This is a genomic window from Siphonobacter sp. BAB-5405 (genome assembly GCF_002872335.1).
Classification (GTDB): Bacteria; Bacteroidota; Bacteroidia; order Cytophagales; family Spirosomataceae; genus Siphonobacter.
This window is the reverse complement of sequence record NZ_NJAG01000045.1, coordinates 115,343-173,013: the sequence shown is the minus strand read 5'-3', so window position 1 is coordinate 173,013 and position 57,671 is coordinate 115,343. Positions and strand designations below refer to the sequence as shown.

The 57,671-nt window shown below is 50.9% G+C and carries 43 protein-coding genes, 5 pseudogenes and 1 riboswitch (1 of these 49 cut by a window edge); of the genes and pseudogenes, 36 read left to right on the top strand and 12 right to left on the bottom strand.

Going from position 1 to position 57,671, the window contains the following annotated elements; all coding sequences use genetic code 11:
- A protein-coding gene (locus BWI97_RS23495) for a peptide MFS transporter (protein ID WP_102203048.1) crosses the window boundary here: on the top strand, window positions 1–338 show its 3' end. The gene continues 1,009 nt to the left of window position 1, outside the view; 338 of the gene's 1,347 nt are visible here — the last part of the coding sequence; its start codon lies beyond the left edge, outside the window; its stop codon occupies window positions 336–338.
- Between the two features lie 80 nt (window positions 339–418).
- Here BWI97_RS23495 and BWI97_RS23490 read toward each other — a convergent pair whose 3' ends face one another.
- From BWI97_RS23490 to BWI97_RS29010, 4 genes and pseudogenes are all read right to left on the bottom strand, one after another.
- The gene (locus BWI97_RS23490; RefSeq protein ID WP_102203047.1) at window positions 419–715 is read right to left on the bottom strand and encodes a transcriptional repressor; all 297 of its coding nucleotides are present in this window, start codon (window positions 713–715) and stop codon (window positions 419–421) included.
- Window positions 684–3,131, bottom strand: coding sequence for an outer membrane beta-barrel family protein (locus BWI97_RS23485; RefSeq protein ID WP_102203046.1), 2,448 nt, complete (start codon window positions 3,129–3,131; stop codon window positions 684–686). The genes BWI97_RS23490 and BWI97_RS23485 overlap by 32 nt, the downstream gene beginning before the upstream one ends.
- 86 nt (window positions 3,132–3,217) lie before the next feature.
- Entirely contained in the window at window positions 3,218–3,961 is a 744-nt protein-coding gene (locus BWI97_RS29015; RefSeq protein ID WP_255403193.1) for a PepSY domain-containing protein, read from the bottom strand.
- Window positions 3,962–4,052: 91 nt separating this feature from the next.
- A pseudogene (locus BWI97_RS29010) lies at window positions 4,053–4,472 on the bottom strand (PepSY-associated TM helix domain-containing protein); the annotation flags it as partial.
- A gap of 582 nt (window positions 4,473–5,054) precedes the next feature.
- On the opposite strand from BWI97_RS29010, the gene BWI97_RS23475 reads away from it, so the two are divergent.
- The 7 genes from BWI97_RS23475 to cbiB all read left to right on the top strand — a co-directional run bounded on the left by BWI97_RS23475 (window position 5,055) and on the right by cbiB (window position 12,363).
- A complete protein-coding gene (locus BWI97_RS23475) occupies window positions 5,055–5,630 on the top strand; it encodes a hypothetical protein (RefSeq protein ID WP_102203045.1) in 576 nt (191 codons plus the stop codon).
- Between the two features lie 360 nt (window positions 5,631–5,990).
- Window positions 5,991–6,467 (top strand): acetyltransferase, encoded by a 477-nt coding sequence (locus BWI97_RS23465; RefSeq protein ID WP_102203043.1) that lies wholly within the window; start codon window positions 5,991–5,993, stop codon window positions 6,465–6,467.
- Window positions 6,445–7,098: a class I SAM-dependent methyltransferase gene (locus BWI97_RS23460; RefSeq protein ID WP_102203042.1), complete on the top strand. Its 654-nt coding sequence runs from the start codon at window positions 6,445–6,447 to the stop codon at window positions 7,096–7,098. The genes BWI97_RS23465 and BWI97_RS23460 overlap by 23 nt, the downstream gene beginning before the upstream one ends.
- A gap of 9 nt (window positions 7,099–7,107) precedes the next feature.
- Window positions 7,108–8,946, top strand: a complete 1,839-nt coding sequence (locus BWI97_RS23455) for a magnesium chelatase subunit D family protein (RefSeq protein ID WP_102203041.1) — start codon at window positions 7,108–7,110, stop codon at window positions 8,944–8,946.
- A gap of 7 nt (window positions 8,947–8,953) precedes the next feature.
- Entirely contained in the window at window positions 8,954–10,423 is a 1,470-nt protein-coding gene (locus BWI97_RS23450) for a cobyric acid synthase (protein WP_102203040.1), read from the top strand.
- A gap of 3 nt (window positions 10,424–10,426) precedes the next feature.
- Window positions 10,427–11,434 (top strand): threonine-phosphate decarboxylase, encoded by a 1,008-nt coding sequence (locus BWI97_RS23445; RefSeq protein WP_102203039.1) that lies wholly within the window; start codon window positions 10,427–10,429, stop codon window positions 11,432–11,434.
- On the top strand, window positions 11,422–12,363 hold the full coding sequence (gene cbiB / locus BWI97_RS23440; RefSeq protein WP_102203038.1) for an adenosylcobinamide-phosphate synthase CbiB: 942 nt from the start codon (window positions 11,422–11,424) through the stop codon (window positions 12,361–12,363). The genes BWI97_RS23445 and cbiB overlap by 13 nt, the downstream gene beginning before the upstream one ends.
- A gap of 176 nt (window positions 12,364–12,539) precedes the next feature.
- On the opposite strand, the gene BWI97_RS23435 is transcribed toward cbiB, so the two are convergent.
- Complete coding sequence (locus tag BWI97_RS23435; RefSeq protein ID WP_102203037.1) at window positions 12,540–13,853, bottom strand: DUF3472 domain-containing protein; 1,314 nt, start codon at window positions 13,851–13,853, stop codon at window positions 12,540–12,542.
- 346 nt (window positions 13,854–14,199) lie between these two features.
- The gene (locus BWI97_RS23430) at window positions 14,200–15,264 is read right to left on the bottom strand and encodes an RICIN domain-containing protein (protein WP_158242830.1); all 1,065 of its coding nucleotides are present in this window, start codon (window positions 15,262–15,264) and stop codon (window positions 14,200–14,202) included.
- 613 nt (window positions 15,265–15,877) lie between these two features.
- Between BWI97_RS23430 and BWI97_RS23425 the strand changes: the two genes are divergently transcribed.
- The 6 genes from BWI97_RS23425 (at window position 15,878) to BWI97_RS23400 (ending at window position 21,103) form a co-directional block, all read left to right on the top strand.
- Window positions 15,878–16,498, top strand: coding sequence for an AAA family ATPase (locus BWI97_RS23425; protein WP_146011006.1), 621 nt, complete (start codon window positions 15,878–15,880; stop codon window positions 16,496–16,498).
- Window positions 16,498–16,760: riboswitch (cobalamin riboswitch) on the top strand. (Overlaps the previous gene by 1 nt.)
- A gap of 30 nt (window positions 16,761–16,790) precedes the next feature.
- A complete protein-coding gene (locus BWI97_RS23420; RefSeq protein ID WP_233207981.1) occupies window positions 16,791–18,002 on the top strand; it encodes an ABC transporter substrate-binding protein in 1,212 nt (403 codons plus the stop codon).
- Window positions 17,999–19,036, top strand: a complete 1,038-nt coding sequence (locus BWI97_RS23415; RefSeq protein ID WP_102203034.1) for an iron ABC transporter permease — start codon at window positions 17,999–18,001, stop codon at window positions 19,034–19,036. The genes BWI97_RS23420 and BWI97_RS23415 overlap by 4 nt, the downstream gene beginning before the upstream one ends.
- Window positions 19,033–20,016, top strand: coding sequence for an ABC transporter ATP-binding protein (locus BWI97_RS23410; protein WP_102203033.1), 984 nt, complete (start codon window positions 19,033–19,035; stop codon window positions 20,014–20,016). Before BWI97_RS23415 ends, BWI97_RS23410 begins: the two co-directional genes overlap by 4 nt.
- An 8-nt stretch (window positions 20,017–20,024) precedes the next feature.
- Complete coding sequence (locus BWI97_RS23405; RefSeq protein ID WP_094815784.1) at window positions 20,025–20,603, top strand: cob(I)yrinic acid a,c-diamide adenosyltransferase; 579 nt, start codon at window positions 20,025–20,027, stop codon at window positions 20,601–20,603.
- Window positions 20,600–21,103 (top strand): bifunctional adenosylcobinamide kinase/adenosylcobinamide-phosphate guanylyltransferase, encoded by a 504-nt coding sequence (locus tag BWI97_RS23400; RefSeq protein ID WP_102203032.1) that lies wholly within the window; start codon window positions 20,600–20,602, stop codon window positions 21,101–21,103. Before BWI97_RS23405 ends, BWI97_RS23400 begins: the two co-directional genes overlap by 4 nt.
- Before the next feature lie 40 nt (window positions 21,104–21,143).
- Here BWI97_RS23400 and BWI97_RS23395 read toward each other — a convergent pair whose 3' ends face one another.
- Window positions 21,144–22,253 (bottom strand): TlpA disulfide reductase family protein, encoded by a 1,110-nt coding sequence (locus BWI97_RS23395; protein ID WP_158242829.1) that lies wholly within the window; start codon window positions 22,251–22,253, stop codon window positions 21,144–21,146.
- 81 nt (window positions 22,254–22,334) lie between these two features.
- Window positions 22,335–22,913 (bottom strand): nitroreductase, encoded by a 579-nt coding sequence (locus BWI97_RS23390; RefSeq protein ID WP_102203141.1) that lies wholly within the window; start codon window positions 22,911–22,913, stop codon window positions 22,335–22,337.
- A 268-nt stretch (window positions 22,914–23,181) separates the two neighbouring features.
- Between BWI97_RS23390 and BWI97_RS23385 the strand changes: the two genes are divergently transcribed.
- On the top strand, window positions 23,182–25,530 hold the full coding sequence (locus BWI97_RS23385; RefSeq protein WP_102203030.1) for a response regulator: 2,349 nt from the start codon (window positions 23,182–23,184) through the stop codon (window positions 25,528–25,530).
- Here BWI97_RS23385 and BWI97_RS23380 read toward each other — a convergent pair.
- Window positions 25,496–26,743, bottom strand: a complete 1,248-nt coding sequence (locus tag BWI97_RS23380) for a TCR/Tet family MFS transporter (protein ID WP_094815776.1) — start codon at window positions 26,741–26,743, stop codon at window positions 25,496–25,498. The two genes, BWI97_RS23385 and BWI97_RS23380, sit on opposite strands and share 35 nt — an antisense overlap.
- Window positions 26,744–27,006: 263 nt before the next feature.
- Between BWI97_RS23380 and BWI97_RS23375 the strand changes: the two genes are divergently transcribed.
- The 4 genes from BWI97_RS23375 (at window position 27,007) to BWI97_RS23360 (ending at window position 31,528) form a co-directional block, all read left to right on the top strand.
- Complete coding sequence (locus tag BWI97_RS23375) at window positions 27,007–28,335, top strand: ATP-binding protein (protein ID WP_233207980.1); 1,329 nt, start codon at window positions 27,007–27,009, stop codon at window positions 28,333–28,335.
- 24 nt (window positions 28,336–28,359) lie between these two features.
- Window positions 28,360–29,064, top strand: coding sequence for a DUF421 domain-containing protein (locus BWI97_RS23370; RefSeq protein ID WP_102203028.1), 705 nt, complete (start codon window positions 28,360–28,362; stop codon window positions 29,062–29,064).
- Window positions 29,065–29,165: 101 nt separating this feature from the next.
- Window positions 29,166–30,491 (top strand): cytochrome ubiquinol oxidase subunit I, encoded by a 1,326-nt coding sequence (locus tag BWI97_RS23365; protein WP_102203027.1) that lies wholly within the window; start codon window positions 29,166–29,168, stop codon window positions 30,489–30,491.
- 14 nt (window positions 30,492–30,505) lie between these two features.
- Window positions 30,506–31,528 (top strand): cytochrome d ubiquinol oxidase subunit II, encoded by a 1,023-nt coding sequence (locus BWI97_RS23360; protein WP_094815770.1) that lies wholly within the window; start codon window positions 30,506–30,508, stop codon window positions 31,526–31,528.
- A gap of 28 nt (window positions 31,529–31,556) precedes the next feature.
- On the opposite strand, the gene BWI97_RS23355 is transcribed toward BWI97_RS23360, so the two are convergent.
- Window positions 31,557–32,441, bottom strand: a complete 885-nt coding sequence (locus BWI97_RS23355; protein ID WP_102203026.1) for a diacylglycerol kinase family protein — start codon at window positions 32,439–32,441, stop codon at window positions 31,557–31,559.
- Window positions 32,442–32,623: 182 nt separating this feature from the next.
- Between BWI97_RS23355 and surE the strand changes: the two genes are divergently transcribed.
- The 7 genes from surE (at window position 32,624) to BWI97_RS28500 (ending at window position 41,437) form a co-directional block, all read left to right on the top strand.
- Entirely contained in the window at window positions 32,624–33,352 is a 729-nt protein-coding gene (gene surE, locus BWI97_RS23350; protein ID WP_102203025.1) for a 5'/3'-nucleotidase SurE, read from the top strand.
- Window positions 33,353–33,498: 146 nt separating this feature from the next.
- A complete protein-coding gene (locus tag BWI97_RS23345; protein ID WP_102203024.1) occupies window positions 33,499–34,443 on the top strand; it encodes a ParA family protein in 945 nt (314 codons plus the stop codon).
- A 1-nt stretch (window position 34,444) separates the two neighbouring features.
- Window positions 34,445–35,302, top strand: a complete 858-nt coding sequence (locus BWI97_RS23340) for a hypothetical protein (protein ID WP_102203023.1) — start codon at window positions 34,445–34,447, stop codon at window positions 35,300–35,302.
- Window positions 35,303–36,758: 1,456 nt separating this feature from the next.
- Window positions 36,759–37,031: a RepB family plasmid replication initiator protein gene (locus BWI97_RS23335; RefSeq protein WP_158242827.1), complete on the top strand. Its 273-nt coding sequence runs from the start codon at window positions 36,759–36,761 to the stop codon at window positions 37,029–37,031.
- Entirely contained in the window at window positions 36,962–38,215 is a 1,254-nt protein-coding gene (locus BWI97_RS23330; RefSeq protein WP_102203021.1) for a replication initiation protein, read from the top strand. Before BWI97_RS23335 ends, BWI97_RS23330 begins: the two co-directional genes overlap by 70 nt.
- Window positions 38,216–38,346: 131 nt before the next feature.
- A complete protein-coding gene (locus tag BWI97_RS23325; RefSeq protein WP_102203020.1) occupies window positions 38,347–39,606 on the top strand; it encodes a Gfo/Idh/MocA family oxidoreductase in 1,260 nt (419 codons plus the stop codon).
- A 31-nt stretch (window positions 39,607–39,637) separates the two neighbouring features.
- Window positions 39,638–41,437, top strand: coding sequence for a DUF1080 domain-containing protein (locus tag BWI97_RS28500; RefSeq protein WP_233207979.1), 1,800 nt, complete (start codon window positions 39,638–39,640; stop codon window positions 41,435–41,437).
- Between the two features lie 70 nt (window positions 41,438–41,507).
- Here BWI97_RS28500 and BWI97_RS23315 read toward each other — a convergent pair whose 3' ends face one another.
- The gene (locus tag BWI97_RS23315) at window positions 41,508–42,011 is read right to left on the bottom strand and encodes a hypothetical protein (RefSeq protein WP_094815755.1); all 504 of its coding nucleotides are present in this window, start codon (window positions 42,009–42,011) and stop codon (window positions 41,508–41,510) included.
- Window positions 42,012–42,521: 510 nt separating this feature from the next.
- Between BWI97_RS23315 and BWI97_RS23310 the strand changes: the two genes are divergently transcribed.
- The 10 genes and pseudogenes from BWI97_RS23310 to BWI97_RS23265 all read left to right on the top strand — a co-directional run bounded on the left by BWI97_RS23310 (window position 42,522) and on the right by BWI97_RS23265 (window position 57,195).
- Window positions 42,522–45,599 carry a TonB-dependent receptor gene (locus BWI97_RS23310; protein ID WP_233207978.1) on the top strand — a complete coding sequence of 1,026 codons (3,078 nt, stop codon included), beginning with the start codon at window positions 42,522–42,524 and terminating at the stop codon, window positions 45,597–45,599.
- Window positions 45,600–45,611: 12 nt separating this feature from the next.
- Window positions 45,612–46,948, top strand: a pseudogene (locus tag BWI97_RS23305) (RagB/SusD family nutrient uptake outer membrane protein).
- 14 nt (window positions 46,949–46,962) lie between these two features.
- Entirely contained in the window at window positions 46,963–48,312 is a 1,350-nt protein-coding gene (locus BWI97_RS23300) for a hypothetical protein (protein ID WP_102203018.1), read from the top strand.
- Window positions 48,313–48,318: 6 nt separating this feature from the next.
- Window positions 48,319–49,990 (top strand): annotated as a pseudogene (locus BWI97_RS23295) (hypothetical protein).
- Window positions 49,991–49,994: 4 nt separating this feature from the next.
- Window positions 49,995–50,567, top strand: a complete 573-nt coding sequence (locus tag BWI97_RS23290; protein WP_102203017.1) for a c-type cytochrome — start codon at window positions 49,995–49,997, stop codon at window positions 50,565–50,567.
- Between the two features lie 20 nt (window positions 50,568–50,587).
- A pseudogene (locus BWI97_RS29300) lies at window positions 50,588–51,259 on the top strand (molybdopterin-dependent oxidoreductase); the annotation flags it as partial.
- A 118-nt stretch (window positions 51,260–51,377) separates the two neighbouring features.
- Window positions 51,378–51,827, top strand: a complete 450-nt coding sequence (locus BWI97_RS29295) for a hypothetical protein (RefSeq protein ID WP_369826655.1) — start codon at window positions 51,378–51,380, stop codon at window positions 51,825–51,827.
- Between the two features lie 20 nt (window positions 51,828–51,847).
- Window positions 51,848–53,299 (top strand): annotated as a pseudogene (locus BWI97_RS23280) (phytoene desaturase family protein).
- Between the two features lie 92 nt (window positions 53,300–53,391).
- Complete coding sequence (locus BWI97_RS23275) at window positions 53,392–54,285, top strand: cyanophycinase (protein ID WP_102203016.1); 894 nt, start codon at window positions 53,392–53,394, stop codon at window positions 54,283–54,285.
- 501 nt (window positions 54,286–54,786) lie between these two features.
- Window positions 54,787–57,195, top strand: a complete 2,409-nt coding sequence (locus BWI97_RS23265) for a TonB-dependent receptor domain-containing protein (protein ID WP_102203014.1) — start codon at window positions 54,787–54,789, stop codon at window positions 57,193–57,195.
- Here the strand turns inward: BWI97_RS23265 and BWI97_RS23260 are convergent.
- Entirely contained in the window at window positions 57,142–57,564 is a 423-nt protein-coding gene (locus BWI97_RS23260; protein WP_094812178.1) for a YegP family protein, read from the bottom strand. The two genes, BWI97_RS23265 and BWI97_RS23260, sit on opposite strands and share 54 nt — an antisense overlap.
- Window positions 57,565–57,671: the final 107 nt, after the last annotated feature.

Sequence of the window (57,671 nt, the reverse complement as noted above, 5' to 3'; positions counted from 1 at the left end):
AAACCGGGCAGGCGGCCATGTACTGGCTGATTCTGGCGTACCTTTTCCACGTCATTGGTGAGCTGTCTTCCTCGCCGGTGGCCCTTTCATTCATTACCAAACTGGCTCCGGCTCAATACGCTTCGATCATCATGGGAGCGTACTGGGCAGCGACCGGACTGGGCGAAAAACTCGCGGGTCAACTCGGAGCCTCGTCGCAAACCTGGGGTGAACTGGAAACCTTCACGGGCATTGCAATTTTCTGTATTTTGTTCGGAAGCCTGATCTTACTGCTCCTCAAACCGCTGAAACGACTCACGCACGGAGCGGACGATCATTTTGCCGAGACGACTCACTAGGAAATTGAGGCTGCGTTCGATCAAAAAAAGAAAGGGGGTATGAAATCTTGGTTAAGCAAGATTTCATACCCCCTTTCTTATCACATACGTTCAAAAACGGCCTTCCGGTCTTCCCGGATTTTCTTTTGGGCGAGTTGAGCCTTTACCAGCCAGTTCAGTGAAAGGTACACGGCTCCGATACTGATGCGAACGCGTTCCTGCTTCAACTGCAACCAGACTTGCTCAGCGTCCATCGCCCGCGTGGCTTTTTCCAGCACCATCGCTACCGCGTTTCGTTTGGGCGAGTGCCGGATGCCGTGCCGGGTTCTATACGCCCGAATGCGTTCGGTTATGGACAACGTATCCTTACTGTCCTTTGACTCGGTTTTGTACATCATCGGCTCCACTTTTACGGGTTGATCCGGTTTTGAGGTTCTGATTACCAAACCGATAGTTGAACGAAAGCGTAATGACGCGACTATCGAACCGGATGTTCGTGTTCAGATCCAGATTCTCGTACCGTGCCGTTTGTACCCGGCGGCGTCCCTGAAAAATATCATTAGCCATCAGTTTCAGCGTAGCCTGCTTATTCAGAACCTGCTTTTGTACGCCCGCCGAAATGACGTAGAAAGGCCGGGTTACGAACACGCCGTATACTGATTTGGAGTTGTAAACGCCACTGAGTTCCAGGGACGCTCCCCGACCTAGCTGAAAGGAATTTTGAGCGTTGAAGGTGAAACTGGTGATGCTGTTATTGAGATCGCCGCCCTTCTGGTCGCCCTTGTACTCATTCCGAAAAACGTTGAAAAAATTGCTGGTCGTCCACCACGACGTAGGTGACTGGGACGCCGAAAAACTAATCCCGTAATTAATCAGACTTTTCAGGTTTTGTGGACTCTGGAAGGTGGTATTGGTCGAATCAATCTGTCCCATCATCCAGTTGATGACGTCCGAGGTGTAACTATAATTGAGCGTCGTCGTCAGGAAATTATTGAAGGTATGCCCTAGTTCCAGTGAATGCGTCAGTTGCGGTTTCAGGAAGGGGTTTCCTTCGTAGTACAGAAAGGGGTCCCGAAAAAACCGGAAGGGGTTCAGGTCTTCATAATCCGGACGCTCGATACGGCGGCTGTACGAAAGCTGAAGCCGGTGCTTTTCGTTCAGCGTCTGCGTCAGAAACAGGCTGGGGAAGAGTTGAAAATACTTACGAACTACCAGTGAATCGGACGTAATCTGATGCCCTTTCGTATGCGTGTATTCCCCCCGCAAACCCGCCTGTACGCTAAACGAACCAAACTCCCGGTTGAAGTTTACGTAACCCGCATGAATGGTTTCCTGATAGGTAAAATGATTGGAAGCCGAAAAATCCCTGACCCAGTTGGTACCCGACAAGGTGTCGTACTTTACTTCGTTGTCGACGGTTACGTAGCTGCTTTTCCAGCCCGTTTCCAGTTTCGTTTTCGTTCCCAGCGGATGCGTGTAATCAGCTTTCCCCACGTATACATAAGTGGTGGAAGGAATATCGCCCCGACGCGTGGAACGACGACTGGTAAAGGCTCCCGTTTCATCCACATAACGCGTATCGAGCAACTGATTGGATTGAAAACCATTGGCTGAATAGTCCCAGTCGGTTGTCAGTTCCCGGCCCTCCTGTTTGAAGCGGTGGGTATAGTTGAGGTTGTAGGAAAGATTCGACCAGCGGCTGTCGTCGGTATTGGTGCTGCGGGCATCCGCCAGCGTATGACGAGTAATGGTTTGCAGGAGGTTACTGGTGTTGCCATGGTTCGCATAGGTACCCACGTTTCCGTTGACCACCAGCCCGAGGGTATTCCGGGAATCAAGAAAGTAATCTACCCCCGCTTTGAAGTTATTCGTATACAGGGGCTCATCAGTTACGGTGTTCTGGAATGAGATGCGGCTCGGATTGCTTTCACCCGGATCGCGGAAGCGGCGGGTATAGGACAGCAACTCCTTTTCGCCCCGATACGCGTGGTCGTAGCTCCCGAATACGTTCAGGCGATTGCTGCGATAATTGAGGTTCAGGCCCGTTCCGTAACGGTTCTTGCGGCTGCGGGCGACATTGGCGTACACATTGCCGTTGAAGCCGATCCTTTCATTTTTCTTCAGTTGAATGTTGATGATGCCCGAATTTCCGGCGGCATCGTACTTGGCGGAAGGGTTGGTGATGATTTCCACTTTCGAAAGAGCACTCGACGAAGTTCCCCGTAACAGCGTAGCCAGTTCCTTCTGCGACAAATAAGTCAACTTTCCATTGATCATGATGGTAGCTCCCTGCTTGCCCTTCAGGGTAATGTTGCCTTCGTCGTCCACGGTAACGCCGGGAGCTTTTTCCAGTACTTCCAGAGCCGTATTGCCTTCCGAGAGGATGCTGTTTTCAATATTCATCACCGTTCGATCGATCCGCTGTTCGACCAGGGGCTTTTTCGCCGTCACGGTTAAGGTTTGTAAATCCTGTTCGCCCGGTTGCAGTTGCAGCGTGGGAAGCAGCCGTTGCGGTTGCTTTTCACTCAACGTAAAGCGGGCACTTCGCTGGGGCTGGTAGCCCACGAAGCGAGCTTCTACGTAATAGGCTCCCAGGGGTATGCGGGTAAAACCAAACTGTCCAAGGGAATCGGATACCGTTCCTTTCACCAGGGTAGAGTCGGCGGCCGAGTAGAGGGCTAGCGTGGCAAATTCAATGGCGATACCCGCGGGATCAGTCACCCGTCCCCGTAGGTCGGTTTGGGCGTACACGGTACTCGTGATCAGCAGTAGGGCCCAGCGGAGGTGTTTCAGGGATTGAGTGGGAAAAGGCATTCGATCTAAGACTTAGTAATAAAAAAAGAAAAGGCGTAATGGACCCGACCGATGGCCGGGTGAAACGGATGGGTGGCTCAAGAATGTTAGGGTTTCGGTTTCGGCACAAACGTGGGTCGAACCCTTTTGCCATTGACAGCCTCCCCTGCCGCCTGCGTCTCAGTCACTGGCGTTTTAGTGGACCTACCGGGCGTTTTGCCGACTGGTTTCTTTTTATTCCGGCGGCCCCACCAAATCAGGAAGCCCGTAATGGGTAGACTGGCTCCGATCAGGCTGGCAAAGAAGGCCATGATTTTACCGGGTAAACCCAGAATACTGCCCACGTGAATGTCATAATTCATCCGACGAAGCTTGACGCCAAAATCCGCTTGTGCGTAAGGGCTGTCGTAAACGGTATTCCGGGACATGGGCTTGAGCGTATGCTGATCAAACGCGTAGGCCTGATGGTTATAAAACTGTCCTGCCGTGGGATAAATGGTGATGTGAATGGGCGATTTCAGATCATTCTTTTCGGGATAGTTGTAGTAAAAGCCCTGGGCTTCAGGGTGCTTGGTCAGCACCGTTGCCCAGGCTTTGTCCATAGCCTGCGACTGCGTGTAGAAACAATGAGCCTGTAAGGTATCGGATTCATGGTTGGGGTACTCCGGTAAGGTTTGACCACCCGACGTTGCCCAGTAGAGGCTCCGGCTGTACCACTCTATGCCATACACCATGCCCGTCAGGGCGATAGCCAGCAAAAAGAGTAGCGAGTAGAAGCCCAGTACATTGTGCAAATCGAGGTTGACGCGTTTGAAGGATGCTCCCCATTTGATGGTAAAGCTTTTTTCCACGGTGCTTTTGCTCCATTTTTTGGGATACCACCAACACCAGTCCGGTAATGAGTTCGAGGACAAAAATCAGTGTCGCATAATTCACAATAGGACGACCGATTTCCCAGGGCAACCACAGAAAGCGATGGCCATTTAAGATGATTCGGAAAAAATCCGCTTCGTCTTTCTGATGTACCTGCTGACGAATGATGGTTCCGGTATAGGGATGCATTTTAAAGGTATAATGCTCGCCCTCCCAGGGCCCTACGCCGACTTCAATGGCTTTGCCCTGCTGGTAGGAAGCGTAGGTGACATCCTTACCGGGAAGAATCGCGGCAATAGCGGTCTGTACCTGCGAAGGCGTGAGAACGGGTTTTTCCTCTTGGGCAACATTGCTTTCCGGCTCCAGCAGAGACGTAATTTCTTCGTTGAACACCCAAATACAGGCCGTGATACAGACGATAAAAACAATGATTCCGGAGCCTAAGCCCAACCATAAATGTAACCAGTTATTAATTTTCCGGAAGGTCATAGCCGAATAGAATAGATTGAATGCGTTTCGGTACCGGGGCGGGGGTAAGTACTGGGATTTACCGGATCGTTAGCCATTCATGGCAATCCCTGAAACCTTCCCAATACCCCATACCATAGGTACTTTTCTGGGTAGTTGCATAAGTCGGCCTGTTCCGCAGTAGGTATGGGAAAAAAGAATGGGTGAAGTTGGCCATGGGTTGCAACCATGGTTAATGATGTTGAACCCCTGCGGGGTTGAGCTGAACTAGTTGGGATGAGGTGGGGGATAAAATTGTTTATGTAGGATACGAGCGATTCACTACTCTTATCTTTTCCAATTTGGAAGGGTTCAGGTGGTTAGTCCTGCCCCTCATTCGGGCTGTGCTGCTGGGGAAAATGAAAGGTAAGTCTCGCTGATTTCAGAAGTAAATGGATCCGTAGACGTGTAGAAATAGAGACAGCTCATCCACTCCTTTCTTCAGTCTGGTTACTCTGGGATTGTTTCAGGAAGTATCGGAAACAATTTTTGAATGGGTGCTTTAGTCATGCCAACCCTGGGAAAGGGTTCTTGTGCTTTGTTTCCGTTTATTTTCCTGAATCCATGAAAACGATTACGCTATTATCTATTCTGTTGCTATCCCTGAGCGGTTGCGGAGATACCACCCATTCAACCGCTACTGATCCTCTAACGATTCCTTCCGCTCCTCCTAAGCCTTCCATTGCTGAACCCGGAGCGGTAACCCTCCAGTTTTTGCGGTGGTATCAGACGCATGAATCGGAAATTTCAGCCTTGCCGCTCGTCAACCCACCTGCTGATTCGACAGCTTTTTATTCGGTAAATCAACGGGCCACGGAACGTTACCTGGCTCTGTTTAACTCCACTAAACTAGTGTCGCCTGAGTACCTGGCTTACTGGAAAACCTATTTTGAAGAAGCCAAACGGTATTTCCAGACGCATCCACAACATGAGGGTCCACCCGAGGGTTTCGAATACGATCTGGTACTGCAGTCTCAGGAAATAGACCTGGAACAACTGACGCAGGCACAGGTAATCCAGCAAACGGTTGAACCGAACCGGGCACACGTATTGGTACGCTTACCTGATCAGCAAAAGCTGCGTTTCACGCTACAAAACCAACAGAATCACTGGCTTATTGACGGTATAAGGGCTGAATAACCTTAGAACACCTAGAGAACAACAACGTCTTTATCGGCAGTTGGAAACTGCCTGAGGGTAGGTACCGGTTTGGAAACCTGCACCAGTGGCGTCCTTGTTTTTAAACCAAACGCCTCAACCCCGGAGGGGTTCAATATAATTAGCCCCGTATGCAATGCGGGGAAATCAAATGGGAGATAACCATGGGTTGTACCCATGGCTAATCAAATTGAACCCCTCCGGGGTTAGAGATGAACTATCCCTTCTAATAGATTTCCGCAACGAATCCGGGAAATCTGTAACATTCTTCCAGAAAAATAAAAACTTCAGGCTTCCGGGGTTTCCTACCTTTGAACGCCTGCAACAATACACCACAATCGAATGGCAATTACCTTAACCACCGTTCTTCCTGCCGACTATCCCGAACTCACCGACGTTTGGGAAGCTTCCGTCCGGGCCACCCATGCTTTTCTTTCCGAAGCCGACATTCAAGCATTCAGACCTTTGATTTTGAATGAATTTTTGGCGATGGTCGATTTGACCGCCGCCCGCAACGAAGCAGGCAAAATCCTGGGCTTCGTGGGCGTTGCCGAACAGAAGGTAGAAATGCTTTTTTTGCACCCAGACGCCCGCGGCAAGGGCCTAGGAAAACAATTGTTACGTCACGCGATTACCCATAAGCAGGCCACTACGGTTGATGTCAACGAACAGAATCCCCAGGCACTGGCTTTTTATGAACACCTGGGCTTCGTCCGCATCGGTCGGTCGGAGGTAGATGGGATGGGAAAACCTTACCCTCTGCTGCATTTAGCTTTAATAACCGATTCAATCAGCCATGAATCACCACGAGAAAGTTGAACACCTGAAAGAACTCGCCCGCCAGCTGCGTTGCCCGGAAGGGGACGAAGGCATCCAGACGGGCGAACATATGAATGTCAACAACGCCGGAATGACGGCCCGAACGCTCGAAAAGCTGCATCCCGCCGAGCAGGTGCTTGAGATCGGACCGGGCAATGCCCAGCACGCCGCCCAGGTACTGGAGAAAGTAAAGCACTACTACGCGGTCGATATTTCGGAAACCATGGTGACCGAGGCCCGGCAACGCAACGCGGTCTGGATTGAACAGGGCCGCGTACGCGTTGAGCACATCGACGGGCAGCATCTCCCCTTTTCTGATGCCTTTTTTGACGAAATTTTTACGGTAAATACCATCTACTTCTGGCCCGAACCACTGGCGTATCTGGAAGAAATGCACCGCTGCCTCAAACCTGGTGGACGTTTAGTACTGGCCTTTGCTACTCAGGAATTTATGCAGCATTTGCCCTTCACCCAGTATGGCTTCGAGATGTACGCCACGGATACCGTTGAGGAACTGCTGACCTCGGTTCCTTTCACGATCCTAGATGTGCATCAGGAGGACGAAGAAATTCTAAGTAACGCGGGACACGCCGTCGTTCGTACCTTTGTGGTCGTTAGTGCCCAAAAGTAACGTAGCGTCATGTCGTACCCCTTCTCCGCCCTGGTTGGCCAGGATCAGCTTACCCTCGCCCTTTTGCTTTGTGGAATCAACCCGGGTATTGGCGGCGTACTCATTCAGGGCGACAAGGGAACCGCCAAAAGTACCGCTGCCCGGGCACTGGCCGAAATTCTGCCGCCCATTCAGCGGATTGCCGGCTCCCGCTTCAATACGGAACCCAGTCAGATTCTGGACTTTGATGCGGTCAGCCAGTCTGGCGAGTACGAAATCGAAGAAGTAGCCGTACCCCTGGTAAACCTACCTTTAGGTGCCACTGAAGATCGGCTACTGGGTCAGCTTGATCTGGAAAGCGTCCTCAACGAACGCCGACGGGCCCTCCAGCCGGGTCTGTTGGCTCAGGCTCACCGAGGTATTCTGTACATTGATGAAGTCAATTTATTACCGGACCATTTGGTGGATGTACTGCTTGATGTAGCCGCCTCGGGCATCAATACCGTCCAGCGGGAAGGCTTGTCGGTAAGCCACCCCTCGCGGTTTGTACTCATCGGTACCATGAATCCCGAAGAAGGAGCGTTACGCCCACAGTTTCTGGACCGCTTTGGTCTGATGGTCAACGTACAGGCTCCGGATTCCATTGCCGAGCGTACCGAAGTGGTGCGTCGTCGCATGGCCTATGATCAGGCCCCGCAGGCGTTCATGCACGACTGGCAGCCCGCTCAGGTGGCCCTACGGGCTCGCATTGCTCAGGCCCGCGAGCGACTGCCGCAAGTACAGATGCCCGAGGGATTGCTCACCCTCGTCAGTCAGCTCTGTACACAATTACAGATCAGTAGCTTACGGGCCGATCTCGTTCTCTACAAAACGGCGATTACCCTGGCTGCTTTTGAGGGTCGAATGGAAGTACAAGCCGTGGACATTAAACGGGCCGCGGAATTAGTCCTCCCCCATCGACGACGCAAAAAGCCCTTTGAATCTCCGTCCTTCCATTCGTCTGAACTGGACGATCTGATGAATACCCCTCCGCCGCCGCTACCCCAACCGGAGCCGGAAACCGAACCAGCCAAAGAAGAAGTACTGGGCGTAGCTCCCGTAGCTGAGCCACCGGCTTTAACCGTTGAAAATCATTCGATGGAGGCCTTGAACGGACGCCGGAGCGAAATAGCCCGGACGCCCCGTGGCTTCAAAACCCAGACCGTACCGAGCACCTCCCCTACCGACCTGGCTCTGACGGCCAGCGTACAGCAGGCTCTGATCCGGGATCCGGAGACGTTTCAGCTTTCGCGGCAAGACCTTCACCAAACGATACGAACCGGAAAAACCGGACATTTCATTCTTTTCGTGGTAGATGCTTCGGGTTCCATGGCGGCCAGTCGGCGGATGGAAGCCGTGAAAGGTAGTGTACTCCGTCTGCTTACTGACGCTTACCAACGCCGTGATACCGTGGCGGTCATTGCCTTTCGGGGCGTAGAAGCTCAGTTGCTGCTGGAACCTACGCAAAGCGTCGAACGGGCGGAAGTGGCTCTGCGTACCCTGCCCACGGGTGGACGGACGCCCTTACCTCAAGCCTTACAGCTGGCTCTTGACGTATTGGAACAGCAACCCGAAAATCCCTTACTGATTATCCTGAGCGACGGCAAGGCTAACGTACCCCTGCCCGGTGGTGGCGATGCCTGGCAGCAAACGCTGGAACTGGCGACACGCCTGCGTACGATTCCCGCCTTGGTACTCGATACCGACACGGCGTACGTGCGACTGGGACGGGCAAGTGAGCTGGCCCGGACGCTGGGAGCCGAATGTGTGTCGCTGGAAGATTTTTCTGCCGAAACCCTTACCCGAACGGTCTCCGGACTGATGTCATAAGATCCAAATGAATGCTTCACTTCGCCCGATTATGTTCGTGGGCACGGCCTCTGATGTGGGCAAAAGTGTGATTACCGCCGGATTCTGCCGGATTTTTAAACAGGATGGCTATTCTCCGGCTCCTTTCAAGGCTCAGAATATGTCGTTGAACAGTTACGCGACGCCCGAAGGACTGGAAATGGGCCGTGCTCAGGCCGTGCAGGCCGAAGCGGCGGGCATTCCCTGCCACACGGACATGAATCCGGTGCTGCTTAAACCGACTACCGATCAGCGTTCGCAGGTCATTCTGAACGGGAAACCCGTCGGTACGCAGTCCGCGTATGAATACTTCCGCACGCAGGATCGGCAGGAATTATTCGCCGAAGTAACGCGGGCTTTTGACCGACTTTCGGCTCGGCACTCTCCCATCGTACTGGAAGGAGCCGGGAGCATTTCGGAGCTTAACCTGAAACACCGCGACATCACTAACCTACGCATGGCCCGTCACGCCGGAGCGGCCACTTATCTCATCGGCGACATCGACCGGGGTGGTTTGTTCGGGAGTGTCTACGGTACCATTGCTCTGCTAACTTCCGAAGAACGGGCCTGCATGAAAGGCATCTTGGTGAACAAATTTCGCGGCGATGCCCGACTGTTTGCCGATGGGAAACAGATGCTGGAAGAGCTGACGGGTCTACCCGTGGTGGGTATTCTGCCGTATTTCAAGGATATTTTTATTGAAGCCGAAGATTCTCTGGCTCTGGAATACAAAAAACGAGTCGCCCAAACGCAGAAAATCAACGTAGCCGTTGTGCATTTGAATCGACTTTCAAACTTCACGGATTTCGACCGACTGGAGAATGATCCCCGCGTCCATTTGTACTATACCCGCGAATCCGACGAACTGGAGAAAGCCGACATCGTCATCTTACCCGGCAGTAAAAATACCATCGATGACTTACTGATTCTGAAACAAAGCGGGCTGGATCAGAGCATTGTGCGGGCTCATCGGGCGGGCAAAACGGTCATTGGCATTTGCGGTGGCTATCAGATGCTGGGTCAGAGCGTGGAAGATCCGCAGGGCGTGGAAAGTTCTATTCCCAGTATCGCCGGACTGGGAATTCTGCCCATCCAAACAGTACTACAACCCGTTAAAACCACTTTTCAGCGGCAGTTTCGCTATCGGGAGGGATCTTCCTGGTGCACGGGCTATGAAATTCACATGGGGGAAAGTCGCCCGCTGGGACCTGAACAGCCGCTGACGGTTTTCGAAGATGGACAATCGGATGGCTATTTTCTGAATGAGCGATGCTGGGGTACGTACCTGCACGGCATTCTGGATAACGACGTGGTAATCGAAGAGCTTTTGTCCGCGTATACTACCGAGTCAGTAAACTTCGATTACGCCGCCTACAAACAGGAACAGTATGATCGACTGGCGGATCTCATTCGTCAGCACGTAGATATGGAGCAGATTTACGCTCATTTGAAAAGCTAAGGTATGTTACAGGGACACGGCGATGATGGCTATCAGTACGAAAAGCCCATCCTCGCGGATTTTAGTACAAACGTTTGGTACGGGGGCGAACCCGCCGGGCTTCAGGCGTATCTGTTTGACCGTTGGTCGAGCATCAATCGCTATCCGGAGGTACTGGCTGAAAGTTTGATTGAGCGGCTATCGGTTCATCACCAACAGGCCCCTACGCAGTTTTTGGTGAACAGCGGTACGACCGAAAGTATTTACCTCGTTGCCCAGGCCTTTGCGGGAAGTCGTACCACGATTGTGATTCCCGCTTTTGCCGAATACGAGGATGCTACCCGGATGCACGGGCATACCCTGACGTTTTTGCCCTGGGAGCAAACGGATGCCCTGCCCGAGAGCGATCTCGTTTTTATTTGCAATCCCAATAATCCCACGGGAGCCGTTTTCCAGAAGCTGGACTACTGGCTTCGAACGTACCCGCAAACGGTATTCGTCGTGGATGAAGCTTTTATTGATTTCACCCGAGCCATTGACTCCTGCGAATCGCTGATCGCGTCGTATGGGAATCTGATTATCCTGCGGTCGCTTACGAAAACCTACGCCATACCGGGCCTCCGATTGGGTTACGTGATGGCTCAGAAAACCGGTATCGAACGATTGAAACGGTACAAGCAGCCGTGGACTGTCAACGCCCTGGCTCTGGCCGCCGGGCATTTCATTTTCGAACAGTTTGATGCCATTCAGCTTCCACTGGATCAGCTTTTAATCGATAAAGAAAAGCTGGTAACCGCCCTGCGAACGCATTCAGGGCTTCGGATTCACGACAGCCATACGCACTTTTTTTTGGGGGAAACGCTCAACCGTACCGCCGCTGAGTTAAAACGCTATCTGCTCGAATCGCACGGCCTACTCATTCGGGATGCCAGTAATTTTCGGGGCTTAAGTCCTCGTCACTTTCGGATCGCTACGCGTACGCCCGAAGAAAACCAGTGGCTCCTTAACGCCCTTCAGACATGGCCCTGCTAACTTTTTTTCCGCTGGTTTTCGGCTACGGGCTGGATTTGGTCATTGGTGATCCGGACCACTGGCCCCACCCCATTCGGCTTTTTGGTACGACGATCTACAAGGGCGAACGTTGGTTGAATCAGGGTCGGTATCGATTCTGGAAAGGGGGTTTGTTTGCTGTAGTATTGATTATCACCGTCTTTTCCTGCTTTTGGGGACTGGAACGGTTACTGTCCGCAGGCCCCTGGTGGATTGCCGGACTGGTTCAGGGCGTATTTATCTGGTATGGGCTAGCCAATCATAACCTGATCCGCGAAGGCCGACAGGTATTTACCGTACTCGATACGCAGGGGCTGGAAGCGGGGCGTAAGCAATTATCCCGCATCGTGGGTCGTGATACGTCCCAGCTCAGTGCTCAGCAAATTCGTATTGCCGTACTGGAAACCATGTCCGAAAACCTAAGTGACGGCGTAATTGCTCCACTTTTCTATTATGCACTGGCGGGCGTTCCGGGTATGATGGCGTATAAAATGGTCAATACGCTCGATTCCATGATCGGTTACCGCAATCCGCGTTATGAGCAATTCGGGAAGGTTGCTGCTCGCATCGACGATGTAGCTAACTTCATTCCCGCCCGACTCACGGCCCTGCTGATGGTACTGGTTACGGCGAGCGGTCGGGGGCTCCGCTTCATTTTCCAATACGGTCATCAGCACAAAAGCCCCAACGCGGGGTATCCCGAAGCGGCTCTGGCGGGCATTCTCAACTGCCGATTCGGCGGACCTAACGTCTACCACCGCATCCGCGTAGAAAAGCCGTATCTGGGTGAACAGGAGCGAATGATTGAACCGCACGAAATCAAACGCGTAAGCTGGATCAACCACGCCTGCTGTCTGGTGATGGTGCTGGGTTGCCTGGCTTGGAACGCGTGGAAACAGGGTGCGTGGTAGGGAAGAGTAGTTGGCAACGTTGACTTGTTTACTATTTGACCACGTAATTTCTATGCTATTAAATCGTCTTTTTAGATAGTTTGGATATTAGCAATCCTTTCCTTCTGTGCCAGTACACTAACCTCATTCAATTTTTTCTTACCATCTCTAATGCTTTGATTATCTGTACAAATCATTTATTCGGGTAAGTCAATCACTGGTTTTTTCCCGCTTTGGGGTCGTTGCACTAGCGTCGGTATTGGTACGTACGTTTCCGTATAGCCACCGCCAGAACTTAAGAGAAAGCCATTACTCGTGGAAAGGCCACACCCATAGTCTTTTACGCTCCGATTTTGATCGCCGAAGGGCAGCGTCAATACGGCTTGAGTAACCTCCTGCCACTCACCGCTCAGGGTACGCACCCACACGTTTTGATAAGATGCAGATCTGCGATGCCGATCATCATGCGTGGAAAAATCTTCCAGAAAGGCTTGAGCTTCGGTCAGGCTTTTCATCAGGGTAGGTGTACTTATTTTTGCGATTCTCTCCCACCGCTGGTCTTTTTCGAAGAATAAAGTGTATATCGTTTGATGGTGTACGGAATCGGGTTGAAGATGGATTAAAAATTTGTAGGTAGTATCTTCTTTCCAATCATACACCAGATGGGTATGAACGCCGCTTCCTTCGCGGCCAAATCGGGAACTAAACACCCGCAGTCCTTTTTCCAGTAAGGTGGCCCGCATCGAATCCGGCACCTGCCTAGGATTGTTATTGCCCGCATTGGCATCCCAAACCGAAAAAATCACTCGCCTTTCCCTGGTAGAATGTACCTGGATTCCACTATAGAATAATCTTCCTCCCAACACCGAATAATAGGTATGGGTCGGAGCCTCACCCGTTGGCACGTTTATCTCGGCATAAATCCAGTCCGCCGGTTCTTTTAAAACGTAATCTAATGTCAGATAAGCTGCTCCGTGTTTTTTAGAGCCTTGCGTTAGCGGACGCGTACGGTCCAGATCAGCCTGCGTGACTAGCTTCAGAGGCGGATGAATGCCCCCCTGAAAGGTGGTTCCGGTCACCGGCATCTCAGTCGTTACTACTTCCCACTGCAGGTCAGGGTCCATCCAGAGTTTACCCGGCCCTACCAAACCCACTCCTACTTCGATTCGCGTCGTTTGCGATGGAATATCCAGCACAATCGTATATTTTCCCCAATCCAGCGATCCTTTTATGCCTCGCTTCTGCATGTTGTCAAAAGCGACCGGATAACTCCCAGCCTCTGCCCGGAAGCATAGTCCGGCCCATTGCTGGACCTCTTCCACTTTGAGATATCCCGTAAGACGAACGCGTTTACCCGCCAGCTTTTTCACGTCAATGGCTTTCAATAGATAGCCAAACCCATTAGGTCGTTTGGTATTGGATTCAATCCGGAGTGACGCCTGTTCACCGTGCCGTTGATTATCATCCTCAGTCAGTTGATACTCGCCGGATGGCTTTCGTAGGTAAGCCATCCCGGCGGTATAGTGAATGTACCTAACATCAAAGGCAGGGATAGTATGCTCCAAAACACGATTTTGAAAGGCATTTCAGTAGAGGTTAAGTCTGGCAGATGCGGCTATTGTACCCAAGGTTGCTTTGGTTTGACCTTAGCTGAGTAGAAAAGGCTGGTGGAATCAGGAATATCATTGCTGGATAAAGCGAGTACATGATGGCACCTTTAACAATCTCAGCGAAACCTAGAAGACGCCTGGCTTAGCTCCTGTTTTTACAAAAGAACCTCCTGCCGTAGTTTTTCAACCACATCAGGAGGTTCTTTCCCCTACGCTACGGTTGGGGCGGGTTTACTTTTTAATCGTATCACATCCCATCCGTCCGCATCGCGTATACCAGTTTTACGTGACGATAAGCGTTAATCTCCGACCATTCGTTGTCATAATTCAGTCCATACGGCCAGAAGTGACTTCCACCAGTATTGATGACCGCATTCGGTCCATCGAAGGTCTTAACAGTGGCGACGGCATTTGCTCCCGTGAAGGGTCCCGTAGACGTGTTGGCATACCAGCCACCCGAGATACCGACACCCCAGGTGTGGGCGATTTCGTGCATGGCCGTACGCGTGTTTTGGTAACTGGGATTACCCCCGAAGCGAATGTTTCCGTTGGTATTACCGTCGGCGGTCTGTACACCGGTATTATACTCAACGGTCAGGGTTCTGGCGGGCCAGTTGGCCAGACGGTTATAACGGGCACAGGCGTCGTTCATGGCACTCGTAATCCGGGCCCGTACATCATCGGGTACATTAGACGTCGTTAAAACCCAGCCTAACTGCCCCGCTTGCTGGGCTTTAATCAAGGCCCACTGCTGGTTTTCTCCACCCCAATACCCCCATTGTTTAATCTCGGCCAGATCGTCGATCGACTGGTTGAATACATCCAGATCTTTGCCACTGTTCCGATTAATAATGCGATAATAACCATCCCCTAAGGCCAAAAATTGCCACTGTTGCTGGTTGGCTCCGGTGTAGTTGGCAATACTAATGTCTCCCCCATCGGCCGTTGAGCCCTGTACCACTTCCAACGCTCGTTGACTTTGCACGCCTACAATGGAATAAAATCCACCCGAAAGCTGGGTCAGCGTCCATTCCTGATTACTGGCTCCGGTTCCGCCGTACTGGACGATATTAGAACCTGAAGCCGTCTGTAAACCTTCCACATCCAGCATTTTTCCACTGCGTCGATTCACAATGAAAAACCGGCCATTCCCGGCGGTTTGTAAAGTTTCCGAGGCAGGAACGCGGGCCCCTTTAGAGCTGTCTACAACGTTAGATTCAGGTTTTGGTGGGGTTAAGTTTTCTTTTTGGCAACTGGTTACCAAAGCCAGGACCGCCAGAGCGAGTCCTTTTAAACCTACTTGCGTTTTCATAGTAATAGAGTTGATTAACATGTGGTGTACATACCCATGCTTATGTACAATGTTTGGGGTGAACAAGAGAGCATGAGAAAAGCAGAGGGTAAGGGGCTTTCTCCTGTAGGTGTTACTCCCTAATGAGGGATGAAACAGGAAGGGCGGAAGTAGTGCATCTGAAGTGATTCCATCTCGTTAGTTTTGGCGGTGAACACGATGAACAGATTTGTACTTACTGAAAACCCACCGTACCTAAAAGCATAGGCGGGGAAGCAGTCTGTTGAAAAACTTTTAGTGAAGAAATGGGGTGAATGTTTTCTTCAAGAAAGCTTTACGGTATCAGGCCTGCTTTTGATGCTCCTATGCAAGTACCCTTACGGATATACTCTATTTTGTTCTAGTTTTTTATAAAAAAATACAAAACACAAGTATCATAAGGTAAGAAGAGGTCTGTATCATTTCTCTGTACTCGTAAGCGAGGGCCGATTCGATTGGGGCAGGAATGGGATTGATTTACCATTAGCCGATTCGTATCGCTTACCAAACAACCCCCAATATCACCAGGCACACGTTTAGCATCCAGTTGGTCTGACCATCAGAATCGGTATTTTTGTGGGTCAAAACGGAGGCCATGCAGCGAATCATCATCTCAGGAGGACCGGGAGCCGGGAAAAGTACCTTACTTGAAGCATTACACGACCGGGGATATCCTACTTCGGCTGAAGTATCACGACTTCTGATTCAGGAACAGGTACAGTTGGGTTCCAAGCAGGTTCCCTGGAATGATCTGAGCGGTTTTGCCGGGCTGGCTTTGGAACGAATGCAGAGAGCCTATCAACAGGCTCAGGGACCGCTGACGTTTTTTGACCGGGGCATTCCTGATATTCTGGCGTATCTACGGGTAGGCAACATTCCGCTGGAACCGGACTGGATGCAGGCGGCCCGCCGATACCCTTATGCTCCCTGTGTACTCATGGCTCCACCCTGGAAAGAAATTTACGTCAACGATGCCGAACGCTGGCAGACCTTTGCCGAAGCCACACGGCTGTACGAAACGCTATCGGAGGTGTATCAGTCGCTGGGCTATCAGCTGATCGTACTTCCCCAGGTTTCTGTGGCTGAACGCGTGGCTTTTGTGGAGACTATACTGAAAAAATGGTTTCTGGAAGAACCCTTGTCCGCCCTTACGCCAGAGCCCAGTTTTTGTCAATCAGGCAAGCTTCGTATGAGTGACCCGACAATTTCTTCGTAGTTTTGCGGCCCCATCCAGGTAACCGTCGTGAGGCGACGGTTTGAAAAGGGAATCCGGTGCAATTCCGGAACAGTCTCCGCTGCTGTAAGTTCTTTTCGTTTTCAGTTTCTGGTTTTCAGTTTTCAGTACTTAGGCTGTAAACTGAAAACGGCGAACTGAAAACTGAAAACTTCTCCACCATACGCCACTGTACCCCCTTGGGTATGGGAAGGGGTTGGGAAGGGAACGAGTCAGAAGACCTGCCTGAGTGGTTAACCCCCGACAGCTTTCGGAAGAAAAGCTCGTACGAATCATGATGCATCCTTTGTTTACTTTTCCGCAGAAATGTATGCGGCAATGGGTTCCACTGTTGGTAGTGGCGGCCTTCACGCTGGGTTTACTGAGCCAGTGTAGTTCCACCTCTTCCGTTGCCGAACAGGGCGAAGCGGCCGTTAAACACGACTACTTTCCCGAGAAAGTCCAGATCAAACACGCCAAAGGCTTTCGGATTACCTACCGCTCGCATTACAAAGTGGTACAGATCCTGAGTCCCTTTGAAAAGAGCACGGATACGGCGACCTACGTTCTCCTGCAACGCGGTACGCCCCGTCCGAAAGGGTACGAGAATAGTCAGCTCATTGAAATTCCTCTACGTTCGCTGGTTGGGATGTCGTCCATGCACATCGGACTGGTCAGTTTTCTCGACGCCGAAGCTATTCTGGTAGGACTGGGCGATCTCAAGTACGTATCTTCCGAAAAAGTCATTGCCCGTATCAACGAAAAGAAAATTACGCAGGTGGGCAAAGATCAGACGCTCAACGAAGAAACGCTGGTCGCCATGCACCCCGATCTGGTGATGGCCGTGGGGCAACCCAATGCCCGCATGGATCGCTACCAGACGCTCAATGCCGCCGGAGTACCTGTACTGATCAACTCCGAGTGGGTCGAAACGACACCGCTGGGCCGGGCCGAATGGGTGAAGCTGCTGGCGGCGTTACTTAATCAGGAAGAACAGGTGAATCAGCGATTTGCCGCCGTAGAAAAGGAATACAATCGACTCAAATCCCTGACCCGTTCGGTCAAAACACGGCCCAGTATCATCACCGGTACCAGCTATAAAGATTCCTGGTTTGTACCCAATGGCAACAGTTACATGGCTCAGTTTTTCCGCGATGCCGGAGCTACTTATCACTGGAATGCCACCCGGGCCACGGGCAGTTTGCCGCTCAATTTCGAAGCCGTGTATCCCATTGGCTTACAGGCCGATTACTGGCTAAATGTAGGCATCAGCGGACGGGATACGAAAAAAGACATCCTGGCCCGAGACGCCCGTTACGGAGATTTTAAGGCCTTCAAAACCGGCCAGTTGTATAACTACAGCAAGCGAACCAACACCCGGGGATCAAACGATTACTGGGAATCGGGAGCCGTTCATCCGGAGCGGGTACTGGGCGATCTGATTAAAATTCTGCATCCCGAACTCCTGCCCGATTACGAACTGTATTACTACAAACAACTCCAATGACACCACGCCTGCGACTCGTGCTGGGTTTACTCCTGGCAGCAACGGTAGTTGGTTTTCTGGTGAACCTTACCCTGGGTTCCGTAGCCATTCCACTTCGGGAAGTGGTACGTATTGTACTTCACCACGAATCCGAGCAGACGGCCTGGCTCTTTATCGTTGAAAAAATTCGTATTCCCAAGGCCTGTACCGCCGTGCTGGTCGGCTGGGGATTATCCGTGAGTGGGCTGCAAATGCAAACGCTTTTTCGCAATCCGCTGGCTGGCCCCTCCGAACTGGGTATTACCGCCGGGGCGGGTCTGGGCGTGGCGGCGGTGATGCTGGGTAGTGGGAGCGTTACCAGTCTATACGCCATCCGTCAACTGGGGCTTTCCGGGAGCTGGCTGATTGTGGGCATGGCTTCGCTGGGTTCTGCTCTGGTACTGGGACTGGTCCTGCTCATTGCCGGACGACTCCGCGACCATGTGGTTCTGTTGCTGGTCGGGGTAATGGTCGGCACGATTACCTTTTCCGTCATTAGTATCTGGCAGTATTTCAGTCAGCCCGAACAGATTCAGGAATATTTACTCTGGACCTTTGGTTCGCTGGGTGGCGTACTCGGGTCACACCTGTACGTGCTCTCCGGCGTGGTCCTGCTGGGACTGGTTCTAGCCTTTGCCTCTTCCAAAGCCCTAAATGCTTTACTGCTGGGAGAAGCCTACGCCCGTAGTATGGGGCTAACCGTTCGGCGGGCCCGCACCCTGATTATTGCCAGTACAAGTCTGCTTACGGGCAGTATCACCGCGTTTTGCGGTCCGATTGGGTTCATTGGCATTGCCGTACCGCACCTGACCCGTTCGTTGCTGGGTACCTCTAATCATCGCATTCTTATTCCAGCAAATGGCCTCATAGGCAGTCTGTTAATGTTATTATGCGACAGCATTGCTCAGCTTCCCGGTACGCAATCGATCTTACCCATTAATGTAGTGACGTCCTTACTGGGGGCTCCGGTAGTGATCTGGATGATTGTCAGTCGTCATAAATCCGTTTTTGTATGAGCCAGCCGCTACTGACGACCCACGACCTGCGAATTGGTTACGCGGCAAAATCCGTTGCGGGTCCTTTGAACCTGAGCTTGCAGCCGGGTCAACTAGTAGGTTTGCTGGGGCCCAACGGAGCGGGTAAATCGACGTTGATGCGAACGCTTTCGGGTTTACAGGCAGCCTTGAGTGGCGAAATTCACCTGAACGGGCAAGTACTAGCCAGCCTCGCTCCTACTGATCTGGCCCGAAAACTCAGTCTGGTCCTGACCGAACGCGTCGAAGCCGGACACCTGCGGGTTCGCGAACTGGTAGCTCTGGGCCGCACGCCGTACACCAATTGGTTGGGCAGCCTGACTGCGGAAGATCAGCGTAAGGTTGACTGGGCTTTGGAACTAACAGGTACAGTGGCCTTTGCCGACCGACGCCTGCCCCAACTCAGCGATGGCGAACGGCAGAAAGTTATGCTCGCCCGGGCACTGGCTCAGGATACCGATCTGATTTTGCTGGATGAACCCACCGCTCACCTGGATTTACCGAGTCGGGTCGAGTTAATGCGACTGCTGCACGAACTGGCCCGACAAACGGGAAAAGCCATTCTACTTTCCACGCACGAACTGGATCTGGCCCTACAGGCCGCCGACCAGTTGTGGCTCATGGGGACCAACGGCAGCTTTGCTCAGGGTGTACCCGAAGATTTGGTTCTCAACGGTGCCTTTGAACGGGCCTTTACGGCTACTGGTTTTGTGTTTGATCGTCTTACGGGGACTTTCCAGTTGTACCCCTCCCCTACCGGGCCGGCTGTACAACTGACGGGCGAAGCCGGTCCGCTGTTCTGGACCCGGCGGGCCTTGTGGCGGGAAGGCTATCGCACGGAGCCTGGAGCTGCCCTTACCGTGGAGGTACAGTCCGATCGCTGGCTGATTGATGGAGCCATTGCGGTCACTTCCATCCAGGCATTACTTGAAGAACTTTCCAAACGGCTTAAAGGCCGATAACTCATTTTATGAAAATTTATACGAAAAAAGGCGACAAAGGAACGACGGGTTTGTTCGGCGGCAGTCGCGTCGCCAAAGATGACGTCCGCGTGGAGTGCATCGGTACGCTGGACGAGGTTAACTCAACGATTGGACTATTACGCGTGAAGCTCGGAACTGAGCACGAATGGCAGGCCAATCTGCACAAAATTCAGAAGGATCTGATGGACATGATGTCGCACCTGGCCCGTCCTTCCGACGCGAAAAAAATCAATACGAATCCGCTTCCCGAAGACGGAGCCGAGTTTTGCGAAACCTGGATCGATAATCTGGAAGCGGCCATGACCTCCCCTTCCGACTACTTTCTCTTACCCGGCGGAAACGAGATTTCAGCCCTCTGTCACATGATTCGTACGCAGATGCGGCGGGGTGAGCGGCGACTGGTTTCACTCATCAAAACCGATACCGTCCACGACGCCATTCCGGCCTACATCAACCGCCTGTCCGATCTGTTTTTTACACTGGCTCGGGCCGAAATGGATAAAGCCGGAGTCGCCGAAGAAAAATGGCAACTTTTTCTGTACAAACGTTTTAAGAAACCCGAATGATCATTTACATCTCGGGTGGAGCCCGGAGCGGCAAAAGTCGCTACGCTCAGGAGCGGGCTCTCGCTCTTTCGGAGTCGCCGGTGTACGTGGCTACGGCGAAAATCTGGGACGAAGATTTCGCCGGACGGGTGGATCGGCATCGGCGGGAACGCGGTCCGGAATGGACGACGTTTGAAGCCGAAAAAGATCTGGCTACCCTTCCCTTACCCGGTCGGGTCGTCGTCATCGACTGCGTCACGCTCTGGCTCACGAACCTGTTTATGGCTCACGAAAACGATCTGGATCGGACACTGGCAGCGTTTCAGGCCGAGGTGGATGCTTTGGTAGAGATTCCGGCTACGTTACTGATTATTTCCAACGAAATTGGCATGGGCCTCCACGCTGATACGCCGCTCGGACGGCAATTCACGGATTTGCAGGGCTGGGCGAATCAATACGTGGCCCGTCAGGCGGAGGAAGCAATTTTTATGGTATCCGGCTTGCCCCTGCGGCTGAAGTAATGAGCAATGACCTGACACAAATCCATTCGTTTCTGTCAGGTCATTTATTCGCAAAAATTTGACTCAATTCCCGTTGCAGATCCTCTCCCCGTAGATACCGGGCAATGATTTTACCCGAAGGATCAATCAGAAAATTAGCGGGAATGGACCTGATCCCGTACTGCTTGGCCGCTGCGTTTTCCCAGCCCTTTAAATCCGAAACCTGGGTCCAGGTAAGCTGATCTTTCTCAATGGCTTTTAGCCAGGCTTTTTTCTGACCCGGAAAATCGAGGGATACGCCCAGGATCGTAAAGCCTTTGGCTTTGTAGGTCTGATAAGCCTTGACAATTTGCGGATTTTCCTGCCGACAGGGACCACACCAACTGGCCCAAAAGTCGATTAACACGTACTGATTTTTAAAATCCGATACCTTGACGGCCTTGCCTTCGGGCGTGGACTGCTCAAAATCGGGAGCCGTACTGCCTAACTGAGTAAGTGTGGGGGCTGCCAATTGCAGGGGAATATCTCTACCCAGCGGCGTTCGCCTGAGCTTTTCCGGTACTTTCTGATAGACTTTAGCGGCTCGCTCCGCCATACCCGGCTGAGCGGCCACATGGGACAGGCTAATCAGGCTGAGGTAAGCGTCGGGATGCTGGTCGGCAAAGGCCAGATGAATTTCATAGGATTCCCGCAACAGCTCCTGCTCCCGATTTAGCAGACTGTCGTAGATGGTTTTATCCTTCAGCTTCTCCGGCGGCAGGGCCTGAGCTTGCCGAACAAAACGCTGAAAGGTTTCATTATTGGCTTTCAACTGGCTTTGCAGCTCCCGGTGTAAGGTATTACTGGGCGAATCCTGAATACGGATATGTTTCAGGGAATCTTTCGCCTGAAGCTGCATGGTAACCGGTTCCAGATAGAATCGCAGATAATCCATTTTTTCCCCTGCCGCCAGCTTGGTTTGGTAGGGATTCTTGTGCAGATATAGGGCTGAAAGGATCGGGTATTCCACCGTTCCCTGAAAGGTAAACCGCCCGTCCTGTACCCGAGTGGAATCTACGATTTGCTGATTCCCCTTTCCGTAAATTAAAAAGACTGTATCGCCATTTTTCAACGCGTCTACTTTGCCATTTAGGCGAAAGGTAGATTGTGCCTTCAGTAAGCAGGGCGACAAGGCGAATAGTATACTTATAATCAATCGGAGCATAGCAGTAAATGAAAAGCCCTTTGTCAGGTCAGACAAAGGGCGGGTTTGTTAATCTTCGATCCAGGTCAGCTTATCCATAATCGGTTTACGAACGGCTGGTTTGCTCGGGGCGGCATAGTGGCCCAGATAAAAGAGCCCGACGCACTTCTGATTTTCCGATAGATTCAGGAAGGTTCCCAGGGCGGTCAGGTTACCCGGCGTGCTCCAATAGCCACCTAACCCCATTGCCGTTACGGTTAACCATATATTCTGTACCGCACAGGCTACGGCGGCCAGTTCTTCCCACTCGGGTACTTTTTCGGGGTGGACTTCCATCACGATAGCGATGACAGCAGCCGATTGGAGGGCTTTTGAACGCGTACCTTCGTATTTGGCTTCCGAAAAATTTTCGGGTGTGGTTTGCGAACGGTACGTTTCACCCAGAAAATCAGCGAGTTTCGTTAAGCCATTTCCCCGGAAAATCGTAAAACGCCAGGGTTCAGTTAGTCGGTGCGTGGGAGCGAAATTGGCATTTTCCAGAATCATCTCCAGATCCTTTACCGAAATGTCCTCATCGGTATAGCTGGGCGGGAAGATACTGCGACGCGAACGGATCACTTCGTTCAATACTTCTAGGGAAAGAGTCATAGCTTCAAACGTAAAGATCTGATTTGAAAGTCCCGAAGTTAGGAGTATTCCGCCGAACGCTGACAAAAATCGTGTTAACCCAGCCTTATCCTTTGGTATAAATCCGGCCCATTAGCCATCTTTATACTATCTTTACTATTTCCATTTCCCACTCCTTTATATCTTCTACGGATCGGTACAAAAGCCGTTTACGCAGGTGGATGATTAGCAGTTGGGAGAATTCCGCCATACAATCATTGCTATTCCGCCACCCGGCAGATTTTCTGTCATGAAGAAAAAATATTACTTGCTGTTGCTGCTGGCATGGGTAGGTTTCCTGTCCGGTGCCTACGCTCAGCCGAAATCCGTCAGAGGTATACTCGACCTTCGCCATACTTCCCTTGAGCAGTCGAAAGTACCCCTCAATGGCGAATGGAAGTGGACCTGGGGGCAACTTCGTACGCCCGGCCAGACCGTCTCCCGTACCGAAGATATTCCTTTCCCCAGTCTGTTTAACGAGTCCCACTGGCAGGGCAAACCATTGACGGGTCAGGGTTACGCTACGTATGAACTGACCGTGCTTTTACCCGCCGGGCATCCGCGGCTGGCTTTGGCCATGGGTGATTGTTACAGTTCCTTCCGACTTTTCATCAATGATGAGGAACTGATGCATAACGGTCAGCCGGGTACGAGCCGGGCTACCACGGTGCCTTTCTGGACTTCCCAATGCCAGTTGCTCCCCCGTCAGACCAGCGATACGCTACGGCTCCTGCTGCAGGTAGCGAACTTTCATCATTCGAAGGGCGGAACGTATCAGGAAATTCAGCTTGGTGATGCACAGAAGCTTCTTTCGGAATACCGCCAGGTGAAAGCCATTGACTGGCTGCTAACGGGTTTTCTGCTCATGGGTGGATTGCTGTTTCTGGGGCTGTTCCGGTTTGGTCAGCACGATAAGGCCATTCTGTACTTTGCCCTGTTTGCGTTTTGTTACAGTTACCGCATTGTGGGTACCGATCTGTACGAAATCCATGATCTGTTTCCGGAAGGCTCCTGGAGCTTTACACTTCATCTGGAGTACCTGGCTCTGTTTCTGGGAATCGCCTTTTTTACGCAGTATACCCAGGCCCTTTACCCACTGGATACCCATAAGATCATCATTCGGGGTATGACGGGAATTTGTATCCTGTTTGCTCTGATTACGCTGCTAAGTTCTCCTTTGATTTTCACGCAACTTATCAATCCCTTTCTGGTTTTGATGTTTCTCTACATTGCTTATGCCTTCTACGTGTATTTGCAAGCCGCCCGGCATCGCCGTCTGGGAGCCTATTACGCCCTTTTGAGTACGGGGGTATTGATGGTGGTTTTCACCGTAATCAACCTGCGGTATTTTGGGCTGACTACCCCTGAGAAACAACTGCTGTTTATTGGCTATCTCTGTTTCTTTTTGCTGCAATCGCTCATTCTTTCTTTTCGCTTTGCCTTTACATTGAAACAGGCCCGGCTTCAGGCCGAAGAAGGATTACGGGTGAAGAGTGATTTTCTGAGTACCATGAGTCACGAAATCCGAACGCCGCTGAATTCCATCATCGGTATGACGCACCTGCTGCTGGGCGAACGCCCCCGCCCCGATCAGCAGCAGCATTTGGACGTGATGCTTTTTTCGGCGAACAATCTGCTTAATATCATCAACGACATTCTGGATTTCAATAAAATTGAGGCGGGGAAAATCGTCTTTGAAGCCATTCCCTTTGATCCGGTTCAAATGGCCCGGAATATCCTGGCCAGTTACCGGCCTTACGCCACCGAAAAGCAACTGGAGCTGAAACTCGAAGCTGATCCGACGTTGCATACCCTGATTGTAGGCGATCCAACGCGTACTTCGCAGGTACTTACGAATTTGATACACAATGCCCTCAAATTTACGGAAAGCGGCTGGGTGCAACTGGGCATTCACGTACACGAACAATCCGTGGCGGACATTCTCCTGGAATTTTCCGTGGAAGATACGGGGATCGGTATTGACGAGGCGAAACAGAAGCTTATTTTTGAACGCTTCACCCAGGCCGACTCTTCCATGACGCGTAGCTTCGGTGGTACCGGCCTGGGTCTGGCCATTTGTAAACATTTGCTTGAGTTACAGGGCGTGCCTTTGCAGTTAAGCAGTACGCCGGGACAGGGTTCGCGGTTTTATTTTCACCAACGTTTCAATACAGCCACAAAGCCCGCGGAAAAAAATCCTGCGGCGGCGGCTGACGAACAGCCCTTACGGGGCTTGAAAATCCTGCTGGTTGACGATCAGCCGATGAATATTCTTGCTGCCCGTGGTATTCTCAAACGTTGGGGAGCGGAGGTCGTTACGGCAACGCAGGGGGAAGAAGCCCTGCAAAAAGTGAAGGCCGAGCCACCCATGCTCATTCTGATGGACCTGCAAATGCCGGTTATGGATGGTTACGAAGCTAGTCGGCAGTTACGCGTGAGTGGTTATACCTTGCCTATCATTGCGTTAACGGCGAACCTCGTCCCTGAGATTACGGAAAGAATTAAAGCTTCGGGCCTGAATGATATGGTACTGAAACCCTTCAAGCCCGAAGAATTACTACGCGTTATTCTTGATCATACGGCTTCGGTGATACGGTAACGTCGGTTTTCTGCAACGTTCGTATCGCAAAAATCACGCTAAACAGGGCAAATATAGCTCCGGCTACGAACGGAGCACCTGGGAAATATAGGGGTGCCGAAGCCTGCGTAAAGTACGAAAACAGGCTCGTCATAAAAGGCGGTCCGATAATGGAAGTTACGCTGACCAGACTCGTCAGAGCCCCCTGGAGTTCGCCCTGTTCGTTGGCGGGTACCTGACTCGAAATAATCCCCTGCAACGAAGGTCCGGCAATTCCGCCGAGGGCGTAGGGAATGGTGAAGACAAACATCATCCATCCCTCGGAAGCAAAGGCGAAACAGGTAAACCCTACAATGGTACAAAACAGACCGGCATATACGGATCGCCGGGGGCCGATTCGCGGTGTAATAATCCGGATTACACCCGCCTGTACAATGCCTACGCACAAGCCAATACAGGCCAGGGAAAGCCCTACCCATTTTTCGGTCCACTGAAATTTTTCCATGGTAAAGTACGTCCAGGTGCTCTGAGTGGCATGACTGGCCATGTAAATACACACCAGCGAGGCCGTCAGACTTAGTATGATGGGATACCGACGCAGGCTCAGCAGCGAACCTACCGGGTTGGCTCGCTTCCATTCGAAGGTTCGCCGGTTTTCCGGAGCCAGGGATTCGGGTAAAACAAAATAGCCGTACAGGCAGTTAGTCAGCGACAGGGCTGCTGCGACGAAAAAGGGTACCCGAGACCCCAGACTTCCCAGCAATCCGCCCAGGGCCGGTCCCAGGATAAATCCGGCACCAAAGGCCGCACCGACCAGTCCAAAATTCTGAGCCCGTTTTTCGGGTGTACTCACATCGGCAATGTAGGCACTGGCCGTCGTGAAGCTTGCCCCGGTAATGCCCGCCAAGATGCGGCCCACAAACAGCCAGCCAATGGAAGGGGCAAAACCTTGCAGAATGTAGTCGAGACCAAAGCCGAACAGGGAAGCTAACAGGACGGGGCGTCGTCCAAAATGATCGCTTAATCCCCCGAGTACAGGAGCACAGAGAAACTGCATGATGGCGTAGGCAAAAGTCAGCCAGCCGCCGTACAGCGAGGCCTCACTGATATTACCCTGGATGAGTTCTTCAATGAGTTTGGGAAACACTGGAATAATGATTCCCAATCCCGTAACATCAATCAGAAGAGTAATGAAGATGAACGTTAGTGCTGCCGAAGACTTGGTCGTGGCCATGTAGGTAAGGAGTGTCAAAACCAAAAATACAAAGGTACGCTGATGGATGGTGGGATTGCTTAAAAAGACTTAATTAGCCGCCGACAAATGGCTGTACGCGTTTAATTAGTACGATTTTTTTAGAAAATTACGAGTAGCCCCGTATGTGACTGATGAAATCACCCCAGATTGATATAACTTCAGAAGCTAATGATTCCCTGAGAGTTCCGTTTTTTTCACCAGGGGTCGCTTTGCTTGATCCAGTGTATGCTGCGGAACAGCTCATGGATCTTCGCTTTGTATTTATCAATGAAACTGGCCGCCACCTGTTACAAGCTACGCAGGAAACCTCATTCCGGTCATACGTACCCGATTCCTTTTTCCTGGGTATTTGTCCACAGGTTATTCATACTCGACAGCCCGTTCAGCAAAGCTTGCAAATCCGTCCGGACCTGTGTCTGCATGTAGCACTCGAAATGGCCGGTACGCAGGTACTCTGTACTTTCTGGGAAGCAGCCGATTCGCCACAGGTATTACAAGCGATTCTGGATGCTTCGCCGAATAGTATCATTTCGATGAAAGCCCTTCGTCAGGAGCCGAATACGCCCGGACTGATTACGGATTTCCTGATGGAACATGTCAATGCAACCGTCGAGCGGGATCTTTATCTTAAACCGAAAAATATCGTAGGGAAAACCCTGATGAGCGTTTTTCCGGGAAATAAAGAATCGGGTTTATTCGATATGTACGCCCGGGTAGCTGAAACGGGTCAGCCGGAACACGCCATTCAGTACTACCGGGACAGCAACGGACTGGAAGCTTGGTTTGATGTCTCGGCCGTGGCCCAGGGACCGGATCAGATTACCATTACCTTTACTAACATTACCGAGAGCCAACGTAACCAGCAGCAACTCAAGCAATCCAACGAAGCGTTGGAACAGTTTGCTTCCATCGCCAGTCACGATTTGCAGGAACCGCTGCGGAAAATCAGACACTTCGGTCATTTGCTGGCTACGCAATACCAGACCAAATTGGGTAATGGTGCCGAACTCATTGACAAAATGCATTCGGCTACCGACCGGATGGGCTCACTCATTGACGATCTGCTTACTTTCGCCCAACTGAATAATGAATCGACGACTTTTGAAACCGTTGACCTCAATCAGATTCTGACGGAAGTCTGCTCGGATCTGGAAGTACCCATTCGGCAACAGCAGGCAAGCGTAACCATCGATCCCCTGCCCCACATTCAGGCGAATGCCTGGCAAATGCGGCAATTGTTTCAAAACCTGCTTTCGAATGCTCTGAAGTACGTTGCCCCGGGTGTTTGCCCCATCATCCACATTCGTTCTCAGGGTCCCCAGATTTACCTGCGGGATCGGGCTGATTCGTTTTACCGGATCGAGGTATCTGATAACGGCATTGGTTTTAACGAGCAGTATCAGGAGAAAATTTTTGAAGCCTTCCAACGCCTGCATTCCCGCAGTACGTATACGGGTACGGGGTTAGGCCTGACTATTGTTCGCAACATCGTCGAAAACCATGGGGGCCGGATTACCGCCCGTAGCCAGGAAAACCAGGGCTCTACGTTCCAGCTTTACCTGAAAGCGTAGGCTGTACTTACTACATGACGCTGTATGAACGACTACGATATTCAGGATTGGTCCCGCATCCTGCTTGGTGATTTACCGGGTCAATTTCTGCTGGAGGTAACGTTGCGAACCCTGATCATGTTCATCGTGATTGTGGTAACCATGCGTCTGACCGGCAAGCGGGCCGTACAGCAGCTTTCCATCATTGAACTGGTGCTGGTCATCGGTCTGGGCTCGGCGGCGGGCGACCCCATGTTCTACCATGATATTGGCTTGTTGCCTCCCCTGGTGGTTTTTATAGTCGTGCTGCTGGCCTATCGGCTCATCACCCGTATGGCAGCCAAATCACGGAAAGTAGAGGAACTGCTGGAGGGCCGACCTATCCTGATCCTTGAGAACGGTCAGTTTTCCATTCAGAATTTTGATAAGGAGGACGTTGGACAGGATGAATTTCTGATGGAATTACGCCTGCACGGTATCGAGCACCTCGGACAGATCCGTCGGGCCTACATCGAACCCAACGGTCAGGTGAGCGTGTTTTATTACGCCGATGATGAAGTCCGCATGGGTCTTCCTATCTTACCTGAATTGTTTAATCGGAAAACCGAACGTATTTCTCAAGCGGGTACTTACGCTTGTACGTTCTGCGGACAGGTGGAGGAAATCGTACCGAAAGATTCGTATCACGTTTGCCCGGTCTGCACGCACAGCGAATGGGTACAGGCACTGGATACGCCCCGCATCACCTGAGCCCCGCGAGGTACTGCCGACAAAGTGAAAAAAAACCATCTATTTCCGGGCAATACCTATGAGCTTTGCAGCGAGGGTTTACGCATCAACACTGACAACTCATGGATGATTTTCTAGCTGCCCGTTCTCAGATGGCCCTTTCCCTGGGGTTCCACATCGTCTTCTCCTGTATTGGCATGGTCATGCCCTTTTTTATGGCTGTTTCCCATTACCTATGGTTGAAGACGGATGCTATGGTCTACCAGAATGTAACCAAAGCCTGGAGCAAAGGCGTGGCCATTTTCTTTGCAGTTGGAGCCGTATCGGGTACGGTTCTCTCTTTCGAACTGGGCCTACTCTGGCCTACCTTCATGAAACATGCCGGGCCCATCTTCGGAATGCCTTTTTCCCTGGAAGGTACTGCTTTCTTTATCGAAGCCATTGCCCTGGGTTTTTACTTGTACGGCTGGGGCCGGTTTAATCCCTGGTTTCACTGGGTAACGGGCGTTGTGGTGGGTATCAGCGGGTTAACTTCCGGCATTCTGGTTGTAGCGGCCAATGCCTGGATGAACAGCCCGGCGGGATTTGACTTTGTTAACGGTCAATACCTGAATGTTGATCCCATTCAGGCCATGTTCAACAAAGCCTGGTTTTCGCAGGCCCTGCACATGTCTCTGGCGGCCTTTGCCGCTACGGGATTTGCCGTAGCAGGCGTTCATGCCCTGATGATTCTGAAAAATAAAAATGTTGATTTTCACCGAAAGGCCTTCAAAATTGCGGCTCTGTTTGCCTGCCTGGCAGCGATTCTGCAGCCCCTGAGTGGCGACCATTCGGCCAAGGATGTAGCCCGGCGGCAACCCGCCAAGCTCGCCGCAATGGAAGCTCACTTTCACACCGAGAAAGGGGCCTCGCTGGTCATTGGAGGTATTCCTGACGCGGATGCGGAACGGGTGAATTATGCTATTAAAATTCCGGGCGGACTGAGTTTCCTGGCCCACGGCGATTTCGACGCCGAAGTAAAAGGCCTCGATCAGATTCCTAAAGCCTTTCATCCGCCCGTGGCTATTACGCATTATGCTTTTCAGATTATGGTCGGGCTGGGTATGGCCATGCTGTTGCTTTCGCTGCTGTACCTCTGGGCTTTGTGGAAGAAAAAAACGGACCGTTCCTGGCTCCTCAAATTATTCGTAGTAGCCATTCCGCTCGGTTTTATTGCCGTGGAGGCGGGCTGGACCGTTACGGAAGTAGGTCGCCAACCCTGGATTATTTATGGCATCATGCGTACGGCCGATGCGGTAACGCCCATGCCGGGTATTGCGTATTCGTTTTATCTGTTTACGGCGGTCTACCTGTCGCTGGCCGGAGTCGTGGTCTTTATGCTGTATCGGCAAATTAAAATGGTCGATCAGCTCTACGATCGCCCCCAGGGGGTTAAGGAATACCATTAATAATTCTCAGGCCTATGCTTACCGTTGTCATCATTTTTCTCTGGGCTTCTCTCCTGCTCTATCTACTGCTGGGCGGAGCCGATTTTGGTGCGGGTATCATTGAAGTCTTCACCTCGCGGGCCAATAAAACCCAGACCCGCAAAACGCTCTACCGAGCCATCGGTCCGATTTGGGAAGCCAACCATATGTGGCTCATCATTGCCATTGTGATTCTGTTTGTAGGGTTTCCGGCCATCTACGCGACTATGTCCGTGCATTTGCATATCCCGCTGACCATTATGCTGTTAGGCATTATTGCCCGGGGTACTGCCTTTTCATTTCGGCATTACGACGCGGTAGTGGATGACATGCAACACCTTTACAATCGGATTTTTGGCATTTCCAGCGTCATTACTCCGCTGTTTCTTGGCATCATTGCGGGAAGTACCGTATCCCGTCACATTGATCCGCAGGCCCGTACCTTTCTGGATGCGTATATCTTTTCGTGGTTACACCCCTTTCCGGTCGCCGTGGGCTTGTTCACGGTCGCCATTTGCGGCTTTCTGGCAGCCGTTTATCTGGTGGGCGAAACGGATACGCCCAGCGAACGGCAGCAGTTTGTTGACAAAGTAAAAGGAATGAATATCCTGGCGGTCGGTTGCGGAGGACTCGTTTTCCTGGCGGCGTACTGGGAGGGTATTCCGCTCATGGATTGGGTGTTCGGTCATCCGCTGGGTCTCCTGGGCGTACTGGCAGCCTCGGCTTCACTGGTGTTACTCTGGTATTTGCTCCTGCATGGAAAAGGAACGGTACTCCGTATCCTGGCGGGCTTTCAGGTTATGATGATTCTGTTTGTGGCCACCTACCGACATTTTCCCAACCTGGTACTACTCAAAGGCGGCGGGTACCTCTCCCTGCTCGAGCACCGGGGGCAGGATAAAACCATTCAGGCTTTGGGCCTGGCTTTATTGCTGGGCAGTGTATTGATCCTGCCCGCCCTGATCTATCTGATCTACAGTTTCCAGAAAAAAGAGCCCAAACAGGCTCCCGTATACTGATTATTCAGCTACAAATCCAGCCGGGCCATTAACGTAAAACCTGTAAGCGGCCCGGCTGGATTTGTAGCTGCACGGGGCCGAGTGCTTCGATGCGTTCGTCATCACAATGGGCGTTCGTCTGTGCCCATTCAATGCGAATCTCCCGGGCCATGATGCTGGGCAAAGGAAAAACGTCGTGAATGCCGTGGCTTTGATCCAGCACATGTTTAGCCAGAACATTCCGGTCTTCCTCTGAAACCAGTACCACTTCAAAAGCTCCGTCTCCCCAATCCGCATTCGGAGCCAGAGCCAGATTGGGACCAATGGAGCGAATATTCATTACTTCCAGCAACAGATAATTTCCTTCGTAAACCTTTCCATCGATAGTCAGTCGAGCCTGACAGGGCTTCGCTTTTTCAATCAACTCATGAAGTACCTCCAGAGCAAAGGTCAGTTCATCGGAAGGATTCTCAGGTTTATCGAGCGTTTTCATGGCATCCATCAAGTCGGGAAACAAGCCAAAGCCGAAGGCTTCCATAAAAAACGCTTCTTCTGACAAGCCCTCTACCTTGCCAATGTCGAAAGGCTGCGGCTGGCACTGACTCCAGGACTGGACAATCTGCCGGGTTGGAGCCGAAATCCCCAATGACTTGGCGATGTTATTAGCCGTTCCGCAGGGAATAACGGCCAGAGGCAAATGGCTGTCTGCCCATGCTCCCTGTACCAGTGCTTTGGCCACCTGACGAATGGTACCGTCACCTCCTACCACGGCAATGAGTCCTGTGTAGGAGTCGGGCAAAGGCCAGTTCTCCTCATTTGCTGAAGTATACTCGCAGGCGTAGCCTTCTTTCTGTAGTAAAGCAATTAGATCCTGAGCTTCGTGTTCTTCGTCCCCAGCGGTTGGGTTATGCACGAGTTGTACTTTCTTTTTCATGCGTCATTTTCTACTAAAAGTATACCCGAAGGCAAACCGATGACGTATGAGTCAAATTTATCAACCTGTCTGATCGTAATTCTTCCTGAAATTTTGTCTAACGGATACCCCAAACTTACTCAATCTCCCTCTGAACGGTTTTCTACCGGTTATTGCCTTATACGCAACCAATCGAATGTATCATGCGAATCTTAGTAACCAACGACGACGGTATTTATAGCCCCGGCATTGCCGCCTTAGCGAAAGTAGCTACTGAATTTGGAGAAGTATACGTGGTTGCTCCGGATGTCGAGCAATCTTCCATGGGCCATGCCGTTACGCACTCCCGCCCCTTGAGTTTTAAAAAATCACCCATTACGTTTGGGGATCACATACAGGCCCACCGGGTCAACGGCACGCCCGCCGACTGCGTAGCTCTGGGTACGCACCTATTTACGGACGTAGATGTGGTACTATCCGGAATCAATATGGGACCCAATCTGGGTAACGGCATGTGGCATTCGGGTACGTTAGCAGCGGCCAAACAGGCTGTTTTGTTAGGGATCAAAGGAATTGCCCTGAGCACCCCTGTAGGAAATACGGAACCCGATTTTGACGTTCTGGAACCCTTCGTACGACAAACCCTGGAGTTATTACTGGCGGATAAAGAAGTTAATTTAACCAACGTAAACTTTCCTCCCGAACCGACTGATCTCCGCTGGACCCGGCAATCCGTACGCCAATATGATGGTTACATTGTTCCGGGTCAGGACCCCCTGGGTCGGAGGCATTACTGGTTTACGGTTACTCCCCTGGAGCCCGCGGACGAAGGTACGGACCGCTGGGCCGTTGAAAATGGTTTTGTATCCATGACGCCCTTACGGCTGGATTTAACCGATGAAGTGGCTCTGAAGAAGGCTTTGCAGACGTAATAATTTTTTCAATTAAAGGAAATCCCTCGTTCAGCTTAACTCCTGAAGAGGGATTTTTTATGCCTTCGGTAAGAAAAATCATTTTCTTTTGGGATAAAAAAAGTTCTTTCTATTTTTGACAAAGAGAAAATTTTATCCCTGAGCTTATGCTTACGCCTGAAAAAGCGATTCGATTTCTACGTTCGAAACCTGCTCTTAACCTTTCTCAAATCGAAAAAGAAGCTGGTATTCCTTCCAAAACACTTCACAAAGCTCTTTCCGAACAGAAAGACATTCCGGTCAAACACCTGCAGGCTCTGGATGAAGCCCTGCGTAAGTACGGTTATTCGGAAACCCTGTTCGATAAAGCCCAAATCATTTCCATTGTCAACCACAAAGGTGGCGTAGGCAAAACCACGACGGTCATTAATCTGGGGAAGGCCCTGAGTCTGCTCGGAAACCGGGTGCTACTGATTGATATGGATTCTCAGGGTAATCTTTCGCAGTGTTTTGGAATTCACGAGCCGAAAGAGCAAATCATTGATGCTCTGCTGCACAACTCGCCCCTGCCCATGCTGCAAATTACCGAGACGCTGTACCTGACGCCATCGGACATTCGGATGGCTTATAAGGAATCCGAACTGGCCAACGCCATTGGTGCTGACCGCCGGTTAGCTCTCAAGCTGGAAGAAGCCCGCGATAAGTTTGACTATATTCTCATTGACTGCCCACCGAGCCTGGGCATTTGTACAACCTGCTCACTGGTGGCTTCCAATTCCTGTATTGTGCCTATTCAACCGGAAGCCAGTGCGTACCACGGGGTAGAAAGTCTTTTCAACCGGATTGCTGAAATCCGCACCTATATCAATCCAACGCTTTCCGTGAAGGGCATTGTCTTCACGATGGTCCACAAAAATCAGAGCGTTCATAAAAGTATGATGGCTCATATTCGGGAGAATTATAAAAACTTCCCGATATATAATTCCATCATTGAGGTCTCTACGGTTATCAAACAATCGCAGGTAGCCAAGGAAGACTTGTATAGTTATTCTCCAAAATCGGTTTCGTGGCAGCAGTACAATCAGCTGGCTACCGAACTAATTGAACACTGATATGGCGAAAAAAGACTTCATGAACCTAATGAAGGAAAAGACTACTGATCTGAAACCTTCACTCCTGTCTTCCGAGGAACATATCAAGAGTCAGATTACCGTTCTGCCGGAATTAAAAGATCTTATTCCGCCCCTCACCGCGGACGAATCCCATCAGCTGGAACAAAATATCACTAAACACGGGATCAAGGATCCGCTGACCATCTGGGAAACCACGGCTGCAACGGCAGGAATCAGTGAACAGCCAACGCCGGTTTTCATTCTTATCGACGGCCATAACCGATACGCCATCGCTCAGCGGTACCACCTGGATTTTCGCATCAATCTGGTACATTTTACTTCCCTTGCCGAAGTAAAAGATTACATGATTGATTACCAGTTAGGCCGTCGGAACCTGAGTCCCGAGCAGGCTTCGTACCTGCGGGGTTTACGCTATTTACAGCAGAAGAACGCACGGGGTGGGAATCAGTTTGCCGAAAATGAAAACGTATCCGCAGCACTGGGCAAGGAATATGGCGTAAGTAGCCGGACCATTAAACGCGACGGTGACTTTGCAGCTGGGCTGGAAAAGTTAACGCCCGATTTGAAAAACGCGGTTCTGACCGGGAAACAGAAATTACCGAAAGCTTCGATCAATGCGGTTGCCAAAGCAGCCACGACTCACTTACTCAGTACTCCCGAAGAAGTCATGGAAGTTGCGGCTCGCCCCAGTCTCCAGCACGACGAACGGCAACAGATTCAGCAGAGCATTCGCACCCTGGCGGCAGGCCCGTTGACCAAAGAAACCTGTCAGCAGCTACTCGATCAATTGCACTACTATCAGCAACTACTCAACCAAAGTGACAGCGTGTCACTTTGATCGGCACAAGTCTCAGCGGATAAATTATTCAAAAGCAAAGTGACAGCGTGTCACTTTGCTTTTTTTGTGACGCTTTGTTCCGCACGAACCAGAGTAACCTTTTCCATCTGAGTAAGTTCCACAGCGTATCATTAACGATCGTAAGCAGGGCAGGGGGTGACTACTAGTTAGTCATTGCTCTGTTTACGCTTTCCAACCAAAGTGACAGCGTGTCCCTTTGGTTGACAGCACAGTCATAAACTATCACAATTTGTGACACTTTCCGTGAAGAGATGAGGCTTATACTTCTCATAACTATCACAATTTGTTATTTTAATTATCTGAAAAACAGCACTATATATCCACAAATTGTGATAGTTGTATTTATAGGTAGAGCAATCTAACTACTCTCGTAAATAGTTCACGAATCCAATGAAGGCCCTAATTATCAGCTAGTCAGGAAACTTTCATTCATGAGCACCAAAGTGACAGTGTGTCACTTGTCTCATGAACCACTCTAAAAAAACTATCACAATTTGTGACACTTTTATCTTTATCAAAATGCGGCTGATGCAAAGGAATTGCAGGGCATACAACCTTTTAATTGTCTGTATATCAATACTTTAACTAAACAATTTGTGATAGTTCCTGTATACCGTGTGTATAACTGTACTAGAATAAATACTGACCCTTTGCTATGGGTTTGTCCTTACAAATCAAGGCTTTACAAAAACAATTTGTGATAGTTAATAAACAGCTATAAATCCATTCAAAATCAGATAAGAATAGAAGAATAATAATATAACTATCTGTTTATCAAGAATGTAACAAAACAATCTGTGATAGTTTCTCAGTTTACGAAATGTTCTACCCATCTAGGAATTTGATCAGAACGCAGATTTTATAAAGATTTATTTGCTACTCACAAATTGTGATAGTTTTCAAAAATTGCTTTTAACTAGTAACCTTCATGAATGTTTTCAACTTCATAATGAATACATTAACAGGGATTGCACCTCTTCCATCGCATGAAATCAGATTGAATCCCGGCAAACTATCACAAAATGCACGTGCCCGCCCGCCGGAACTTTTATCTAGCCATTTCAATCTCCTTTATTTTTAAGTCTTCTCTTAAGCCCATCAGCTTTACTCGCAGCTTTTTCTTTTCATCAAAAAAATTACAAAAATCATCATCAATTCTTTGTTTGATGTTTTTATATTATATTTTAATAATATTTCCGGCAAAAAAAACGCTTGTAAGTAATTGATATTCAATGAATTATTTGTGGATAACTTGAGAAACTATCACAGATTCCACGTGCAACTATCACAGATTCCACACCAAACTATCACAAAATGCACGTAAAACTATCACAGAAATCACGTTTGTTTCGTACCTTGGAAGCGTGGAATTTGTGATAGTTGGTTGATGTGTACACAGAGTCGTCCAGAAAGCTGCCTTTAAATCGAATATCTAGTGGAGAAAAAGCTTAATCCTCGTAAGAATACCCGTAAAAAGAAGCGGAATAACACCGTGGTTCTGATCCGGAAGTCAAACGCTCTGGTAGAAGCCCATTACAAATTCACCATTTGGGAAACGCGGGTATTTGCCAAAATGATTTCTATGATTGACTGGGAAGACCGCGACTTCAAAGAGTATAAGATTTTTTCCGGGATGTCATTCAGGATTTCGGCTTACGCAAGGACGGTCGTACCTACGAAGATCTCAAAGAAGGAGCCCGCGGCCTGATGAGTAAAATCATCAAACTAAAGGTCAAAACCGATGGGGTTTACGAAACACTGGAAACGCCCATTATTGGTGGTATTAAAACGCCGGATGATGTGCAGCGTAAAATCATTCAGTCGAAACGCCTGGACGACGATCGGGTGTACCTGAAGGTTTCCTTTCATCCCGATCTAAAGCCCTTCCTGATTGAACTCAAGGAGCGGTATTTGGTATACGAGATGGCCAATATTCTCGACCTGTCGAGTCCCTATACCGTGCGGATTTACGAATTGCTCAAGCAGTACGAAAAACTGGGGGAGCGGACGATTGAGTTACAGGAACTCAAAGCCATGCTGGGCATGGAAGAGGAGTACAAGCTTTACGGGCACTTTCGCGACCGCGTTCTGGAAAAAGCCAAGGAGGATTTGCAGAAGTATACCGATATCCGGTTTGATTACGAAGGCGTACAGGCGAAGAACTATCCCTACGAACTCCCCGTCAAGTTAAAATCGAATGCGGTAGTCGCCATTCGCTTCTACAACATTACCAAAAACGATACAAGTCAGGGAGCCGTACCGCCGGTATTGAAATTAAAACGGGCTCCGGTTCTGGAACCCGTACCGGAAGAAGAGGGTTCGGCCGTGGAAGTATCACACTTTGATGAAATTTTTCCACTGGTCAGTGCCTATGTTTCCGAGCAAACCGTCTGGCAGTGGCTGGAGAAGGCTCCCATTGAGCACATCCGGACCAGTATTCAAACGACCTTAAAACAGAGCCGGAAGAAAAACTCACCCATTCAGAATATTGGGGGGTATCTCAATACACTCATTTTATCGCCTCCCCTTTTTGCCGCGGCTCAACCCGTAGCTCCTGCACCGAAATCACAAGCCCCGAAAGAAGAAAAGAACTGGCAGGACGAATACAACCAGTGGAAAAATCGCTGGTACGAACGGCAGTACGAAGTCATTCAGGCATTCCTGGCCATACGTCCCGGTTTGCGGATGGAACTCTTTGAGCAGGCCAAGAAGACTGTACCCTTTTCGTTCGATCCCAAGCTGAGCGACGAGCAGAATTACAAAGACAAAATGCTTTTTGCTACGGCCGTCTGGGAACTAGCCCGTCAGTACTGTCAGGAAGAACTTCACGTTATCGAAAAGCAGTATCTGCCGCAGTTGCAGGAACTCGAACGCCGCATGGGGCGTGCTTAGGTGTTCATAGGGGAGAAAGCAATCCGGAGTTTTGTGTAAACAGGTCAATTTCCGTACCTTACCCAACGCATGATGGCCTGCCTGTTCGCAAGCCGTTATGCAGTCCGCATCACGCATTCCTCTATTCCCGTATGACGCATTCCCGCAGAAAATTTCTTAAGCAAACGGCCGCTGCCGTAGCGGCCTTCAGTATAGTGCCCCGGCACGTACTCGGCAAGGGGTATCTGGCCCCCAGTGATCAGTTGACCAAAGGAATCATTGGTCTAGGAGGAATGGGCCGTGGGCACATTCCTTACGCGGGCACCCGCGTGGTCGCTTTGTGCGACGTGGATCAAACCCATTTACAGAAAGGGCTGGAACTGGCCGGTGGCTCCGGCATCAAGACGTTTAAAGACTACCGCGAACTGCTTCTGCTACCCGAAGTCGATATTGTACACATTGCCACACCGCCCCACTGGCACGGACTCATGGCGATAGACGCCGCCCGGGCTGGTAAAGACATCTGGTGCGAAAAACCCATGACGCGGACCATCGGCGAGGGAAAACGCGTGAAAGAAGCCGTTGCTCAGTACGGACGCATGTTTCGGCTGAATACTTGGTTCCGGTTTCAGGATACCTTTTACGGCATGAAAACGACGGTGCGGCCCATTAAAAAGCTTGTAGAAAGCGGATTGCTGGGCTGGCCCCTGACGGTTACCGTAAGTAAGCATACGGGCTTTGACTGGAAATTTTACTGGGTAGGCAAGACCCACCTGGAAGAAGCCCCCGTACCTACCGAACTGGATTACGAAAGCTGGTTAGGACCGGCTCCGTACAAGCCCTATAACGCCCATCGCGTTCATGGAACGTTTCGGGGGTACTGGGATTACGATGGCGGCGGACTGGGCGACATGGGCCAGCATTACCTCGATCCAATCCAGTATTTTCTGGGCAAAGACAACGAAAGCCCGATTAGCGTAGAAATTGACGCTCCCCAGCAGCATCCGGATGCGGTGGGTACCTGGCGACGCATTACCTACACGTACGCCGATGGTTGTAAAATCGTACTCGACGGTGAAGGTCGTGATGAAGGCGTACCCTACATTCAGGGGCCCAAAGGAAAACTGTATCCCGAATTCCGCTCGGATATTCCTGATTTAGCCCGCAAACTGGCGTCTTTTCCAGATCCGAAACCCCAGGTGACCAACTTTCTGGAATCTGTACGGGAGCGGAAACCCTTTGCTCTGAACGAACAGAACGGCTACCGTTCCTGCACGCTGGTCAACATGGGAATCATCGCTCTGCGGCTGGGCCGTTCGCTTCGCTTCGATCCAAAAAATCAAGTCTTTATTGATGATGAAGGAGCCAATCGCCTCATCGATCAACCCATGCGTGCTCCCTGGGTTATGTAATTTGTTTTCAATTGCCTTATTCCTCTATTCTATGAAACCAAGTATACTTCTATTGGGGATTCTCTTCCAGCAGGCCGTATGGGCTCAGTCTGACCGCGTCGCTGGCGTGTTAGCTCAATTACCGGCGGACAATCAAACCCAGCTACACACGGCAATGGGCGAAGTGGGCAAACTCAACGAAGAAGGACTCCTGGCTCTGGCAGCGGGCCTGAATGCACCGGGCGATCACACCCAGACGGAATACGCTCTGGGAGGCTATACGGCTTATGCCAGCAATCGTTCTGCCGACCGGATGAAAAGTTCAAGAGCGTATCAGAAAGCCCTTCAGCAGGCTACTACCCCCGAAGCGAAAGCCTTTCTGATCGCCCAATTGCAGATGGTGGGAAAAGAAGAAGCGGTGGCAACACTGGCCTCTTTCCTGGGAGATAATCGGCAAGCCGATCCGGCCGCCCGGGCTCTGGTGCAAATCAATACGCCTTCCGCCCGGCAGGCACTGCTCACAGCGTTGAAAACGGCTCAGGAACCTGCTCAGTTATACCTGATCGAAGCCATTGGTAAAACCCGTACTGGGGATGCCGTACCGGTGCTAACCCAGCTCGCTCAAAACGCTTCTGATAATGCGAAGAAATTAGCTTTATACGCTCTCGCGAATATCGGCAATCCAGGTTCTGGAGCTTTACTGGCTCGTGCGGCGGCAGATCGGCAGTATACGTTCGAAGCCTCCAACGCTACAGCTTCCTATCTGCTCTGGATAAAGCGGGTAGGGGAGGCGGGGCATACCGCTACGGCCGAAAAGGCAGCTCGGGCCTTGATCGAGGCGGCCAGTCAGCCTTCCCAACAGGCTACCCGACTAGCGGCTGAGCAACTGTTCATTCCGCTTTCGAAGGATCTGACGGCCAATCTTCAGCGACTGAACCATGCCTCGTATACGGAACCTCAGCGACTTGTGTTGCTACAAAAGAGCATGGACGTAGCCCGAACTCCGCAACAGAGACAGGAAATTCTAAGAGAAGTAGGGAGCCTTCGTCAATACGCGGCTCTGTCGTACGCCGCGAGTTTTTTAAACCATCCCGTATTGCGAAAACCAGCCGCTGAAGCGGTTGCTCAGATTGCGTTAGCCGAACCTCGTTTTAATAATCTGGAAGTTCGCGAATGGTTGCAGAAGGGTTTGCCGTACCTCAGTCAGCCCGCTACCCTGGAAAAGCATCTGGCAGGCTTACCTCAATTGTTTACCCTAACCGAAGCAGAAAAGCAGGAAGGTTTCAAGGTCCTCTTCGATGGTTCCGATCTGGAGCAATGGACGGGTAACAAAGAAGACTACGTAATCAAAGACCAGAATCTGGTGATTGAGCCTACCGGCAAGGGACAGGGTAACCTGTATACCAAAGACGAGTATGCCGACTTCGTATTCCGATTCGATTTTCAGCTTACGCCGGGAGCGAATAACGGACTGGGGATTCGGGCTCCGCTCGAAGGCGATGCCGCGTATACCGGCATGGAGTTACAGATTCTGGATAATACGGCAGACCAGTACAAGAACCTGCAACCCTACCAGTATCACGGATCCGTCTATGGCATTATTCCAGCGAAGCGGGAAGGTATGAAACCCGTTGGGCAATGGAATACGGAGGAAGTAACGGTACGTGGTACACGTGTGAAAGTGGTACTGAATGGCGTAACGATTCTGGACGGTGACGTAGCCGAAGCAAGCCAAAACGGTACCCCCGACCACAAAGAACATCCCGGTTTGAAACGTACCTCCGGGCACATTGGTTTTCTGGGACACGGCTCGGTGGTGCGATTCCGGAATATCCGCGTGAAAGCTTTGTAAAAGAATCAGTACTACAGGAATAACCACGCTGCTTATTTCTGTAGTACTGATTCTTAGACCAGTAGTACAGTTACTTCGAAAAGATACACTGGGCCATACTCTGCACGTATAAGGTGTCATCTTCATTGACTTCCTTACTAACCTGATGATTAATCGTAATTTGCTCAATTAGCTTATTTTCAAGCATTTCCCGCTCTTGCTTGTTTAAAGAAATAAGAGCAGAATGCTTATAACCTCTTCCGTGAGAAAACTCACACTGAGACGTAACCCGTTGAAAAACATGTTTGGATTGATCCTTGAAAATCACTTCCGCATGGTTGAGTTCTTCTTCGGCCGTTTGGCTATAAAACGTAAGACTCAGCAGATACGAAGAGGGTTGCTTTTGTTTTTTTTCTTTTCGAATTTCTATCCATTTCCATCTTCCTAAAACATCCTTGTTTTGCGGATTAGTGCTGGAAATTTTTTCTTCAAGAGTGTAGCCGTTCTTAACGGAAAAAGCATACTCACAAGGATACGTCTGAGCGAGACTGGGAATGGAGGACGACAGAAAAAGTAAATAAAAAAGTAGTTTCACGGGTAGGGCGGTGATAGTAATTTGAAACGTGAAAATATAATTTTTTAAATGAAATCGGACGGTACTGGTTTAATTGTAACTAATTTAAAATGAAATACATACTAAGTACTTAAGGTATTTGCTTAATAGTACTTAGTGATCCAGTAAAAAGTATTAAAAATGGCATAAATCTTAGCCTTTTTAAAAAGAAAGTCCAATAGTAATCATTTTATACTATAATGTCTATACGTAAATTTTAAATAGTATATATAATATAATTTATTAAACATAATAAAGATTATCTTCTATTAGTCTATAAATTCTGTAGATTATATTTGCTAAATACCGAAGCCTCTCTAGTTTTGTCGAGCTGTTCCGTTAGCGAGGACCTCCGCCCCGCCCTCCGTCGGTCGCCAAGCATCTCTAACGTTCAAGGGAGTAAACCCATTGTAAATCTGTGTTCTTGATTTGTATAGTTAATCTATATAAGTAGTAGAAAAGAATTTAGTACTCAACCATCACAGTTATTGAATGAAAAATTACGTACACATGCACGGGAATTATTGGAAGGCCTGGATGCTGCCTCTGCTCCTAAGCGTATCATCGGGGCATGCCGCCATTCCTGCCAAAGAGGTTCGATCCTACTGGCGAGCGACGGAAGGACCCATCAAAGGGCAGGTACTTGATGAAACGGGGAAAGGCATTCCGGGGGTGAATATTCAAATTAAGGGCACTATTCAGGGGGTATCCACCAATGCCAATGGTGAATTCGAAATCAGTCAGGCACCCGACCGGGCTCGATTGGTAGTTTCCTTCATCGGTTACAAAACGCAGGAGGTAAGCGTAGGCAATCAAACCCGGCTAACGATTCAGCTGGTACCCGATCAAAACCAACTGAGTGAAGTAGTCGTAGTGGGCTATGGTACCCAGGAACGCAAAAACCTGATCGGTTCCATCACCAAAATTGACCCTTCCGATACCAAAAATATTCCTACAGGTAGTTTCGATGCCCAGCTTCAGGGCAAAATTCCTGGTGTACAGATTTCCAGTAACACGGGCGTACCGGGCGAAGCGGTAAACATTCGCGTTCGCGGAGCCACGTCCATCAATGCTGATAATGATCCGCTGTACGTGGTAGACGGCGTTTTCATCAATAACAACAGTTTGCAGTCGGTGAGTACGGGTGGAAAGGCAACTTCCCCCATTGCCGACATCAACCCTTCCGACATCGAGAGTATCGAAATTCTGAAGGATGCCGAAGCCACGGCTTTATACGGATCGCGGGGTGCCAATGGTGTCATTCTAATTACCACCAAACGCGGTAACTTCGAACAGAAACCCAAGGTAAGCCTTAATGCTTCCACGGGCTGGTCGAAAGCGGCCCGGCTCTGGGATTTGACGACGGGCCCCGAACACGCCCAACTGGTCAACGAATGGTGGATTAATACGGGCAAGGATACGCCTTCGTTGAATCGTACGGTAGCCAATCGGCCCTTCCGCCCCGTATCCGAAGGGGGCCGGGGACTACCGGAGGAACAGCAAACCTACGACCGACTTGGCGAATTGTTCCGTACCGCCCGGTTACAGAACTACGACCTGTCACTAGCCGGGGGAACCACCAACACCAAATACTACATCGGCGGTAGCTATACCCAACAGGAAGCCATCATCAAGCCCATCAACTTCGAACGGGCCAGCTTCAAAATCAATCTCGATCAAAAAGTCAACGATAAGGTGCAGGTAGGCGTGAGTAATATCCTCAGCCGCACCTTCCGCAATCAGGCACGGGCCGGGGACGGCCCGCAGGGCGGTTTGTTACAGGCCGCTTTGCACACGCCTACGTATCTTTCGCCCTACGAAAACGGTGTACTGGTCGGCCGGGCGGGTTTTGATAACCTGACGTTACTGCTCAATAATTACGACGTTCACTCCATCAGCCTGCGTTACATCGGCAACGTATACGGGGAAGCGGAAATCGTACCCGGACTGAAATTCCGTACCAGCTTCGGGTTGGATTATAACGGCTACGACGAATCCGAATACTGGAATAACCTGCTCATTGCGGGCAGTCCGTCGGGACTAGCGACTTCCAGTCAAACGCAGTTTTCCAGTGTACTCAATGAACAAACGCTGGCGTACCGCAAGACGCTGGGCAATAAGCACACCTTTGGATTGCTGGTAGGAAATACCCTGCAAAGTGATGTACTGAAGCGTACGTACGCTGAAGGTCGCGGTTTCGCCAACAACAACTTTACGCAGATTTCGTCGGCTTCAACAACGGCCGCTTCCCAGAACTGGAGTAAGAGTACGCTGGCCTCGTTCTTCGCCAAAGCCGATTACAACTTTGCGGGTCGGTACCTGATCAATGCCAGTATCCGGGCTGACGGCTCGTCCCGCTTCGGGAATGAACGTAAGTGGGGCTACTTTCCGGCAGTGGGGGCGGCCTGGCGAATCAAGCAGGAAGAATTCCTGAAAGACGTAACGGTACTAAGTGATTTGAAACTGCGGGCCAGTTACGGAATCACGGGAAACCAGAACGGCATCGGCAATTTCGCTGCCCAGGGTTTGTGGACCGGAGGAGCTTCATATCAGGGTAGTCCCGGCATTGCTCCCCAGCAATTGGGCAACCCGGATTTGCAGTGGGAAAAAACCCGTCAGCTGAACGTAGGTCTGGACTTGGCGTTCTTCAACGGACGCCTATCCGCCGAATTCAACGTCTACAACAAATACACGACCAATGGCCTGCTGCAACTGACCTTACCCGCCACAACGGGCTTTAGCACCTACTGGAGCAACGCGGCAGAAATCAGCAACAAAGGCTTTGAATTAGGTATTCAATCGGTCAACCTTCAAACGTCTCAACTCAAATGGACGACGAGCCTGAATCTGGCCCGCAACGTCAACACCATTGAAAAACTTGAAACGCCCTTACGCTACGGCAGCCGCGATCTGATTTTGCAGCAGCAGGGTCATCCGCTGTACTCGTTCTGGGTGTACAGGCAATTGTCCGTCGATCCGCAGACGGGCAACGTGGTGTACGAAGACGTCAACAAAGACGGAAAAATTACTACGGACGACCGGCAAATTCTGGGTAGCATCTGGCCCAAACTCTTCGGCGGTCTGACCAATAACCTGACTTACGGCAGTTTCGATCTGAATGTGTTCTTTTCCTTTTCGTACGGAAACAAAATTTACAATCACAACAAATTCTTCGGAGAGGGTGGGGGAGCCCGCGATGCTGCCCGCATCATTTTCGCCAGCAACCTGGCCCGCTGGCAGAAACCCGGCGACATCACCGACGTACCCCGTCCCGACGGTGTCAACGTCAATAACTACCGCGATGGCGGCAGCCGCTGGCTGGAAGATGGTTCATTCCTCCGCCTTCGTTCCCTGACGCTGGGCTATACCTTACCGAAAACCTGGTCCAAGAAAGTGGGACTGGATAACCTCCGCCTCTACGCCGTGGGTACCAACCTCTGGCTGCTGACCAAATACACGGGTCTGGACCCCGAATCGAGTGCCAGCAGTGACCAGAATCAGCAGGGCATTGATCTGGGTACGCCACCGCAGCCGGTGGGTTTACAGTTGGGTTTAAACGTGACTTTGTAAGAACAGACCGTAATGAAAGCAACTTTTTTAATCCTAGTAAGTATTCTGTTCCTGACTTCCTGCCAGTCCTTTCTGGATGTGAAGCCGAAGGAATCCATTTCGGATGCCGTTACCATTACCGATAAAACTTCCGCTGAAACGGCCGTTCGCGGTGTGTACAGTGCTCTGGCGAGTGGTAATTATTACGGTACTAACTTTCAGGCCATCGGTTACCTGTCGGGTGATAACGTGGAATGGACTGGCTCGCAGTCCATCGTTCAGGAATTCATCAACCACAAAGTCAATGCCGATAATGGCATGATTAGCGGCGTCTGGATTGCCATTTATCAGACCATCAACCGGGCCAACAATGTGCTGGCGAAGGTCAACGACGTAGCCGATCCGGCCCTGACGACCGCGTTGAAAAACCAGTACCTCGGCGAAGCGTATTTCGTGCGGGCTTTGGCCTATTTCGATCTGGCCCGCGTCTGGGGTGGGGTACCACTGATTACCAAACCGACTGTAACGCCCGCCGACAACCGGGGCATTGCCCGCAGTTCCACCGCTGAGACCTACGCTCAGGTACTTAAAGATCTGGATGCTGCCGAGTCCCTGCTCCCCGCAACCACCGACCGCTACCGGGCCACGCAAAAGACAGTCTGGGCTTTGAAAGCCCGCTATTACCTCTATCAGAAAGATTGGGTCAAAGCGGAAGAATACGCCAGCAAACTCATCGGTGATGCTACGAATTATTCCCTAATCAAGCCGTACCGTACCTTTTTTGCCGATACGCCCGGGGTACGCAGGAATCCATTTTCGAGATTTTCTACAACGGTACCACTGAAATCAACGCCCATCGCGGGCAGTGGCAGCCGCAAACTAACGGTGGTACGCGTCAGTGGGCACCCAATACGGCTCTGGTCACGCTACTCAACGATGCCAGCGTGGGTGGAAACCGGAGCGTACTCGTCGCCAAAGACAACCAAAATCGCTGGTACGGCAACCTCTACTACCGCAACCCTGGCTCAGACCCTTCGTACGTGCTTCGCATTGCCGAACAATACCTGATTCGCTCCGAAGCCCGGACTCAACAGAACAAATTGACGGCTGCTCTGAGCGATCTGAATGCCGTGCGTGATCGGGCTGGGCTGCCCGCCGTTACAGCGGCTACGTCTGAGGCTGTTTTACTGGCGATCGAAAACGAACGCCGCGTGGAATTTGCCCTGGAACCGCACCGCTGGTTTGACCTCGTACGGACGGGACGGGCGGCTACCGTACTGGGCGTTACGGATGCGAAACGTTACGTCTTACCCCTGCCCGTAGATCAGCTACTGGTGGATAAAGCACTGGTTCAAAACGAAGGCTACTAACCGCTATTCAAACGATGGATCAACCAACGCATCTCCCGGAACCGGCCGCGTGGAGTACGGCCGAAAAAGCCATCTTCCGCTTTTTCTTTCTGTACTTTTTCATTCAGGTCGTACCGCTCGATTACAAGTATTACCAGTATCTGTTTTCCATCGACTGGCTACAGTTGAGTTACCGCGAAATTTTTTACCTGTCGCGGTACAGTCCCAAATTCATTGATGGAGCGGACACGTTTCTCAATTGGGCCATCGTGGCGGGTATCGCCTTGGTGGGTTCGGTCGTGTGGAGTGCATTCGATCGCCAGAAGCGGGAATACAACCTGTTGTATTATTGGCTGCGGGTGCTGGTTCGGTATCGGCTGGCCGTGGGTGTGCTGGCGTATGGATTCATTAAGTTCTTTCCCGAACAATCGCCGCTGCCTTCGCTGAGTCATCTGAATACCAACTACGGCGATTTTTCGGCCTGGAAACTTTTCTCGCTGAGTCTGGGCGTCGTACCAACCTACGAATCCTTCCTGGGTCTGATTGAAATTATCGGTGGCTTACTACTCCTGCATCGGAAAACGGCTACGATTGCCACGCTCATCATTCTGCCGTTTACGGGAAACGTTTTTGTTTCGAACCTGGCCTACGAGGGTGGTGAATACGTGTACAGTCTGTACCTGATCAGTCTGGCTTTGTTTCTGTTTTCCTTCGATGCGATTCGACTCTTTACATTACTATCGCTGGAAAAAGCTACGAAGCCCAATCGCTTTCAGCCCGTGTTCTCCGAGCAGTGGCTGAAAAACGCCAGGCTGATGGGCAAGCTGGCCTTTATCGTCTTCTTCGTCTTTTTCTACGGCTATCAAACCTACGCTGGTCACCGCAAAGGATCGTATCAGTATCCCCGGCAAAAAGGACTTTCGCAGGCAGCGGGGCTCTATAATGTCAGCGAATTTATCATCAATGGAACGGACATTCCCTACTCGAAAACCGACCCTGTTCGCTGGAAAGATGTGGTGTTCGAAACCTGGGCTACCCTGAGTATTCGCTCCAACCGTCCGGTGCAGATCGATTCGCTCAATACGGAAGAAATTTTCGCCGCTGATTCCCTGCGAAACTACGAATCAACCGGTTCGATCAGTCGTCACTATTATTCTTACACGATTGATTCGTTGACTCATACACTGCTGCTGAAAAACAAAAACCGCCATTACAAAGGCGAGCAACTGGTATTGCATTACGAGCGTCCCGAAGCTGGAACCATCCTGCTGAAAGGCCTCAACGAAAACCGCGATTCCATCCGCGTCGTACTCAACCAGGTGGACAAAAAGTATCTGATTCACGAAGCTAAAAAAGTAGGTCGCCGTAAAGGTCTTAAACTCTAAACCGCTATGTCAACGCTCCCTGTCGATACCTTACGTCCGGAAACGGCGGCTTCTAAAACGCAGCTTCGGCCTCCATTCTGGACGGCCTGGCAGAAGATTCTCTTCCGCATTGCTTTCGTGTTTTTTGTGAGTCTTGCTCTGCCCAATGATCCAGGCTGGTACAAAGATCTGTTTTCGTTTGACTGGACGCGACTGCATTACCGCGATTTGTACGACATTGCCCGGTTTGGTTCCGGTCTGAACATTTTCGGAAACAAGATTTTCGGTAGCCCGCTCAATGCTACGCCACTTGGGTAATCACCTTGATTTTTGCCATCGGGGTAGGGTTGGTCTGGACCTTTATCGATAGTCGCCGCAAACCTCAGCCTCGCGAGTACAAGCGACTGTATTACTGGCTTCGGGTGGTCGTACGCTACCGGGCGGGGATTGGTATTATCGGTTTCGGGTATACCAAACTATTCCCTACGCAACTGCCGTATCCTTCGCTGGGCGTTCTCAATACCGATTTTGGTGATTTGACGCTACAAAAAATCTACTGGCTTTCCATTGGCATTGTCCCCTGGTACGAAGTGTTCGCGGGTGTGGTAGAAGTACTGGCTGGAGCCTTACTGTTTTTCCGAGCCACGACCTTCTGGGGTTCCGTATTATTATTTGGAGCTTTGGCTGACATTGTCTTTGTTAACTTCGAATACGACGGAGGCGTCCACGTATATAGTTCATACTTCGTGCTGCTATCCGGCTTTTTGCTCATTTACGATATTCCGAAAGTATACAATTTGCTGGTTCGCGAACAGTTGACCATTCCCGTTCATTACTATCCTTCGTTTGATAAACCCTGGCAACAATGGAGCCGGGTTTTCCTAAAAACCGGAGTAATTGGGGTGTTTGTGGTGTGGTTTTTCTACCTGCAGGGCGTGAATTTTCTGTACGATCCTATAAACAACCCGCCCTCAAAGGCGTGTCGGAATTGCGGGGAAATTATGAAGTGACGGAATTTAAAATCAACAACCAGGTCATTCCCTACTCGCCGCTGGATTCCGTACGCTGGCAACAAGCCACCTTCGAAAACTGGACGACGCTGACGTTTAAAGTCAACCGACCCGTGGATCTGGATTTGTCCAATGGCGGCGGCTCGCCCATGCGGGACATCAACCGAACCTTCGAGCTGACGGGCGTCGCGGGTGGGCAACGCGTCTTCTACTACGAAGCGGATACCCTGCATCACGTCTTGTATTTACAGGACAAAAACCGGGGTCGTCAGAACCGGGAAACGCGGGAGGTTGAGGGAAAAGCGGCTCGTACAGAAGCCAAAGCAAAACCCGTCGTGGCCAGCTGGATACCCAAGGAAGCTTTGGCGATTATCGGTTCGGAAGATGAAAAAATTCATCCGCTGGCCCGATCTACCCGCCGCACCCGTGGGATGATCAGCGAAGCCGAAAACCCCGGCGGCGAAAGTTCGCAGGTCGTAGGCTGGGATCGTAGCAACAACGGTACCGTGAAAGCACCCACGCCGCTACGCAACCGGATGATTCTGAACTACCAAGCCATTAACGGAGGAAACCGAGTCATCCTGTCAGGGATTAATGAAAACAGAGATTCGATTCACGTAGTACTCGATCGGGTTCCCCGCAAATACGCTCTTTCCGAAAGTACCCTGAAAGCGGGTAAATACGATTAGAAGGATGAGTTTAATTGTAAAAAAAGGACTACTCTGGGCCGGATTGGGGCTGGGAGCCTGGGCCAGTCTGAGCTTTTCCCAGCCCCGAAGCCCTACGGTCGGAAGGATGTCTGCTGATACCATTTATGGCTTGGGTCGTCCGGCTACGGCTGAACGGATCAAAGCCTGGGATAGTGCCATTCGTCCCGATGGAAAAGGCTTACCACTGGGTTCGGGGACGGCCGTGAAAGGAGCCGTGCTGTATGCGGAACGTTGTTCGGCCTGTCACGGCAAAACGGGCGTAGAAGGTCCCAATGACCGACTAGTGGTTTCGGATACCAGCAAAACCAAAGGTATTGGTAACTACTGGCCCTACGCTACGACGTTGTTTGATTACATCCGGCGGGCTATGCCGTTTAACGCTCCAGGCAGTCTGACCGACGCTGAAGTGTACAGTCTGACGGCTTTTTTGCTGGAAAAAAACCAGCGGATCCAGCCTGGATTTGTGCTCGATGCTCAGACCTTACCCCGCGTGGCAATGCCCGCTAAAGCCAACTATATTCTGGACGACCGTAGTGGAGGTCCCATAATCCGGTAAAGCCGTTTTTGAAAGAACCAATGAAAGTATTACCCGGAGAAAAACCCGTTGTACTCGAACAAAAAGTCAGTCGGCGAAGTCTATTAGGCGGAGCGGCTACCGCCGCGATCGTGCTGGCTCAGGCTCCGTTCGGCAAAGCTGTACAGGCGGCTCTGTCAGAAAAAGAGTGGAAGACCGACCCGACCAAAGTGCCGGGTGTACCACCCGGCACAGTCGGCACGCGGTCGCCGTTTGAGAAGCCCGTCAAAAAACCGTCGGATATTTCTTCCCGAACGCCTTTACAAAATCTATACGGCACGATTACGCCCTCGGATTTGCATTTTGAACGGAATCACAACGGTGTTCCCGCCATCGATCCGGCTCAGCACGAGTTGTTGATTCACGGGCTGGTAGAAAAGCCACTGGTATTGACGCTGGCTGATTTGAAGCGGTATCCATCCGTTACGCGGATTTGCTTTCTGGAATGTTCGGGTAATTTTCGTTCGGGGAATCCGAAGCTGAGTCCACAGGACATCTGCGGCCTAACCAGCCAGAGCGAATGGACGGGTGTCATGCTCTCTACCTTATTTCGGGAAGTAGGAGTGAAGCCCCAGGCCCAGTGGTTTCTGGCCGAAGGATCGGACGCGGCGAAGATGACCCGCAGTATTCCACTGGCGAAAGGCTGGTCGGATGCCATGATCGTGTACGCCCCAAAACGGCGAGGCCATTCGCCCCGAGCAGGGATATCCGTTTCGGTTGTTTCTGCCGGGTTACGAGGGAAACATGAGTGTCAAATGGCTTCGGCGACTGGAACTTTCCGACGAACCCTTTATGACCCGCGAGGAAACGTCCAAGTATACCGAACCGGTGAAAGACGGCAAGATCCGTTATTTCAGTTTCGACATTGACGCCCGTTCCATCATTACCTTTCCGGCGTATCCGGCTCAGGTACAAAAGGGCTGGATCGAAATTCGGGGGATTGCCTGGAGTGGTCGTGGTAAGGTAGATCGGGTGGAAGTGAGTACCGATGGCGGTCGTAGCTGGCAACTGGCCCAGATCCAGGGACCCATTTTAGATAAGGCCCATACGGGTTTTCGTTACCTTTGGCACTGGGATGGTACGGAAACCGAAATCCAGAGCCGGGTGACCGACGAAACTGGTTATGTCCAACCCACCTATCAGCAGTTAGTAGCCGCCCGTGGTTCCAAAGGCGGCTATCATTTCAATCCCATTACGGGCTGGGTGCTCCAACGCGACGGGCAGGTTTTGCTCCGAACGTAACGGTTCCGGTCGATGAAGGTATGACAAAAAAAGAGTACGATGCCGTAGTGGTAGGTTCCGGTCCGAACGGACTGGCTGCCGCCATCACGCTACAACAGGCGGGACTTTCGGTGCTGGTGGTGGAAGGCAAATCAACCATCGGGGGCGGACTCCGTACGGAGGAAGTTACCCTGCCAGGTTTCAAGCATGACATTTGTTCGGCCATTCATCCTTTGGCGGCAGGCTCGCCCTTCTTTAATACGCTTCCGCTGGCGGATTTTGGTCTGGAATTCATCTATCCCGAAGTCGCGGCGGCCCATCCCTTCGATGTGGGTCCGGCAGCGGTACTGTTTCAATCTATTCAAAAAACCGCTCAAACGCTGGGCGTGGATGAGCGGGCCTACGAAAAACTCGCCGGATTTCTAACCAAAACCTGGCCCAAGGTGGCGGTCGATACGCTCGGTCCGCTGACGTTTCCTTCGCATCCCCTGGACTTCGCGCCTTCGGCTTACGGGCTTTACCGCCGGCGACCTGGTTTAAACATTTATTCAAAGGAACGCAGGCTCAGGGACTGTTAGCCGGTATGGCCGCCCACGCCATTCAACCCTTGAGTAACCTCACCACCTCCGCCATTGGACTGGTACTCTTAACGGCTGGCCATCTACGGGGCTGGCCCATACCCAAAGGTGGCTCGGGACAAATTGCTCAGGCCTTAGCAACGTACTTTCAGTCACTAGGCGGAAAAATCGAAACCAACTTTTACGTCGAATCCTTACAGCAATTGCCTTCCTCGCACGCGGTGCTGTTCGACATTACGCCCCGACAATTGCTTAAAATTGCTGGACATACCTTTTCCCCCTTGTATCGCTGGCAACTGGAACGTTACCGCTACGGGATGGGTATCTTCAAAATTGACTGGGCTCTCGACGCTCCGATTCCGTTTACCGACGAAAATTGCCGGAACGCCGGAACCCTGCATTTAGGGAACACTCTTCAGGAAATCACGGACACCGAAAAGCTTAGTTCACAGGGCGGCTACCCGGAGAAGCCTTTCGTTTTGCTGGCCCAGCAAAGTCAGTACGATCCTTCGCGGGCTCCCGAAGGCAAGCACACGGCCTGGGCGTACTGCCACGTGCCCAACGGCTCCACGCGGGATCGTACCGAAGCCATCGAAAACCAGGTAGAACGCTTTGCTCCGGGTTTCAAAGACCGAATTCTGGCTCGCCACGTCATGAATACGGCTCAGGTACAGGAGCACAATCCCAATTACATCGGTGGCGATATCAACGGCGGAATTCTTGATATTACCCAACTGTTCACCCGACCTGCCTTACGCTTTTCGCCGTATCGAACGTCAACGAAAGGCCTGTACATCTGCTCGTCGTCCACGCCTCCGGGGGGGGGGCGTACATGGCATGTGCGGCTATCATGCGGCCCGCAAGGCCTTACAGGACGTATTCCAGATTCAGGAAAATCGGACGCTAATTCCTTAAGCGTAAGCATTGGTCGCGGTTCTGTTCCGGAAAATCGCTGTTTAAGTCTTTTGTAGCGGAGGGTTTCTATCTTCCGGTTTTCTTCCTGACGTATGCAAAAATTCATTCTACTTTTCTTCTTAATCGTCTGGACGCTTGACCTTTCAGCCCAGACACCGATTGTCATCAATGAAAAAAGTACCACTCGCCACGGCCCCGAAAAGGGTTCGCTACTCATCATTGGTGGTGGTACCGTGGGACCGGAAATCTGGGCCCGGTTTGTGGAACTGGCTGGAGGCAAAGAGAAAGCCCGCATTGTCGTCGTTACCGCCGCAGCGGGTGATTCGGCGGTGTTGAGTCCGACGCATCTGGAGAGTATCCGGAAACAGTCGGGCGTGAGCCGGGTTACGCTTCTCCACACCAAAAACCTGACGGAAGCCAATAGTGACGCGTTTATTGCTCCGCTCAGGGAAGCGACGGGCGTGTACTTCATCGGCGGTCGGCAGTGGCGAATTGCGGATTCCTACCTTAATACCCGTACGCATCAGGCTTTTTTTGAGGTACTGAACCGGGGCGGGGTCATCGCCGGAAGTTCGGCGGGAGCGAGTATTCAGGGTTCGTTTTTGTGGCGGGGCGATATGAAGGGGGCTGACATCCTCGTCGGCGATCATACACAGGGACTGGGTTTTCTGAAAAATTCCGCAATTGATCAGCATTTACTCAAACGCAATCGGCAGTTTGATCTCATTGATTTCATCCGCCAGTCTCCGCAACTGATTGGGATCGGGCTGGACGAATCGACGGCCATTGTTGTACAACAAGATCAGTTGGAAGTGTTGGGCAAATCGTACGTGGCGGTGTATGACTACCAAACCATTGTAGGGAAAAGGGAGCCTCATGTGCAGGGTCAACAAGAGCAGTTTACTGCGTCCAACGGCGGGTTTATTTTGTTGAGTCAGGGGCAGCGGTATGATTTGAGGGAGAGGAAAGTAATGAGGGGTCGTTAGTTTTTTTGATGAATTAGTTTTTTGTGTCGGTGAGACGGCTGGTCTTTTGGTTCGTATGCATTTCCTACTAAAAGCTACTGATGGTAATGTTATTACAAGACTATTTTCGTCCCGCTGACGGAGCTGGTCTTTTAGTCCGTATACATTCCATGGGGGCCATCCCATGGTGGCCGCCATGGAATGGAAAGCGGCTTGAGCCCCAGAATGCGATTCCCGGAATGCGATTCCCGGAATGGAATTCCGACATGGAATGTGATAGGACGGGGATTGGGCTTAGGTCGTCCATGAAGAAGTTTGCTTGTTTCGAGTAGCTGTTAATCATTAACCAACAACTATCAACTGACAACCAACAACAATCCACCCATCCGCCCGCCCATAGCACTCCAAATCTTCATCTTCCGCGTTCTTGTCGTATTTATACTCGAATAAATCCAATGTTTGGAATAGTTCTGCGAAATAGCTTGTACTTTCAAGCCTTACGACCTCGCTATTTCCTCAGGAATGACCTCTAAACCTCTACTATTCTATTGCTTCTTTTGTTTGCTTACCTGTATATCCGTTTTTTCGAATCCGGTCTGGGCTCAGTCGGGCATTCGTGGGCGGGTGCAGGAAAAGCAGACGCCCATGGCTTCGGCTACCGTGCGATTATTCCGACTGCCGGATAGTTCGTTCGTGGCCGGTACGCTTACCGACGAATCCGGTGCCTTCAACCTTGCCAGTACGCCGGGAAATTACTTCGCCCGAATCGAATTCATCGGGTATCAGCCCGTCAAAACAGCGGCTCTATCGGTACGCTCCCAAACCCTGGATCTGGGCGTTATTCAACTGACCCCTACGAGTAATTCCCTGAAAGAGGTGGTGGTACAGGCCGAAAAAAGCTCGATGGAATTGACGCTCGACAAGCGGGTATTTAACGTTGGCAAAGACCTGGCCAACGCGGGTGGTACGGCCTCGGATATTCTGAGTAATGTACCTTCCGTAGCCGTGGATGTGGAAGGAAACGTAAGCCTACGCGGCAGCAGCAACGTCCGGATTCTTATTGATGGCAGACCTTCGGGACTGGTCAGTATCAAGGGTGGGAGTGGACTGCAACAGCTACAGGGCAGTGCCATTGAAAAAATTGAAGTCATTACCAACCCTTCCGCCCGTTACGAAGCCGAGGGGATGGGAGGGGTCATTAATATCATTCTCAAGAAAGAACGGCAGGAGGGAATCAACGGCTCGTTCGATGTAATTACGGGACATCCGACCAATTATGGACTGGCCGCTAACGTCAATTACCGTCGTCGGAATCTGAATTTTTTCGTCAATTATACGCTGGCTTATCGGAATACCCCCGGTCGGAATAACCTGTATCAGGAAGTGTATCGGAATGATTCCACCTTTGTTTCCCGACAAAATTCCCGAAGCCAACTTAAGGGGATGAATAATAACGCCCGGGCCGGACTGGATTATTACTTCAGCGAAAAAAGCATCCTGACAGCGGCGTATACCTGGCGGACGAGCAAGGGCAAACGCTTTACCAATTTGGAGTATCTGGATTATCAGTACCAAAGTCCCGAATTACTGGCGACAACCAAACGGACGCAGGACGAAACGGAAACCGAGCCGAATTCCGAGTACGTGCTTACCTATAAAAAAACCTTCGCCCGTGCGGGCCACGAACTGACGGCGGATATCCGATACCTGGATAACTGGGAAAACTCCGATCAGTATTTCACCCAGCAAACGTTTTATCCCGGCGGCGGCAGTACTCCTTCCATTTTACAGCGGGCCTTGAACGATGAAACGGAAAAGCAATGGCTTTTGCAGGCCGATTACGTACAGCCCTTTGCGAAAGAAGGAAAGCTGGAGGCGGGGATTCGCAGTAGTTTTCGCGATATGACCAATAATTATTCGGTAACTCAGCGGACCGAAACGGGCTGGCAACCCCTAGAAGGCCTTACCAATAACTTCCTCTACGAAGAACGCATTCACGCGGCCTACGCCATTTTGGGAAACAAGGCCCACAAGTTCTCGTATCAGCTGGGCTTACGCGGTGAAATTACCGATGTGACAACTACCTTGAAACAAACCAATCAGGTCAATCCCCGGCAGTATGCCAATCTGTTTCCCAGCGTACACGCCACCTACGACCTGCCCCATCAGCACGCCATTCAGGCCAGTTACAGTCGCCGGGTGCGACGGCCGCAGTACAACGATCTGAGTCCGTTTATGACCTTTAGTGACAGTCGGAACTTCTACAGCGGCAATCCGGATCTGAATCCGGAGTTTACGCACGCGTTTGAAGTCGGGCATATCAAGTACGTCGAGAAAGGATCGTTTACTTCCTCGCTGTACTATCGCCATACGGACGGAAAAATCATTCGGATTCGCCGGGTGGATGACGGCGGAAATTCAACCACCCGGCCCGAAAACCTGGCAACCGAACATGCGTACGGGGCGGAATTTACCAGTTCTTTTGCACCAAAAACCTGGTGGAAACTTGACGGCAGCCTTAACTTTTTCCGGGCTATCACCGACGGTGCCAATCTCGACGCCACCTATCAAAGTGATACCTACAGCTGGTTTGCCCGGATGACCAACCGATTTACGTTCTGGAAAAATCTGGATGTACAGGCCCGGGCCAATTACGAAGCTCCCCAGCAAACGCCGCAGGGAACGCGTAAAGCCCTGGCCACCCTCGATTTATCGATGAGTAAGGATATTTTGCGAGGCAATGGAACGCTAACGCTCAACGTACTCGACGTCTTTAACTCGCGACGCTTTCGTTCCATTACCGAAGGCAGTAATTTTTACACAGAATCCAACAGTCAGGGGCGATTACGACAGATTAATCTGACTTTGAACTATCGCCTACGTCAGGCTAAAAAGAAAACTAAAGGCCTGGATGAAGAGCAGGGCGGCTAAGCCCTTCGGTAGTATGGATAAAATCTGGTATCCTTTGGGCGTGTACTCGTAAACCGGAGCTTCCTGTGCTTCCGTTTTCAGTGTGTCAATAGCGGCCTCAAGGCCCTGCATCGTCGCGTACGAAGCACTACTACTGGCAATGACCTGTAAGTTGTCCGAAAGCATATCAAAACGGAAGTAACCGTTATTTTCGATACGCTGATACGCATTTCGGAATGAAGCCCGGGCTTTGACTGCCGTGATGGCTTGTAAGCAGCCATTCGGACTTAAAAAACCTTCACTGGAAAGAATCTGCTGACCCTGATCGGTAATGAAACTGAAGTAGTACAGGGCGTTAATATTACTGCGGAAAATCTCAAACTTGGCCATAGGACGGTGTTGTTAAAAAGTGTTTGGCGGAAACGTCCAACTGTGTTTTCTGATGTAAATTTTGTACTTATTTAAGCCAATTGGCGAAATTTTCGACGTATAGCATT

What these genes read in the sequence shown, in the direction of transcription:
- BWI97_RS23490 (WP_102203047.1), bottom strand. Translation starts at nt 715, where the DNA reads ATGATGTACAAAACCGAGTCAAAGGACAGTAAGGATACGTTGTCCATA.
- BWI97_RS23485 (WP_102203046.1), bottom strand. Translation starts at nt 3,131, where the DNA reads ATGCCTTTTCCCACTCAATCCCTGAAACACCTCCGCTGGGCCCTACTG.
- BWI97_RS23475 (WP_102203045.1), top strand. Translation starts at nt 5,055, where the DNA reads ATGAAAACGATTACGCTATTATCTATTCTGTTGCTATCCCTGAGCGGT.
- BWI97_RS23465 (WP_102203043.1), top strand. Translation starts at nt 5,991, where the DNA reads ATGGCAATTACCTTAACCACCGTTCTTCCTGCCGACTATCCCGAACTC.
- BWI97_RS23460 (WP_102203042.1), top strand. Translation starts at nt 6,445, where the DNA reads ATGAATCACCACGAGAAAGTTGAACACCTGAAAGAACTCGCCCGCCAG.
- BWI97_RS23455 (WP_102203041.1), top strand. Translation starts at nt 7,108, where the DNA reads ATGTCGTACCCCTTCTCCGCCCTGGTTGGCCAGGATCAGCTTACCCTC.
- BWI97_RS23450 (WP_102203040.1), top strand. Translation starts at nt 8,954, where the DNA reads ATGAATGCTTCACTTCGCCCGATTATGTTCGTGGGCACGGCCTCTGAT.
- BWI97_RS23445 (WP_102203039.1), top strand. Translation starts at nt 10,427, where the DNA reads ATGTTACAGGGACACGGCGATGATGGCTATCAGTACGAAAAGCCCATC.
- cbiB (WP_102203038.1), top strand. Translation starts at nt 11,422, where the DNA reads ATGGCCCTGCTAACTTTTTTTCCGCTGGTTTTCGGCTACGGGCTGGAT.
- BWI97_RS23435 (WP_102203037.1), bottom strand. Translation starts at nt 13,853, where the DNA reads ATGGCTTACCTACGAAAGCCATCCGGCGAGTATCAACTGACTGAGGAT.
- BWI97_RS23430 (WP_158242830.1), bottom strand. Translation starts at nt 15,264, where the DNA reads ATGAAAACGCAAGTAGGTTTAAAAGGACTCGCTCTGGCGGTCCTGGCT.
- BWI97_RS23425 (WP_146011006.1), top strand. Translation starts at nt 15,878, where the DNA reads ATGCAGCGAATCATCATCTCAGGAGGACCGGGAGCCGGGAAAAGTACC.
- BWI97_RS23420 (WP_233207981.1), top strand. Translation starts at nt 16,791, where the DNA reads ATGATGCATCCTTTGTTTACTTTTCCGCAGAAATGTATGCGGCAATGG.
- BWI97_RS23415 (WP_102203034.1), top strand. Translation starts at nt 17,999, where the DNA reads ATGACACCACGCCTGCGACTCGTGCTGGGTTTACTCCTGGCAGCAACG.
- BWI97_RS23410 (WP_102203033.1), top strand. Translation starts at nt 19,033, where the DNA reads ATGAGCCAGCCGCTACTGACGACCCACGACCTGCGAATTGGTTACGCG.
- BWI97_RS23405 (WP_094815784.1), top strand. Translation starts at nt 20,025, where the DNA reads ATGAAAATTTATACGAAAAAAGGCGACAAAGGAACGACGGGTTTGTTC.
- BWI97_RS23400 (WP_102203032.1), top strand. Translation starts at nt 20,600, where the DNA reads ATGATCATTTACATCTCGGGTGGAGCCCGGAGCGGCAAAAGTCGCTAC.
- BWI97_RS23390 (WP_102203141.1), bottom strand. Translation starts at nt 22,913, where the DNA reads ATGACTCTTTCCCTAGAAGTATTGAACGAAGTGATCCGTTCGCGTCGC.
- BWI97_RS23385 (WP_102203030.1), top strand. Translation starts at nt 23,182, where the DNA reads ATGAAGAAAAAATATTACTTGCTGTTGCTGCTGGCATGGGTAGGTTTC.
- BWI97_RS23380 (WP_094815776.1), bottom strand. Translation starts at nt 26,743, where the DNA reads ATGGCCACGACCAAGTCTTCGGCAGCACTAACGTTCATCTTCATTACT.
- BWI97_RS23375 (WP_233207980.1), top strand. Translation starts at nt 27,007, where the DNA reads ATGGATCTTCGCTTTGTATTTATCAATGAAACTGGCCGCCACCTGTTA.
- BWI97_RS23370 (WP_102203028.1), top strand. Translation starts at nt 28,360, where the DNA reads ATGAACGACTACGATATTCAGGATTGGTCCCGCATCCTGCTTGGTGAT.
- BWI97_RS23365 (WP_102203027.1), top strand. Translation starts at nt 29,166, where the DNA reads ATGGATGATTTTCTAGCTGCCCGTTCTCAGATGGCCCTTTCCCTGGGG.
- BWI97_RS23360 (WP_094815770.1), top strand. Translation starts at nt 30,506, where the DNA reads ATGCTTACCGTTGTCATCATTTTTCTCTGGGCTTCTCTCCTGCTCTAT.
- BWI97_RS23355 (WP_102203026.1), bottom strand. Translation starts at nt 32,441, where the DNA reads ATGAAAAAGAAAGTACAACTCGTGCATAACCCAACCGCTGGGGACGAA.
- surE (WP_102203025.1), top strand. Translation starts at nt 32,624, where the DNA reads ATGCGAATCTTAGTAACCAACGACGACGGTATTTATAGCCCCGGCATT.
- BWI97_RS23345 (WP_102203024.1), top strand. Translation starts at nt 33,499, where the DNA reads ATGCTTACGCCTGAAAAAGCGATTCGATTTCTACGTTCGAAACCTGCT.
- BWI97_RS23340 (WP_102203023.1), top strand. Translation starts at nt 34,445, where the DNA reads ATGGCGAAAAAAGACTTCATGAACCTAATGAAGGAAAAGACTACTGAT.
- BWI97_RS23325 (WP_102203020.1), top strand. Translation starts at nt 38,347, where the DNA reads ATGACGCATTCCCGCAGAAAATTTCTTAAGCAAACGGCCGCTGCCGTA.
- BWI97_RS28500 (WP_233207979.1), top strand. Translation starts at nt 39,638, where the DNA reads ATGAAACCAAGTATACTTCTATTGGGGATTCTCTTCCAGCAGGCCGTA.
- BWI97_RS23310 (WP_233207978.1), top strand. Translation starts at nt 42,522, where the DNA reads ATGAAAAATTACGTACACATGCACGGGAATTATTGGAAGGCCTGGATG.
- BWI97_RS23300 (WP_102203018.1), top strand. Translation starts at nt 46,963, where the DNA reads ATGGATCAACCAACGCATCTCCCGGAACCGGCCGCGTGGAGTACGGCC.
- BWI97_RS23290 (WP_102203017.1), top strand. Translation starts at nt 49,995, where the DNA reads ATGAGTTTAATTGTAAAAAAAGGACTACTCTGGGCCGGATTGGGGCTG.
- BWI97_RS29295 (WP_369826655.1), top strand. Translation starts at nt 51,378, where the DNA reads ATGACCCGCGAGGAAACGTCCAAGTATACCGAACCGGTGAAAGACGGC.
- BWI97_RS23275 (WP_102203016.1), top strand. Translation starts at nt 53,392, where the DNA reads ATGCAAAAATTCATTCTACTTTTCTTCTTAATCGTCTGGACGCTTGAC.
- BWI97_RS23265 (WP_102203014.1), top strand. Translation starts at nt 54,787, where the DNA reads ATGACCTCTAAACCTCTACTATTCTATTGCTTCTTTTGTTTGCTTACC.
- BWI97_RS23260 (WP_094812178.1), bottom strand. Translation starts at nt 57,564, where the DNA reads ATGGCCAAGTTTGAGATTTTCCGCAGTAATATTAACGCCCTGTACTAC.